This is a genomic window from Nonomuraea sp. NPDC049504, assembly GCF_040676845.1.
In the GTDB taxonomy this organism is placed as follows: domain Bacteria; phylum Actinomycetota; class Actinomycetes; order Streptosporangiales; family Streptosporangiaceae; genus Nonomuraea; species Nonomuraea salmonea.
The window spans coordinates 220,446-262,178 of sequence record NZ_JBFAPT010000014.1; the positions used below are offsets into that span (position 1 = coordinate 220,446).

A 41,733-nucleotide genomic window follows, 5' to 3' on the forward strand; every position below is an offset into this window, starting at 1 on the left:
GATGGCGACCGGGCAGGGGACAGTGATGAGCACGGACGGTTTCTCCGAGGAAGAGCGCAGGGCGATCAAGGAGCGCGCCGAGGAGCTGAGGAAGGAGGCGAGCGGGGGCCGTGGCGGCAAGGCGGCCGCCGCCGAGCTCGACGTGCTGTCGAAGATCGCGGAGATGGAGCAGCCCGACCGCGCGGCAGCCGAACGCATCCACGCCATCGTCACCGCCCACGCCCCGCAGCTTTCGCCGAAACTCTGGTACGGACAGCCGGCCTACGCCGGCGAGGGGAAGGTCGTCTGCTTCTTCCGCAGCGGGCACGTCGACAAGGAGCCGTACTCCACCTTCGGCTTCACCCCCGAGGCGAACCTCGCCGACGACAGCGGCCTGTGGCCCACGTCCTTCGCCGTGACCGAGCTGAGCGACGCGGCCGTCGAGACGATCACCGATCTCGTCAGGAAGTCCGTGGGCTGACCGCGGCCGGTCAGGTCTCCCGGGGGCCGCGCCGCCTGGCGGCGTACGGCGCCGCGAACAGGTACAACCCGGTGAACATCTGGAGGGCGAGCGGGAGCAGCGGCAGGTAGAACACCCACTCGGCGACCTCCAGGACCCCGGCGACGATACCGGCCAGGACGGTCACCGTGAAGACGATGGACAGCCAGCGGTGCGTCTGCCGTACCCACGTGTTCCCGGTCATCGGGACCTCCTCTGCTGGACGGGCGGCTTCAGGCCGGAGCGCACCTCGTGCGCTCCCTGCCAGATCACGCTAGGCGCGGCTCAGGGGGCGGCGCTTCTCGATTCGTGACCGGTTCGGCTCTTGGACGTGACCGACCTCGCCCATGACGCGCTGGTCGAGCACGGCGTGCTCGAAGCCGGTGGATGAGACGGAGCAGGCGGGCCTGACCAATGCCCGCCTCCATCCGAAGAGCGGGCCGAACTCCCCGGCCGGCGAAGCGCCGGACAGCGCCGGCACGTCTTCCGCTGCCTGTTCCGCGAGGACTGACCGCCGGGCGAAGGGGTGTCGTGGCCGCGCCCTAGACTCGGTGGATCATGGACGTACCGCGCGACCTCCCCTCCCGCCTGTCCGGCGCGTTCCTGGCCGTCGGCCTGCCCTGGCCGGACGTGCGGATCGGCCACTTCGACGGCGTGCTGGGCGCGCTCGGCGAGCACGCGCAGGCGCCGCGGCTGCGCGAGCACGTCGGCAGGCTGCGCACGATCCAGGAGGCGTTCTTCGGGCACCTGGGCGAGCTGGCCGACGATCACGGCGACGACCCCATGAGATTGGCGCGGCACAGGGACGAGCCCTGCGTGCGCGGCGTACGGGACGACTGGGCCGAGACCGCGGCGCTGATGCCCGGCTTCCACGCGGCTCTCACCACGTTCGTCCGCGAGCTGCTGGGCGGGCCGCGCGAGGTGCCCGACTACCTGGCCGCCGCACCCGCCTGGGTGGAGACGCGTCCTGGGCGCGGCATCCGCGACGAGCCCACCGCCGGCCGCGCCCCCGCCGCCGGCGCGCTGCTGCGCTGGCGCGAGGACCCCTACGGGCCGCGCGTCTGCGTCGTCACCGGCTCGCCCGCCGCCGGCAAGACCCGGCTGCTGTCCTGGTTCGGCTACGCCGGCGTCTGGGACTGGTCGGGCTATCCGGGCTCGGACGAGGCGGCGATCCTCCTGCGCGGGATGGACGTGGACGACGCCGTACGCGACCTGGCCGGGCAGCTGAAGCTCGACGGCGCGGGCCTGGACGCCATCGACCGGCCCGTGCTCGTCACCGTGGCCGACACCCACCGCAGCAACGACCCCGAGCGCGCGTTCACCGAGCTCGTCCTTCCCCTCGCCGTCAACCCGCACGTCCGCCTGCTCGTCGAGCTCACCCGCCCCGACGCCGAGGAGGGGCTCGGGCCGGCGGCGTTCGTGCTGGACCTGGACGACCCGCGCGCCACCGACCGCGCCGCCTTCACCGCCTGGTACGACGCCGAGCGGGTGCCGCGCTCGCCGTTCACCGCCGGCCAGGTCTACCCCTCGCCGGGCATCGCCGCGCTCGCCGCCCGGGCCGAGGGCGCCGATCCCGGCCCTGACCTGCCGATCGACGGACGGGTGGCGCGTGCCTGGCTGGCCGGCCTGTCGCCGGACGCCCGCGCCGCCGCCGGCACGCTGGCCCTCGCCTTCGGCCCGATCGGCCCGTACACGTGGCGCCTGCTGCACTGCGGCCGGCACCGCGACGCACCTGAGGCCGCCGCCCGGGGCGTCGCGGAGGCCGCCGCCCGGCTGCCCCTCGCCGAGCCCGGCCTGCCCGCCTACGCCATCGGCCTGCCCTGCCTGGCCGAGATGGTCGCCCCGCCGGCCGAAGCGCACGGGGAGCTGGCCGCCGTCATGCGCGGCTGGCCGGTCTCGGCCGAGCTGTCCCCGCCCGACTACCTCACGCGCCACCTGGCCCACCACGAACGCCTGGCAGGCGGGCCGGACACCGTCACCCCGCTGCCGCTCCGCCGCCCCGCGACCAGGGTCACCCGCGAACTGCTCGACGACCTGTACGGCCAGGACGGCGTCTTCAGGCCGGACGACGGCGGGCTCCATCCCGCGATCGCGCACGCGCCCACCCGCCGCTTCCTGACCGAGGTCGGCCTGCCCGCCGGCGGCCTCCACGAGCCCGGCTGGACGGGCGAGCGTCGCCGTTTCGCCCAGCCGATGTCCGAGTACTGGTCCGACGGCCTGGACGAGCTGCGCGCCTGTCCGGGCCTGCCGGACGACCTCGGCGCCCTGTTCATGCTCGACGCCATGGACACCTGGTACCTCTTCCTCGACGGCCGCACCGGCCTGGTGTACGAGGTGCACGAAGCCTTGGAGAGCGCCCGTGTCGCCCACCGGCACGTCGAGTCGTACGCCTACTTCGTCTACGTCGTCCACCGGGAACGCAGGCTGTGGTGCGAGGGCCGCGACGCGCACCGCGAGGCGGCCTACTGGTGCGCCGACGACCTCGCGCTCGAGCTGCACACGTACGAGCCGGAGGCCATGGCGGGCGAGGACGCCCTCTGGCCGCCGACGCTGGAGGACTACACGCTCCTCACCTAGACGGATCACCAGGCGCGTCCCGTTCGTCCTCCGAGTGTGACCGTACTCAGGGAACTCGACGGTGGGCGGCGACGGCGGCCAGGCGGGGGGTGAGGCGGTCGGCCATGAGGCGGTAGCCGTCGGCGTCCGGGTGGAGGGCGTCGTCCAGCAGGAGGTGGGCGTCGCGCGGGCCTAGGACGACGGGGCCGTCGATGAGGTGGAGCCGGGTCTCGCCGCAGCTCCGCAGCGTCCGTACGGCGTCCGCGACGGCGGTGCGGACCTCGTCGCGGGTCATCCCGGCCTGGTTGGGCAGCCGCTCGCGGGGCGGTGACGTGATCGGGGTGAGCACGGCGATCGGCACCGACGGGTGCGCGTCACGGATGGTCTGGATGAATCCCGACACCTGGCCGGGGAACGTGCGCGCGCTCATGCTGGCGAAGCCGTGGACGTTCCCGCCGAGGCACAGCGAGATCAGGTCGGCGGGCGTGCGCGCGATGGCGCGGGCCGCGACGGGGTCGAGGTGGCACTCTCCGGCGAACCCCAGACAGGTCAGCTCCCAGCCGAGCCGCCGCGCGACCAGGGCGGGCCAGGTCTCGCTCGGCCCGGCCGCCGAGCGGCACTGCGTGATCGAGCTGCCGTACGTGACCCACCGCGGCCCTCCACCGGGGGCCGCGGTGGCGTACGTCGCGCCGTGCAGGACGAGGGGCCCGATTCTGACCTCGCCGAACTGGGGCAGCCAGACCTCGACGGCCTTGGCGCCGGGCGGCAGCGCGACGTGGCTCGTCGCGGCCCCCGCCGCCAAGGCCGTGCGCTGCCACAGCGCGCCGTCCACCGTGACGTCGAGCGAGGTGACGTCGTCGGCCGCGGCCCAGGTGCGCAGCTCCAGCGCGGCGGCGTCGGTACGGACGGCCGCGCGGACGCCGGCCGGCATGCGGGCCCGCGTGACCAGGACGGGCGCGTGGGCGGTGGCGATCCGCTCCGGCGGCAGCCGCCACGGCTGCCATCCGCCGTCTTCCTCCGTCCAGGCCAGGGCGCCCCGCCAGACCCCCGGCCGGGCGCCGGGGGTGAGCAGGATCGGTCGCATGCCGGTCAGACCTGGGGGCCGAGGACGACGTTGCGCCAGGCGGCTCCGTCGGACAGCGCGAGGCCCCGCTTGCCCGTCTTCGGGTCACGGACCAGGATGATCCCGCCGGACTGGCCGGCCGCGTCCGGCAGGCTGTCGGGGGTGTGCTCGGCCAGGACCACCTGGTGCGCGTACACGGTCCGCATCCGCTGCGTGGCGCTGCCCAGGTCGCGCGCGTTGTCGGCGGGCGGGACCAGCCCGGTGGCGTTGGCGGCCATCGACACCAGCTCGTTGGTGGACGTGGTCGCGCAGAGCAGTTCGGTGGCGGCCGACCCCGACTGGTTGACCGGCACCACCCGCACCCCGCCCTTGACGCCCGGGTTGGCGTTGCTGCCCTCCACGACGAACGAGCCGTACCGGTCCGTGCCCACCTTGACCGGCTCGGTCGAGGTGCTGATGACCTTCGCCGCCGCGCCCAGCGGCCCGGCCACCTCCATGCGGTTGAACCTGCCGGGGGTGGCCTGGACGAACGAGTCCGCTCCCACGGGCCCGCCGACCAGCGGCACCTGCTCGGAGGCGTTGCCGATCACGTGGGAGGCGTGCAGCCCGCCGGTGGTCGCGATGGGCGGCCGGTTCGCGGGGTCGGCCGAGATGACGTTGCCGATGACGCTGAACGCGCTCGCCTTCCCGGCCACCGAGATGGCGGCGTTGTCGCTGCGGCCGGAGAGGTTCCAGTTGTCGAAGGAGTTGTTGGCGATGGTGATCCTGCTCGCGTCGTTCTCGAAGCGGATCGGCGTGCCCTTGAGCCAGTTGAAGGTGTTCCCGCTGATGGTGACGTTGTGCGCCTTGACGTCGCTGGAGAACTGGATCGCGCGGGTGCCCTTGTCCTGCGGCGCTTCGAACCCGCCGAGCACGTTGTCGCCGATGGTCAGGTTGTGGCCGCCGCTGGTGATCTCGATGATGGCGCCGTTGTCCGCGTTCTCCACCACGTTGCCGCTGATGGTGGAGTTGGAGATGCTGCCGATGAACAGGCGCCGGCCGATGTCGAGCAGGTTGCCCTGGATGATCATGCCGCGGAAGTCGCTGCTCTCCGCGCCCTGGGCGACGATGGCCTGGAACGGGCTGTGGAAGTGGTTGTTGGTGATGAGCCACTTGCGCAGCCCGTACGGCGGGAGATGGACGCCGCCGCCCTCCACGCCCTCGGTGGGCCAGGCGAGGCTGATGCCGGTGGTGCAGAGCGCGACGAGGTTGTGGGAGAAGTAGAGGCCGCGGCCGACGTGGTCGACGGCGAGCTTGAACGACACGAACGTGCACTCCAGGATGGCGGCGTCGGTGTCGTCGGTGTTGACCTCGCCGGCGAAGCGCAGCGCCACGTTGTGCTCGGTCTTGGCGGGGGCGACGAAGGCCAGGCCGTAGATCGCGGCGAGCGAGCAGCGTACGTCGATGCCGACGCCGTCGTGCGTCACCTGGATGATCGAGGCGCGGTTGGTCATGGTGCTGTAGCCGCGCAGCTGGATGCGGTTGAAGGACTCGCCGGACACGTCGGGGATGACGATGGTCCTGGTGATGCGGTAGGTGCCGGGCGGGAAGACGACGATCCTGGTGGTCTTGGTCCGCGTGGCGTTGATGGCCTGCTCGATGGCGTCGGTGTCGTCGTGCTGCCCGTCGGCCAGTGCGCCGAACTGCTGGGGCGTGATGACATCCTCCGGGTCCGCGGCGGCCGCGGGTGCGGCTCCTAAGGTCGCGGTGGCCGCGGCGGCGCCGAGCGCCGCACCGCCGATCCGTAGGAGCGCTCGGCGATCGGTCCACTCGGGCATGGCCGTTTACCTCCGACTGAGCGGGTTGATACGTATTGATCGGGGATCGTACAGACGGCCTCAGGGGCTCACAAGAGCTAATAGATGCTGATAATCGGACGACATCTCGACATCTAGCGGCAACATTCATGGAATTTCCCCCTTGTGGGAACCGTCGCCGGGTGTCTAGAGTGCCGCGAAGTCGTTACGTATTAGCCAACAGGATCCCCATGCGCAAACGAGCGGGGCCACGACGCCCCACCCAAGTCGAGATCGCCCAGCGAGCCGGCGTGTCCCAGGCCACCGTCTCCCTCGTGCTCAGCGAGCGCCCCGGCGTGCCGGTCGCCGAGGAGACCCGCCGGCGCGTCCAGCGGGCGATCGAGGAGCTCGGGTACGCCGTCAACCCCGCCGCCAGGGCGCTGCGCGGCATGAGCGTCAAGACCATCGGCCTGTACACGTTCGAGTCCGTCTTCCCCGTCGACCAGCGCGACTTCTACCACCCGTTCCTGGTCGGCGTGGAGGAGGAGGCGGCCAGGCTCGGCTACGACCTGCTGCTGTTCACCTCCGCCAACAACGCCCAGGGCGGCCTCTACGCCAGAGGACGCAACGCGCTGCTGAAGGCCGACGGCTGCGTGCTGCTCGGCCGCCACATCTCGCGCGACGACCTGACCAACCTGGTCGACGAGGGTTTCCCCTTCGTCTTCATCGGACGGCGCGACATCGACGGCACCGAGCTGTCCTACGTCGCTCCCGACTACGTCGCCCCCACCGCGGCCCTCGTCGAGGAGCTGGCCGCGCTCGGGCACCGGCGGATCCTGCTCCTGCGGCAGGACGACGGCGCCGAGCCGGGCGACGATCGCGAGCTCGGGCTGCGCCGCGGCGCCGAGGCCGCGGGCCTGCGCGAGGACGACCTGCTGGTCGAGTACTCCGCCGGCGCCGCCGACGTCGGCGCCGGCCGGGTCACCGGCTGGGTGGACGACGGCGTCACGGCCGTGCTCGTCGAGCCCTCCGAGGACAACGCCACCGGCCTCGCCCTCGCCGACGCCGCCGAGGCCGCCGGCGTGCGCATCCCCGACCGGCTGTCGGTCGCCTTCCTGGGCTCCGCCCCGCCGCCCACCGCCACCAGGATCTGGACCTCGTTCGACATCCCCCGGGTGGAGATCGGCCGCGCGGCCGTGCAGCTGCTGGTCACCCTGCTGGAGGACGCGGAACGCACGCCGCTGCAGCTGGTGGTGCCGTGCACCGACGTACGCGGCAACTCGATCAGCCGGGTGGTACGGCGATGACCCGGTACGCGCTGCGCACCGCGGCCACCGGCGTCCTGATCATCTTCGGCGCCGCCACGCTGGTGTTCTTCATCATGCGGATTGCCCCCGGCGACCAGGCGCTGGTGCTGCTCGGACCCGACGCCACGAGCGCCGAGGTGGCCGCCGCCAGAACCAGGCTCGGGCTGGACCAGCCGCTGCCGGTGCAGTACTGGCACTACCTGACCCAGCTGGTCACGCTCGACTTCGGCGACTCCTACCGCTTCGGCCGGCCCGCGTTCGAGCTGGTGCTGTCCCGCCTGCCCGCCTCGGTCGAGCTGACCCTGGTGGCCACCCTCATCGCGATGACCGGCGTCGTGCTCGGCGCCCTGGCCGGCGCCTACCGGGGCCGGTGGATCGACCGCGGCATCTCCGGTCTCGCGCTGTTCCTCTACTCCATGCCGCCGTTCTGGATCGGCATCATGCTGATCCTCGTCATGGCGCTGCAGCTGCGGCTGCTGCCCAGCGCCGGCACCGGCACCCCGGCCCACATCGTGCTGCCCGCGCTCACGCTCGCCGCCCCGTTCACCGCGCTGCTCACCCGGATCACCCGCAGCAGCGTGGCCGACACCATGGCGGAGAGCTACGTGCAGCGCTCCTACGCCAAAGGGCTCAGCACGCGCGAGGTCGTGACGGGACACGTGGTGCGCAACGCGGCGACGCCGGTGGTGACCGTCGGCGCGCTGCACGTCAGCACGCTGCTGGGCGGCGCGGTGATCGTGGAGAGCGTCTTCACCTGGCCGGGACTCGGCTCGCTGCTGGTGACCGCGGTCGCCAACCGCGACTACTCGATCGTGCAGGCCGCCGTGCTGCTCATCGCGGTCATCGTGGTCTGCTGCAACGTCGCCGCCGACCTGATCGCCGCCCGCCTCGATCCGCGCGTACGTCTGGGGGCGAGCGCATGAGCGCCATCACCGTACGGCCCCGGCTGTGGCCCGTCCGCCTGCGTTCCACGCCCGCCGTCGCCACGGTCGCCACGGTCGTGCTCGCCTGCTACGTGCTGGTCGGGCTGGTCGGCCCGCTGCTGATCGCGTACGACCCGGTCGCGACCAGCGTCGCGGACCGGCTGCTGCCGATCGGCGCCACCCGGGCGGACGGCACGCTCGCCCTGCTCGGCACCGACGGGGCCGGCCGGGACATGCTCGGCCAGCTCGTCTACGGCGCCAGGACGTCGATCATCATCGGCGTCTGCGTGGTGGCCGCCTGCGTCGCGGTGGGGCTGGCCTTCGGCACCCTCGCCGGCTATCTGGCGGGCTGGACCGACGTCGCGATCTCCCGGCTGATCGACATCCTGATGGCCTTCCCCGGCATCCTGCTGGCGATCGTCATCGCCGGCCTCTTCGAGCGCAGCATGCTGGTCGTGGTGCTGTCGCTGTCGGTGGCCGGCTGGGTCGGCTTCGCCCGGCTGGCCCGCGGCATCACCCTGTCGCTGCGCGAGCGGCCCTGGGTCGACGCCGCGCGGCTGATCGGGGTGCCCACGCCGGTCGTGATCGTCCGGCACGTCATCCCGTTCGTCATCGGTCCGGTGACGGCGCTGGCGACCACGGAGTTCGCCGGCGCGGTGCTGTCGGAGGCCGGTCTCAGCTTCCTCGGTCTCGGCCTGCCCTCGGCCACCGTCTCCTGGGGCCAGGTCATCGCCAACGGCAAGGACTATCTCGACACCGCCTGGTGGATCTCAGCACTTCCGGGGCTGGCGCTGACCGGCCTCGTGGTGAGCACGGGCCTGCTCGGCGACCACCTCACCCAGCGGCTCGGCTCGAGCCGCTGACAAGCTCAGCAAGGTCAGGAGGAACCCCATGAGGCCCGTACGGCTTCGTCGTGCGGCGGCACTCGCCGCCGCCGCATTTTCCCTCGTCGGGCTGGTCGCCTGCAGCACCACCACCGGCGGCGGCTCGACCGCGGCCGGTGACGCGCCGCAGGAGCTGTCCGTCGCCGTGTGGACCCCGATCGAGAACCTCGACCCGCACGGCGCGTCCGGCATGGACAACGGCACCCAGGTCGCCGCCAAGGCGATCTTCAGCCCGCTGATCAAGATGTCGGGGAAGGGGGAGTTCGACGGCGTGCTCGCCGAGTCGTGGGAGGCCAACGAGGACGCCACGCGGTGGACGTTCAAGCTGCGCGGCGGCGTGACGTTCTCCGACGGCACCCCGGTCACCGCCGCCGACGTCGTCGCCTCGTTCGAGCGGGTACTGGAGCTCAAGGGCGCGATGGCCGGCAACTACGCCGGTCACAAGGCCGAGGAGGGCGACGCAGGCACGGTCGTCATCACCTCCGAGGACCCCGACCCCGCGCTGCTCGGCAAGCTCATCAGCTTCTACGTCACCCCGAAGGCGCACCTGAACGACGGCTGGACCAAGCCCGTCGGCTCGGGCCCGTTCGTCGTCCAGCAGTTCACGCCCGGCCAGAGCCTGGTCCTGGCCCCCAACCCCGGCTACTGGGCGGGCAAGCCCGCGCTCAACCGCCTGGAGCTGCGCAGCATCGGCGAGATGGCGGCGAAGATGACCGCGCTGAAGACCGGCGAGGTCTCCATGACGTGGGCGGTCCCCGACGACCAGCTGCCGGGCCTGAAGGGCAACCCGGACCTGGTGGTGGAGAAGAGCGCGGGCAACGGCGTCATCACCATGTGGATGAACGGCTCGGTCAAGGGACTGAAGGAGGCCGCCGTCCGGCGCGCGCTGTGGCAGGCGGTGGACTTCCCCACCATCATCAAGTCTCTGTTCCCCGAGACCGGCTCGCCCGCGGACTCGGTGGTGACGCCCAGCGTGCTCGGCTACGCGCCGCAGACCCCCGTACGCCACGACCCGGCCGCCGCCAAGAAGGCGCTCGACGAGGCCGGCTGGGACTACGGCCAGACGATCAAGATGCAGTTCTCCCAGCCGCAGTTCCAGCAGTTCGCCGACGCGGTGGCCAGCGACCTGGCCAAGATCGGCGTCAAGGCGGAGCCCACCCAGAAGGAGCCCGCCGTCTTCCTGCAGGACCTGCTGGCCCTCAAGTGGGACCTCAACATCCAGCAGCTCGGCACCGCGGGCTTCGACGCGGCGACCAACCTCGGCCGGCTCTACACCTGCGCCGCCAAGCGCACCGGCTACTGCAACCCCGACCTCGACAAGCTGCTCGCCGAAGCCGGCTCCACCAGCGACAACGCCAAGCGGCAGGAACTCTACGCCCAGGCCAGCAAGATCATCTGGGATGACGCGGTCGGCATGTACCCCATGTTCGTGCGCAACGTGTACGTCCGCAGCAAGTCCGTCCAGGGCCTGGCCATCCCGCCGGACATGACCCCGGACTTCTCCACCGTCCGCATCGGCAACGGTGGATCATGAGCCGGTCGTTCGACATGACCGATCAGGCGCCAGCCGCACGCGGCGCGCAGCCGGCGCCCCTGCTCAGCGTCGAGCACCTGTCGATCGACCTGCCGGGCAGGGACGGCCCGGTCCGCGTGGTGGACGACGTCTCGTTCACCGTGGCCGCCGGCCGTACCACCGGGCTGATCGGCGAGTCGGGCAGCGGCAAGACCATGACCGCGACCGCGATCATCGGGCTGCTGCCGCCCGGCGCGGCGGTGACGGGACGGATGCTCTGGCACGGCGACGACCTGGTCACCATGACCGAGCAGGACCGGCGGCGGCTGCGCGGACGCGGCATCGGCATGATCTTCCAGGATCCCCAGGCCGCGCTCGACCCGACCCAGACCATCGGCCGGCAGGTCGGCGAGATCCTGCGGCGCGGCGGCATGCCCAGGAAAGAGGTCCACAGGACCGTCATCGACCTGCTCGACCGGGTCGGCGTCCCCGACCCGCAGACCCGGCACGCCCAATATCCGCACCAGTACTCCGGCGGGCTGCGCCAGCGCGCCATGGTCGCCACGGCGCTGGCCGGCTCGCCCGAGCTGATCCTCGCCGACGAACCCACCACCGCGCTCGACGTCACCGTCCAGGCCCGCATCCTCGCCCTGCTGCGGCGCGTCCGCGACGAGGAGGGCATGGCCATGCTGCTGGTCAGCCACGACCTGCGGGTCATGGCGCACGTCGCGGACGAGGTCGTCGTCATGTACGCCGGCCGGATCTGCGAGATCGGCGCCGGCCGCGAGGTGCTCAACCGGCCGGCGCACCCGTACACGCGGGCGCTCGTCGTGAGCGTCCCCGCCGTCCGCAGCAAGACCGCCATCGCAGAGCCACTGCCCGGCAGCCCCGCCAGCCCGGCGGAACGCCCGAGCGGCTGCCCGTTCCACCCGCGCTGCGCCAAGGCGCGCGACCGGTGCGCGAGCGAGGTGCCGCGCATGCGGCAGGTCGCCGCGGGCCGGCAGGTCGCCTGCCACTTCCCGGAGGAGACATGAGCGCATCGGCCCTGCTCGAGGTCAGCGACCTCGTGGTCAACTTCCACTCCCGCAGGGAACGCAGAGCCGGCAAGCCGAACGCCGTGGACGGCGTCTCCTTCGCCCTGCGTCCCGACGAGACGCTGGCGATCGTGGGGGAGTCGGGCTCGGGCAAGACCACCGTCGCCCGCTGCGTCGTCGGGCTGCAGGCCCCGCAGGAAGGCGTGATCCGGTACGACGGAGCCGCGATCGGCCCGGTGTCGAAGCGGTCACCGGCGACCCGGCGGGCCATCCAGATGGTCTTCCAGGACCCCGCGGCCTCGCTCAACCCCAGGATGACGGTCCGGTCGATCATCTCCGAGACCTGGCGGACCCACCCCTCGGTCGCGCCGGACGGCCGGGCGTGGGACGCCGCGATCGAAGAGCTGCTCGCGGACGTCGGCCTGGACCCCGGCGTCGCCGACCGGCGCGCCGCGGCCCTGTCGGGCGGGCAGTGCCAGCGGGTCAGCATCGCCCGCGCGCTCTCCCTGCGCCCCCGGCTGCTGGTCTGCGACGAAGCCGTCTCGGCGCTCGACGTGTCGGTGCAGTCGCAGATCCTGCGGCTGCTGGCCGGCCTGCGCGCCGCCCGCGGCCTGGCCATCCTCTTCATCACCCACGACCTCGGAGTGGTCAGGCAGATCGCCGACCGGGTGGCGGTCATGCACCGGGGCGGCCTGGTCGAGACCGCGACCGCCGACGACCTGTTCGACCGGCCCGGCCATCCGTACACCAAGAAACTGCTCGAAGCCGCCCTCGACCTCGAGGGCGCGTGAACACACATGCGATCAGGGGGAACACGGTGGAATCGCGGATCACTGACGCGGACCTCGCCATCATCGGCGGCGGTGTCGGTGGAGTCGCCGCCGCGCTGGCGGCGCTGCGGCACGGGTTGCGGGTGGTGCTGACCGAGGAGGGCGACCGGATCGGCGGGCAGTTCACCAGCCAGGGCGTGCCCCCGGACGAGCACAGGTGGATCGAGCAGTTCGGCTGCACCGCCTCCTACCGCCGCTACCGCGACGCGGTCCGCGACCACTACCGGACGTGGTACCCGCTCACCGCGGCGGCCAGGAACGACCCCCACCTGAATCCCGGGCTGGGCCGGGTCGGCGCCCTCTGCCACGAGCCGCGGGTCAGCGGGGCGGTGCTGCGCGCCCTCGTCGACCCCTACCTGAGCAGCGGCCGGCTGCGCATCCTGCTCGGCGCGCGGCCGGTGGCCGCGCAGACCTCCGGCGACCGCGTCAGCGGCGTGACCGTGCGGCGCGCGGACGGCGGCCTGGTGCACCTCACGGCTCCGTACTATCTGGACGCCACCGAGCTCGGCGACCTGCTGCCGCTGGCGGGCGTGGAACACGTGACCGGCTTCGAGTCCCGGCACGACACCGGGGAGCCGAGCGCGCCCGACGTCGCGCAGCCCGCCAACATGCAGGCCTTCTCCTGGGTGTTCGCCGTCGACCACCGGGAGGGGGAGGACCACGTCATCGACCGGCCGGCCCGCTACGACCACTGGCGCGCGTACCGGCCGGACTACTGGCCCGGCAGCCAGATCGGGCTGACCGCGCCGGACCCGCGCACGCGCGAGCCGCTGACCCGCACCTTCACCCCCAACCTCACCTCAGGGCCCGTGCTCGCCGACCAGAGCCAGGACCCCGGGGACCGGGAGCTGTGGGAGTTCCGCCGGGCCGTCGCCCGCGAGCAGTACGAGCCCGGTTTCGTCACCAGCGACGTGACCCTGGTCAACTGGCCCATGATCGACTACGTGGACGGGCCGATCATCGGGGTGAGCGAACAGGACAAGGAACGCCACCTCGCCGGCGCCCGCGAGCTGTCGGAGAGCATGCTCTACTGGCTGCAGACCGAGGCCCCGCGGCCGGACGGCGGGCGCGGCTGGCCCGGCCTGCGGCTGCGGCCCGACGTCATGGACACCCCCGACGGCTTCGCCGCCGCGCCCTACATCCGCGAGTCGCGCCGCATCAGAGCCGAGTACACGGTCGTCGAACAGGACGTCTCCCTCGCCGTACGCGGTGAGGCGGGCGCGGCCCCGTACGACGACACGGTCGGGATCGGCATGTACCGGATCGACCTGCACCCCTCCACCGGCGGCGACAACTACATCGACGTCCCCAGCTGCCCGTTCCAGATCCCACTCGGGGCGCTGCTGCCCGTACGCGTGCGCAACCTGCTGCCGGCCGGGAAGAACATCGGCACCACGCACATCACCAACGGCTGCTACCGGCTGCACCCCGTCGAGTGGAACATCGGCGAGGCGGCCGCCTCGCTGGTGGCCTACTGCCTGAAGGAGACCGTGGAACCGCACGACGTCCGGCGCAAGGACGTCCATCTGCGATCATTCCAGAGCGCGCTGAAAGCCGACGGCGTCGAGCTGGCCTGGCCGGAGATCAAGGGGTACTGATGTTCGTCTCCGATGTGATCGTCCCCGCCGTGACCCCGATCGGGGCCGACGGCCGTCCCGCCCTCGCGGCCGGCGCCCGCTACTTCGGCGCGCTGGCCGCCGCGGGCATCGAGAAGATCATGCTGCTGGGCACCAACGGCGAAGGGCCGCTGCACCGGACGGGGGAGATCGGCCCGTTCCTGCGCGAGGCCGTCGCCCACTGGCGCGCACTCGTGCCCGGCGGCGTCGTCATCGTCAACGTCTCCACCGCCGGCACCCGCGAGTCGCTCGCTCGCGCCGAGCTCGCCGCCGAGGCCGGCTGCGACGCGGTCGCCCTCAGCCCGCCCTGCTACTTCCACCACGACGAGCGCGACGTCGTCGAGCACTACCGGGCGAGCCGCGCGGCCGCCCTGCCGGTGATCGCCTATAACATCCCCCGGTACGCGGCGCCGTTCTCACCCGGCGCCATCGCGGCCGTCGGCGACATGGAGCACGTCGCGGCCGTCAAGGACAGCTCCGGCGACGCGGACGTCCTGCGCCGCTGGCTCGACGTCAGGCGCCGGCGGCCCGACTTCGGGGTCAACCAGGGAGCGGAGGGCGCGATGCTCGCCGCTCTGGCCGCCGGCGCCGACGGGGTCACGCCCGGCATCGCCAACCTCGCCCCGCGCGTCGCCCTGGACCTGGTCGCCGCGTACCGGGCCGGCGACGGCGAGCGGGCCGCCCAGGCCCAGAAACGCATCGACCGGCTGCTGCCCGTGCACCGGATCCGGCCCGGCGTCCCGGTCGTCAAGGCGGCGCTCGCCCTGCGCGGCCTGTGCTCCGCCACGGTCGCACCGCCGCTGCGCACGCTGGACGACACCGAGCTGACGGCGCTGGGCGACTTCCTGGCGCCATTCGAGCCCGACCTGATCGGAGCCGCCCATGAGTGACCTCGAATGGTGGCGCGGCGCGGTCATCTACCAGATCTACATCCGCTCCTTCGCCGACGGCGACGGTGACGGCATCGGGGACATCGCCGGCATCCGCAGCCGCCTCGGCTACCTGGCCGGGCTCGGCGTGGACGCCATCTGGATCACCCCGTGGTACGCCTCGCCGAACAACGACGGCGGCTACGACGTCTCCGACTACCGCGCCATCGCCCCCGAGTACGGCGACGTAGGCCAGGCCGAGCAGCTCATCGCGGAGGCGCACCGGCACGGCCTGCGGGTGATCCTCGACATCGTGCCCAACCACACCTCCACCGAGCACCCCTGGTTCCAGGCCGCGCTCGCCGCCCCGCCCGGCTCCCCTGAACGCGCCAGGTACCACTTCATGGACGGCCCCGCCGACGGGGTCAGGCCCAACGACTGGCGCAGCACGTTCGGCGGCCCCGCCTGGACCCAGGTGCCCGACGGCCAGTGGTATCTGCACCTGTTCGACCCCACCCAGGCCGACCTCAACTGGTCCGACCCCGAGGTGCGGGCGGAGTTCCTCGACCTGCTGCGCTTCTGGTTCGACCGCGGCGTGGACGGCTTCCGCATCGACGTGGCCACCGGCCTGGTCAAGCACCCCGGCTACCCCGACCTCGGATACCGGGAGGAGGACCTGCTCGTCCTGACCGACGTACCGGACCATCCGCACCGCGACCGCGACGAGGTGCACGCCGTCTACCGGGACTGGCGCGCGGTGGCCGACGCCTACGACCCGCCGCGGATCTTCGTGGCCGAGGCCTGGGTGGCCGACCCCGAGCGGCTGGCCAGGTACGTGGCGCCCGCCCAGCTCCACACCGCGTTCAACTTCCCGTTCCTGCAGTCCGCGTGGGACTCCGGCGACCTGTTCACGGTGATCGACTCCACCCTCGCCACCATGGCGCTGTCCGGCGCGCCGCCGACCTGGGTGCTGTCCAACCACGACGTCGAACGCACGGTCACCCGTTACGGCCGCGCCGACACCCGCAAACACCAGGGCAAGTCCGGCCACGAACTGGGCCCGGTGGACGAGGACCTCGGCCGCCGCCGCGCCAGGGCCGCGCTGCTGCTCATGCTGGCGCTGCCCGGCGTCGCCTACCTCTACCAGGGGGAGGAGCTCGGCCTGCCCGACCACCTGGACATCCCCGACGACCGCCTGCGCGACCCCATCTGGACGCGCTCCGGCGGGCGGCGCCGGGGACGCGACGGCTGCCGCATCCCGCTGCCCTGGACCCCGGAGCCCGGCGGCGCCGGCTTCGGCGCCGCCGACCCGTGGCTGCCGCAACCGCCCGGCTGGGAGCGGCTGTCGGCGGCCGTCCAGATCGACGACCCCGGCTCCACCTACACCCTCGTCGCGCGGGCGCTACGGCTCCGCCGCGAGCTGGACGTCCCCCAGGAGCTGCGGTGGACCGGCCGGGACGGCTCCGTGCTGCGCTTCCGCCGCGGGCCCGGCTTCGAGTGCGTCGTCAACTTCGGCCCCGCCGAGGTGCCGCTGCCCGAAGGCGCGAAGACCCTCCTGCGCAGCGACAGCCGCGCCCCTGGCGACCCGCTCGGTCCCGACACGGCCGCCTGGCTGGACCGGATGCCCTTCGGGCCCGACAAGGCCGCCCGGCTGGACCGCGTGCCCTTCGAGCCCGACACGGCCACCCGATTGGACCGCATGCCATGAAGCGGCCCAACATCGTGCTGATCCTCGCCGATGACCTGGGCTATTCGGACCTCGGCTGTTACGGCGGCGAGATCCGCACCCCCAACCTCGACCGGCTCGGCCGGTCGGGGGTGCGGCTGACCCAGTTCGCCAACACGGCCCGCTGCAGCCCGTCGCGCGCGTCCCTGCTCACCGGCCTGCACCCGCATCAGACCGGCATCGGCGTGCTGGCCGGCGGCAACAGGCCGGGAGGATATCCGGGCAGCCTCGACGACCGCTGCGTCACCGTGGCCGAACTGCTCGCCGACGCCGGATACGCCACCGGCATGTCCGGCAAATGGCACCTGAGCGGCCCCTTGTGGGAGCCACACCCGTCCTGGCCCGCCCGCCGCGGCTTCACCGACTTCTTCGGCACACTCAGCGGCTGCGGCAGCTACTACGACCCGGCGACCCTCTACCGGGGCGAGACTGACGCCAGCGCGGAGACCCGCGACCCGGCCTTCTTCTACACCGACGCGATCACCGACCACGCGGTGGAGTTCATCCGCCGGGAGGCCGCCGCCGGCCCGTTCTTCTCGTACGTCGCCTACACCGCACCCCACTGGCCCCTGCACGCCCCCGAAGAGGACATCGCCGCCTACGACGGCGTCTACACCGCCGGCTGGGACGACCTGCGCACCCACCGCCTCGACCGGCTCCACGCGGAGGGCCTGCTGGGAGCCGAATCGGCGCTGTCCGCCCGCGACCCGGCACAACCACCCTGGGCGGAGGCGCCGCACAAGGCGTGGGAGGCCCGCCGCATGCAGGTGTACGCCGCCCAGGTGGAGCGCATGGACCGCGGCGTCGGCCGCATCCTCGACCAGCTGACGGCCTCCGGCGTCCTGGACGACACGCTCGTGATCTTCCTGTCCGACAACGGCGGCTGCGCCGAGATCCTCCCGCTCGGCGACCCCGAGGAGTTCCGCTCCAGGCGGCACATCGTCCCCGCCCGCACCCGGGACGGCGCCGACCTGCACGTCGGCAACCTCCCCTGCATCGATCCCGGCCCGGAGAACACCTACGCCAGCTACGGCCCCGCCTGGGCCAACCTGTCCAACACCCCGTTCCGCCTCTACAAGCGGTGGGTCCACGAGGGCGGCATCGCCACCCCGTTCATCGCGCACTGGCCCGCGGGCGACCTGGCCGGCGGCCGCGTCATCCGCACCCCCTTCCAGCTCACCGACGTCCTGCCCACCCTCCTCGACGCCACCGGCGCCGCGTACCCGGAAGAACGCCGAGGCCACGCGATCCCCCCTTACGAGGGCCGCTCCATGCTTGCCGCCCTCCGCGGCACGCCCGTCCCCGAGGCGTGGCAGTTCTGGGAACACCTGGGCAATGCCGCGGTCCGCCGGGGCCCGTGGAAACTGGTCCGCGAACACGCAGGACCATGGGAGCTCTACGACATGGACACCGACCGCTCCGAACTCACCGACCTCGCCCCCCACCACCCCGCCCTCGTCCGGGAGCTGGCCGAGGCGTACCAGCAGTGGGCCGACCGCGTCGGCGTCCTGCCCCGCTGAAGACCATGAGCCTCCCACAACCCGCCGACCCAGGCGCCTGTCCGAGAACCGATCGATTCTCGGACAGGCGCCCCGAACTCACCGCCTGCCTGGACTACCTGCGCCCCGGCGACACCCTGGTCGTGCCCTCCCTGGACCGTCTGGCCCGCTCCCTGGCCGACCTCATCACCCTGGTCGGCGACCTGCGCCGCGCCGGAGTGGGGTTCCGCTCCCTGCACGAGGCCCTGGACACCACCACCCCCGGCGGGCAGCTCGTCTTCCACGTCTTAGCCGCGCTGGCGGAGTTCATCCGCGAACTCATCATCCAGGGCACCAAGGAGGGCTTCAGGCCGCCCGCGCCGCGGGCACGCGCCTGGGGCGGCCGCCGGCCCTGACACGGGAGCACGTCCGCCACGCCCGCGACCTGCTGAGCCGCCCTGAGAACTCGGTGGCCTCCATCGCCCGCCTGGCCGGGCTGCTGGCCGACGCCGGGCCCCTGGCCGCCGCTCGATCAGTGCGGCGAGATCGGTGGTGACCCAGCCGCGACGAGCTCGCGGCGCAGCCGCCGCAGCATCTGGCCGTAGGAGCGGACCGCGTCGGCGTCCAGGTCCCGGCGGGCCAGGAACTCCTCGCCAGGACCCCGCCCGGCCTCCCGCGACGTCCCGGATCTACTCATCGCGGACCTCCGGCGGTTCTTCGGCCGGATGACGATCGGCGCGGCCGGATCTGGAAGAATGCCAACCTATGGCACGGTTAATCGGTTTCAGCAATGTAGTCCTGCCCGTGCGGGATCTGCCCGCCAGCATCGCGGCCTGGACCGCGTTGCTGGGCGGACCACCCGCGTTCCAGAGCGACGATTTCGCGGCGTTCTCCGGTGATGGCGTGGAGATCGGGCTCACCGCGGCGCCCTGGGTGGATCATCCGCTGGTCTTTTGGGCGGTCGAAGATATCGAACAGGAGCATCGCGCACTGGTCGCCGCCGGGGCGACGGCGATGACCGAGATCTCCGACGGATCGCTCGCCGAGGTCGGTACCGCCGAGGCCGCCGCGGGGGACAACATCGACCCGGCAACCGGCATCGTGGACATGCCCGGAGCCCGGCTGGCCGTCCTGAAGGCGGCCGACGGCAACCTGATCGCCATCACTCAAGAGGTACCGATGGACTGGTCGGCCGACCAGTCGTGAGATCGAACGTATCCGAGCTGTCCCGGAGGGTACTGAACCGGACGCTCCTGGAGCGGCAACTGCTGGCCCGGCGCGTTCCTCGTACTCCGCTGGAGGCGATCGAGCACCTCGTGGCGATGCAGGCACAAATGCCCAACGGACCTTATGTGGGGCTGTGGGCGCGGTTGGAGAACTTCCGGCACGATGACCTGACGGCCCTGCTCGAGAGCCGCGACGTGGTGCACGCCACTATGCTGCGCTGTACCCAACACCTGGCCAGCGGCGAGGACTTCCGTTGGCTGTGGCCGACGGTCGCGCCCGCTGTGCGGAAAGCCTTGACCGACGCGTACTACGCCACGCAGATCGAGGGGATGGATCTCGACGAGCTCGCCCGCGTCAGCCGACAGCTACTGACCGGAAAGACGCTCACCCGCCGGGATCTCGGCCAGTTGCTCGCCGACCGATTCCCCGGCCGCGCCCCTGGCCGACTGGCCGAGGCCATCGAGCTGCTGGAGGCGTTGGTGCATCCACCACCCCACTCCACCTGGGGCCGGTGGGGGCATCGGCGTGGGACACCGGTCACCCTGGCTGACGAATGGCTCGGCCGCCCGCTGGCCGACGCGCCACAACCGGAGGCGATGGTCCTGCGCTACCTCGCCGCGTTCGGTCCAGCCAGTGTCATGGACATCCAGGCCTGGTCGGGATCGACCCGGCTCCGCAAGGTCGTCGAAGGGTTGCGGCCGAAACTGCGCGCCTTCCGGGACGAGCAGGGAGGCGAACTGCTCGACCTGCCCGACGCACCGCTGGGCGAACCGGACCGACCAGCGCCGGTCCGGTTCCTGCCCGCCTTCGACAACGCCGTCCTCGGGTACCGGGACCGGACCCGCGTGATCAGCGAGGAGAATCGCCGGCGGATCGCGCCCAGGGCCTCCGGGGGCGTGCCATTGTTCCTCGTCGACGGCTTTGCGGAAGGCAGCTGGACGCTCACGAACGGCCACCTGCACATCGCACCGTTCCGGCCACTGTCGGGCTCCGAGAAAGCAGCGGTACGAGACGAGGCCGCCCGCCTGCTCGCGTTCGTCGCCCCGGACAACACCGAACCGTCGTTCACACTGGAGTAAGCCCGATCGGGACTCGGGCCAGGGCGAACCGGTCGAGGTCGTGCTTCACGGCCCGCCCCTTCGCCGTGGCCCTTTCCCGGCGTAGGCGATTTCCCTATTCAGCTCAACCCCGCATGGGCTTCCGGCCTCATCTTGTCTGCCCGGTCATTGCCGTTCGCGGCGTGGTTCGTGACACGCGGGTTTTCACTTGCTCGATGAGTGCGTTTCGCTGATGCAGACCTGTTGGAAGTCCGCTGCCGGTACGTGGCGGCGCCATTCCGCAGGTGTGAAGGGCCGGCCCGCGATCTCGCACACAGCGGCGGCCAGGTCCCGGGGGACAGCGACATTCCACAGGCGTACGGTCTGATCCAGACCTGCGGTGGCGAGCCTGGTCCCGTCGCGGCTGAACGCCACGGCGGCTGTGACCTCCTGGTGGGCGGTGAGCGGGCTGCCGATGGGACGGCCGGTGGCGACGTCCCACAAACGCACCGTGCGGTCTTCACCTCCGGTGGCCAGCATGGCCCCGTCGGGGCTGAACGCCACGGAATAGACCGAGTCCTCGTGACCGGTGAGCGGGTTGCCGATCTGACGGCGATCAGCGACGTCCCACAGGCGCACCGTATGGTCTTCGCCTCCAGTGACCACTTTCGTCCCGTCGGGGCTGAACGCCACGGCATAGACCATGTCCCGGTGGCCGGTGAGCGGGCTGCCGATCTGGCGGCGGGCGGCGACGTCCCACAGGCGGACTTGTCCGTCCTTGCCGCCCATGGCCAGGGTGCGGCCGTCCGGGCTGAACGCCACCGAAGGCACATCTTGGCTGGTGAGCGGGTCGCCGATCTGCCGGCGGCCGGCGACGTCCCACAGCCGTACGGTGGTGTCGAACGAGCTTGTGGCCAGCTTGGTCCCGTCCGGACTCATCGACATCGACATGATGGATTCGGAGGGGCCGGTGAGAGGCTCGCCGATGGGACGCCGGGTGGCCACATCCCACAGCCGTACGGTGCGGTCGTTACTGGCACTGGCGAGAGTCTGCCCATCCGGGCTGAACGTCACCTCGACCACCTCGTCCTCGTGGCCGGTGAGCGGGGAGCCGATCTGACGGCGGCCGGCGACGTCCCACAGGCGCACCGTGTGGTCTTCACCTCCGGTGGCCAGCTTGGTGCCGTCCGGGCTGAAGGCCACCGCGCGCACAGACTCGTCGTAGCCGGTCAGGGGTTCGCCGACGGGATGTCGGGCGGACACATCCCATACCCGTACGGTGCCGTCGCCGCTGCCGCTGCTCCACAGCGTCCCGTCGGGCGAAAAGGCCATGGACACCACGTAGCGCCCGCTGAGAGGGGCGCCGATCTGACGGTGGGTGGTCATGTCCCACAGCTTGATCTTCCCGGAAGAGGCGGTGGCAAGGACGCTTCCGTCTGCGGTGATCGCCGCGGGATTGCCCCAGACCAGGTCTCCCTCCATAGGAGGGCCGATCTGACGGCCCGTCCTGACGTCCCATGCCCGCGCTGTTGTGCCCTCAGTGGTGATCAGGGTACGTCCGTCCGGGCTGAAGACCATCGCGGCCACACCTTGGCGGCCGGATGACCCCTTGATGGAGATGGGGTGGATCTCGCGCAGGGTGATGGTGTCCCACAGGCGCACCGTCCCGGCACCGTCGTGGGTGCGGGCCATGACCCGCCCGTCCGGGCTGAAGATCGCCGAGATGGAGCCGACGTAATCGGGCGTGCGCTCGGCCGCGATCAGCGAACGGCGACTGACATCCCACACGCGCATCATCCCGCCGGTGTCCATGCTGACCAGGGTGCGCCCGTCCGGGCGGAACGCCACCGCAAGAACGGGGTCGGTCGCGGTGAGCGGCGAGCCGATCTGACGGCGGGTGGCCACGTCCCACAACCGGACCGTGCCGTCCCATGAGCCACTGGCCAGGATGCGTCCATCCCGGCTGAACGCCACCGAGGACGCCGTTCCCTTGTGACCGGTGAGCGGGGCGCCCAAAGGGCGGCGGGTGGCCGCGTCCCAGAGCCGTACGGTCGCGTCGCTGTTGTGCGCCCCGGCCATGACCCGCCCGTCGGGGCTGGCCGCCAGCGCGTTCATGAGTCCGGGCAGGACGGCCCGTTCGGGCCGGCTGAGCACGTTGACCATCGCGAGGCGCGCTTCGGGGGTGCGAGCGAGCGCCCAAGCAGTGGTGGCCAGCCGCGCGGCGGTGGCGGGATCACCCGTCAGCGATTCACTCTGGGCGGCGAGCTTCCGGGAGAGCGCCTGCGCGCGCTGGAACAAAGCCAGATCACGCTGGCGGACGGCGAACCCGCCGGCTGCCACGGCCAGGATCAGCAGCGTGGTGAGCAGGGCGATGACCTGGCGCCTGCGGCGGGCCCGGCGGACGGCCAGGCGATGTCCGGCGGCTTCGGCCGCCAGGGAAGCGTCCAGGAATGCCCGTTCAAGGGTGGTCAGGGCGGCCGGTTGGGAGTCGGCCCACTCCCGGGCGGTGCTCAGCCGAGGGCCGCGGTACAACAGCGAGGTGTCGCGCTGCTCGTGTTCCCACGCCTGGGCGGCCTCAGCCAGGCGTCGGTGGGTACGCAGTCCCGCGCGGTCGGCGTGGATCCATTCGCGGAGTCTGGGCCAGGCTCGCAGGAGGGCTTCGTGGGCGAGTCGGGCGGAGTCGTCGGTGAGGGTGAGGAGGCGGGCGGTGGTGAAGGCGTCGATCACCTGTGCGGTGGGGCCAGGTGGGAAGTGGGCGGGTGGCAAGGCGCTGATGTCGATGGGGCGGCGGGTTTCGGCGCCGGATTCCTCGACGCGGACCATGTGCAGGAGCAGGCGGCGGGCGATGCCCTGGGCGGTGGGGTCGAGCGCGGTGTAGACCTGTTCGGCGGTGGCGGCGACGGCGCCTGCGATGCCGCCGGTCTTGCGGTAGCCGGTCACGGTGAGGGTGTCGCCTGTGCGGTGTTGCCAGGTGGTGAGCAGGGCGTGGGAGAGCAGGGGGAGCGTGCCCGGCTCGTGGACGTTGTCGTGCTCGTCGATCGTGGCCGGTACGCCCATGTCTCTGAGCAGCAGCTCCACGAGTGCGGGTTCGACGGTGAGGCCGGCTTGGCGGGCGGGGCCGGTGATGGCGGTGCGGAGTTCGGCGACGTTCATGGGGCCGAGGGGGAGTTGGGCTTCGCGCAGGGCGGTCAGGAGGGTGGGGTGGCTGAGGCAGTGGCCGTAGAAGTCGGCGCGCAGGCCGAGGACCACCAGCGCGCCGGCACCGGCCAGGGCGTCGATCGCGGACAGGAAGGCGCGGCGCTCGGTCTCGTCGTTGCAGAGGGTGAAGATCTCTTCGAGCTGGTCGACGATCAGCACCAGGCGGCGGGTGGTGCCGTGGAGTGTGTTCGTGATCTGCCTGGTCAGGTCATCGGTGGGGTCGAGGCCGATCCTGGCCTGCAGGGCCGCGACGGGGTGCTCGCCGGGCGTCAGCACGATGACCGGCCATGAGCGGGAGCCGGGTGTGGGCAGCGTTCCCCGGCCCAGGGCGGGGAGGAGACCGGCTCGGAGCAGGGAGGTCTTGCCCGCTCCTGAGGGGGCGACGACGATCAGCGGGCCGCGCGGTGGGTCGGCCAGGCGGGTCAGCAGGGCGCTGACGGCTCGATCGCGGCCGAAGAACCAGCGGGCGTCCTCCGGCTCGTACGGTCGCAGCCCTCGGTAGGGGCAGCCGCCGCCGGGCGGGGCGAGCGCTTCGGCCAGGTCGGTCAGCTCGCCGCCGGTCTGCAGCGCCGCGTCGCAGGCGCGGGCGACTCCGACCGAGAGCGCCTTCTCGCCGGTCTCGACCTTGCTGAGGTAGCCCTTGGTGTAGTGGGTCAGCCGCGCGAGCTCGTTCAGCGACAGCCCGCGCGCCACCCGCAACCGCCGCAACACCGCACCAGGAGTCGTCTCCACAGTCACTCTCACAACTTTACAAAGAGTGATCAATGCATTGCAGAGGGTGGCCAATCTTGCGGCGATACCTCCCGGTTTTCTTGGGCGGGGGCTGCGATCAGGCATGATTCTCGGATGGTGAGGATCGAGACGCCGTGGGGGCCCTGGGAGGCCGCGCCGCTCGGCGAGGTCGTCGCGCTGATGCGCGGGCTGGCGGCGCCGTGGTGGGTGGCCGGCGGGTACGCGATCGAGCTGGCCGTGGGCCATGCGTATCGCGACCATGGGGACGTGGACATCGCGCTGCCGCGTCAGGACCAGCTCGCCGTGCGGCGGCTGTTGGACGGCTGGGACGTCCACGTCGCGGCCGTGGCCCGGACACTGCGGCCATGGGCGCCGGACGAGGTGCTGCCCCAGCAGGCGCACGACATCTGGGTCCGCGAGCACCCGGAAGGACCGTGGCGGTTCCAGCTCATGCTGGACGAGACCGACGGAGCGGAATGGATCTACCGGCGTGACCCTCGGATCCGCCGCCCGCTGGCCGGGCTGACCCTCGAAGAGGACGGTTTCCGCCGGCTTGCCCCAGAGGTGCAGCTGCTCTACAAGTCCAAAGGCATGCGGCCGAAGGACGAGACCGATTTCGAGAGGGTCCTCCCGCTGCTGAGCGACGGGCAGCGGCGCTGGCTGGACGAGGCGCTGGAGATGACGCACGGCACACATCCGTGGCGCGAGCGCCTGCGCCATTTGAGGCGGCTCCCACCTGGGGCTTCGTCGGTCGGCTGAGGCGGGCGGAAAGAACAAGACTGTCGTCCGCTGACTTTCTCCGGCACGGTTGTCGGCATCTCCACCCCACGCCGACAGGAGCTCCAGCATGTCCGAAACCGTGCCGCCGCATCTCGCGGGCAACAACGCTCCGGTCGCCGACGAGGTGACCCTGGAGCCGTCCGAGGTCGTCGGTGAGATCCCGGCCGAGCTGAGCGGGCAGTTCTTGATCTACGCCTACGACCTCACCGGCGGCGGCGAACGGGCGGTGCACCGCCTCCCTCCCGGCCACACCTGCGGCGAGGCCGTCTTCGTGCCCCGGGGGACCGGTGAGAACGAGGGCTACCTGATGACGTTCGCGCACGATCGGCGTGCCGGTACGAGCTACCTGGCCATCCTCAACGCCGCCGACCTGGCCGCGCCCGCGCTCGCCGAAATACACGTCCCGGTACGCATCCCCACCGGTTTCCACGGCAACTGGACCCCGGCCTGAGCATCGCAGGCTTACGGCAGGAGCTTGGTGAGAAGGCTGCGAAGTTCCCGGGCGCCGTCCGGGCCGAGGAGGTCGTCGAGGTCACGCTCCATGCCGTCCAGGGCTTCCCGCACCGCCGGGATGCGGTCGCGGCCGAGGCCGGTGAGCTGGAGGGCGTAGCGGCGCCGGTCGTGGGGGTCCTGGCCCCGGGACACGATGCCGGCCTGCACCAGCTCGTCGACGAGGGACGCGGTGGCCGGCTCGGTCAGGTGCAGGTATCGCGCCAGGTGCTCCTGCGGGCAGGGGCCGAGCCGGTCCAGGGCCGGCAGCAGGGCGAAGTGGCGGGTGCGCAGGCCGTACGCCGCGAGCCGATGATCGCCGAGACGACGCAGCCGGTAGTGGGCCTGCGCTATCAGGTGCTCGATGCTGCGGATGGCGGACGGCCCGTCGTCGGCGACGATCGCGGTCAGCAGCGTGGTGAGGCGCCGCCTCTCATGCTCGGTGAGCGCGCCGGTGAGCCGGGCGTCGCGGGCGGCGACGGCGTGGCGCATGCCGTCCAGGGCGCCGCGGCCCGCTTCGGTCAGCGACAGTACGTAGGTGCGACGGTTGGCCGGGTTGCGGGTGCGGATGACGTAGCCCTGCTCCTGGAGCCGGTCGAGCACCTTGACCATGATGGTGCGGTTGATGCCGAGCCGGTGGGCGAGATCCTGCTGGGAGGGGGAGTCTTCGTCGGCGAGGACGTCGAGCACCACGAACTCCCGCGACTGCGGCCCGTCCTTGACGGCATGAGCGGTGACGGCGGTGAACACGCGGCGCACCAGGTGGCCGGTGGTCGCGTGCAGCGGTCCTGACTCGTCGTCTACGACGTTGCTCACCTGATCGGGCACGACCCTCACCCTAGCAGAGATGACAGTTACATCGTGAATAGTTGGAATGTTGACAGTTGGAGTGATGCAGATCTAGAGTCCAGGCGCAACTCAGCGAAGGGCTGGAAAAATCGTGAAATCTGTCGCCGTCCTCGACTCCTACCTCGCCTACCAAGAGATCGGGCAGGGGGAGTCGCCTGTGGTGTTCCTCCACGGCAGCCCCACTTCGTCCTACCTCTGGCGCAACGTCATCCCGTACGTCACCGACCGCGCCAGGGTCCTGGCCCCCGACCTGATCGGGATGGGCGCCTCAGGGAAACCGGACATCGGCTACCGTTTCGCCGACCACGCCCGCTACCTGGACGCGTGGTTCGAAGCGATGGGGCTGGAGGAGGCCGTCCTGGTCGGCCACGACTGGGGCGGCGCGCTGGCCATGGACCGCGCCGCCCGCCACCCGGGCCAGGTGCGCGGCATCGCCCTCCTGGAGACGTTCCTGCGCCCGCAGATGTGGGCCGAACTGCCGCAGGACGTGATCGACCATTCCCGAGCGCTGCGCACGCCCGGCCTTGGCGAGCGGCTGCTGCTGGAGGAGAACGCCGCCATCGAGTACGCCCTGCCCCACCCCTTCGCCATCAAGACCGGCCTCAGCCCGTACGACCACGACGTCTACCGCGCGCCCTACCCCGACCCGTCGTCCCGCCGCCCGCTGCTCCAGTGGCCGCGCGAGATCCCCTTCGACCGCGAACCGGCTGACGTGGCCGAACGCATGGACGCCTACGGCGTATGGCTCGCCACCAGCCCAGAGGTGCCCAAACTGCTCCTCACGGTCGACGACGGCGTCGGCATCGCCTCCCAGCAGATCGTGGACTGGGCCCGCCGGCACATCGCGGCCCTCGAGATCGAAGGCATCGGACCGGCAGGCCATCAGGCTCCCGAGGACCAGCCCCACGCCATCGGCCGGGCCCTCGCCGGCTGGCTGAGCCGCCACCGCCTCCTCGTGCCGCCGCGAGATCACCAGAGGTGATCGGCGCGGCCCGGCTCCATCGGGCGCGCCGGTCAGTCGACGCCTTCGATGATGCGGAAGTCGCGCTCGAAGCCGTCGGGGAGGGCCACCAGCGCGTTCTGGTACGCCTCGCTCTCGTACGTTGCGACGGCCTGCTCAAAGCTGTCGAACTCGATCAGCACGACACGTTGCGTGACTCCGGCCTCGTGGGCGACGATCCGGCCGCCACGGGACGGAAGGAGAGCCAGGTTACGCCCACCCCCCGCCTGGACGGCCAGACCGGCCAGCTTGTCGTAAGCGGTCAGCCGCTCAAGGTCGGGACTGTCGGGGTAGACGCTGACCCAGTAACCCTTTGCCATGGAAACCTCCTGTGTTGGGCTCAGATCGATCGATATATGCGCAGGTTAGGGCTTGATGAGCGGCCGAGGGAAAGACCGGTTCGGGCTAGACTCAGAACGAATCGTTATTAATCGGCGGGGGAGGGCTCGTGGCCCCGGACACGGTGAGCCTGCGGTACTTCCTGGTGCTGGCACAGGAGCTGAACTTCACCCGCGCGGCCGCGCGGATCGGTATCGCCCAGCCCGCTCTCAGCGCCCGGATGCGCCGCTTGGAGTCACAGCTCGGTACGCCTCTGCTGGTCCGCAACACGCGAAGCGTCGAATTGACCGCGGCAGGTGCGGCTCTGGCGGAGGCCGCACCACCCGCGCTGGCGGCACTGGACCGGGCATGGGACACCGCCAGGAGCGCCGCAACCGGCGGACTGGGCACGCTGCGCATCGGATACAGCCTCAGCGCCGGAGCCGAGACGGTCCCGGCCCTGGTGGACAGGCTGATGCACGGCACCAGCGAACTCGAGGTCGGCGCGGTCCCGATGGCGACACCCGAGATCACCCCCGCGGTCGCCGACGGCCGCCTCGACGCCGGGATCACCCGCGGTGAACAACCGGGCCGCGGCGTGCGCAGGTACCTGCTGCGACGTCTACGCGTGGGGGTCCAGCTGGCGGAGCACCATCCGCTGGCCGAACACCCGGAGATCGAGATCGCCGACGCGGCGGCGTACCCGCTGAGGCTCCCGGACCGTGCGGCCAATCCCGTGATCCACGATCAGCTGTCCGCACTGTTCCACGACGCCCGGCCACACCCTCGCTTCCACACGCCCGCGGTCTCTTACGACATGTCCCAGCGCGACCTGCGCGACGGGGTCACCCTCGCCCCGGCCGGAGAAGCCGCGGTGACGGTGCAGCCGGCCGGTCTCACCTGGCGGCCGCTGCGCGGCGCGCCCAGCCTGACGATCCACCTGGTCCTCCCACGCGAGCAGTCGCCGCTGCACCGCCGCATCCGCGCCGTCGCCAGAACCCTGGCGCAGGAGCTGCACTGGCTGGCGGACTGACGCCCAAGGCGGGACGGTCACGTACTCCTGAACAACCGGTCCAGATGCACGTCGATCGCGGCGAGCGCGTCCTGGGGCTCGATCACGTCGAGTTCGATCAGGGAGGTGAAGCCGGTGAGGGCGAGAAGCAGGTTGGTCTCGGTCGCCGGGTCGCGGCCGGGGTCGATGTGCCCCTCGGCGATCGCCTGGCGGACCACCTCCTCGACGAGGGCCCGCCCTTGGACGAGGCCGCGGCGCGCCTGCTCGTGCACGGCTTCGTCGTGCAGCGCCTCCAGGACGTAGGCGGCGCTCATCCGGCTGGTCGCGCGGGCGTCGGCGTGCAGGGGGAGCATTTCCGCGAGCGCCAGTCGCAGCACGTCACGGGGGTGCGGACGGTCGCCGAGCTTCTCGAGCCCTTGGCGTACGCGCACTGAGGTCTGCTCGGACGCGAAGTCCATGGCGAAGGAGAGCATGGCGGTACGGGAGGCGAAGTAGTGCTGCAGCTGCCCGAGCGACATGCCCGCCTCCTGCGCCACCACGCGCATCGTCAGCTGGGTGACACCGCGCTGCTCCACCACCCGCCACAGTGCACGGGCGATCGCTTCGCGGCGTTCGCGGTGATCCACCTGCTTCGGCATCGGCGGCTCCTCCCTCGTGCTGTTCTAATACAGTTGACATAATACAGTTGACCGATAATGCGAAGGAAGGCATCGTCATGAAGGTACGGACCGCAGAAGGCGTGGTGCAGGGGCGCCGACGGCAGGGGCACGCGGTGTTCCGCGGCATCCCGTACGCCCAGCCCCCGGTCGGAGCGCTCCGCTTCGCCGCGCCCGCGCCGCCGCAGCGCTGGGAGGGGACGAGGCCGGCGGTCGAGTTCGGCCCCGTGGTGCCGCTGTCCCTGCCGATCGACGTGCCCCCGCAGGGCGGCGACTGGCTGACGCTCAACGTCGGCACGCCGGATCCCGGCGCGGCGGGACTGCCGGTGCTGGTGTGGATCCCCGTGGGCGGCTACCTCTCGGCCGCCTCGAGCGACCCGATGTACGATCCGGCGGCGCTGGCCGAGGCGGGAGTGGTCGTGGTGACCATCAACTGCCGCGTGGGCGCGGAGGGATTCGCGTTCCTCGACGACGCGCCGCCCAACCGCGGGTTCCTCGACCAGATCGCGGCGCTGGAGTGGGTGCAGCGCAACATCGCCGCCTTCGGAGGCGACCCCGGCCGGGTCACCGTGGGCGGGGTGTCCGCAGGGGCGGGCTCGGTCGCCGCCCTCCTGACGATGAAGTCCGCGCGCGGCCTGTTCCGGCGGGCCATCGCCCATTCGGTGCCGGGGCTGCACAGCACCCCCACGCTCGCACGCCAGGTCACCGCCGCGTTCGCCGACCGGCTCGGCGCGGCGGCCCCCACCGCCGAGGCCCTGCGCGGCATCGACCCCTGGCACCTGGCCGCAGAGCTCACCTCCTTCAACGCCGGCCTCCACACGCACCGGGAGAGCTGGGGAAGCCTCACGGAGACCGGCACCGCGCTGTGCCCCGTCGTCGACGGCGAGGTCCTCACGGAAACGCCCTGGCCCGCGTTGACCGGCGGGCGCGCGAGCGGAATCGAACTGCTCGTCGGCCACACCCGGGACGAATTCCGGTACTTCAGCGTCATGGGCGGACGGTACGGCACCTTCACCGAGGAGGACGCCCACGCGGCCCTGGAACTGCTCGCCCCGCAGCCGGACGGCGCGCCGGCCTACCGTGCCGCGTTCCCGCAGGCAGGGCCGGACGAACTGGTGGAGACGGTGTACTCCGACGCCCTCTTCCGCATGCCGTCACAGAAGCTGGCCGAGGCGAACGCCGCAGCCGGCGGCACCTCGTACCTGTTCGAACTGTGCTGGGCCGCCCCGGCCCTCGGCGGCATCCTGGGCGCCTGCCACAGTCTCGACGTGCCCCTGGCGTTCGGCACGCTGGACAGCCCCGTCGGCATCCAGCTCATCGGCGAGCAGCCCACGTCCGAGGCCATCGCGCTCTCCAGCGAACTCCAGGAGGCATGGGTCCGCTTCATCACCACCGGCGACGCGGGCTGGCCCGCCCACCGGCCCGGCGAGCACCTCACCCGCGTCCTGGACGTCGAGCCGAAAACCCTGCCCTACCCCGAACAGGCATCCCGCCAGATCTGGGAAGGCCACTTCCCGGCCCCCTTCGATCTCCCGTGATGTTGACGATCCGGGGTGATGGGGCGATGTACGAATCGGACCCCGGGAAGGTTGGTTCGCCTGGCCACGGCGGCGCTGAGCGTCAACCGTGGCCTGGGCTGCGGTTCACGCCTTGGTCCTTGCGCTGTGCGCAGGCGTGCGCGGAACTCCTCGATGCGCGGATGGATCAGCCGGTCCCGCAGGCATCGGGCCAGCTCGAGGCCGTGCTGGATGTCGGCGAGCACGCCCACCAAAGCCAGTCCCGTACGTGGGGCCCTTGGAGGACCACCACCGGTAGATCGTCTTCTTGCTCACACCGGCACGAGCCGCGATCCCCTCGACCGTCGTCCTGACGTACCCCTGCTCGGCACACAACACCAGGGCGGCGTGGTCGGTGGAGCCAAAAAGACGCAAACGATCGAGTCCGCCAAGCAGGCGGCCGGAAACAGGCGGGTCAGCCTCTTGGGAGGCAGCATCTCCAAGACAGTGCCTCGCACTGGGGCTCGTCGACGAAGTCCAGCTGCACATCCTGCCGATCCTGCTGGGTGAGGACGTCTCGCTGTTCGCAGGACTCGGAAAGCGCATCGACCTCGAACGCGTCGAGACCCCCGCATTCGCCGGCGAGACGCACCTTCGCTGTCGCGTCCGTTCTTGAATGACGCCCGACGCTGCCGCCCTCGATCCTGACAGGCTCACCGTAGCCATCGTTGCGGACCTCCACGGCGCGCGGGAAGCGCCTCTGCTCCCGGGCGTCCAGCGCCTGGGAGGGCGAGATTGGGCGGGGTGTCGCGGGGGACCTGGACCGGGCGTGGCAAAGATATGCAGAAAGGGGGACGCGTGGACGGAGCCGCTCCGGCGATCCTTCCGGCATGAACATCGTTGCCTCACTCGTCGTCGGCGCGGTCACCGCCGTCGCTCCGGTCACCGCCGTCGCTCCGGTCACGGCCACGCCGCTGTCGTGGCAGGACTGCGGGGACGGTCTGCAGTGCGCACAGATCCAGGTGCCGGCCGACTGGGCCCGCAGGTCAGGGCAGAAGGCGACGATCGGTCTCGCCAAGCTGCCCGCTCAGGACCAGGCCGGCAAGAAGGGCGTGCTGCTGGTCAACACCGGTGGGCCTGGTGAGCAGATCGCGCTTCTCCGTCAGGCGAAGGAGTCCTTCGCAGATCTGACCAAATGGTTCGACGTGGTGATTTTCGACCCGCGGGGGTTCGGCAAGTCCAGCGTGATCAACTGCCCCATCTCAGCACCGTTCGCCACCGAGTGGGTGTTTCCGAACAAGGACGCATACGACGCGTACGCTGCGAAGAACCGCGCTTTCGGGCAAGCATGCGCCAAAGAGGCCGGGCCGCTGTCGGGCAGCCTCAACTCCTGGCAGATCGCGCACGACATGGAGGCGATCAGAAAGGCCCTGGGACAGGCCAGGCTGACCTACCTGGGCAACTCGCACGGCACCGTACTCGGGCAGGCCTACGCCGAGTTGTTCCCCCGCCAGGTCGGCCGGATGTATCTCGACAGCGTCTTCGACCACACCACCCCCGACCTGCGAACCTGGCTCAAGCCACGAGCCAAGGCCCTGGAGGCCAACTTCAAGCGCTTCGCCGCCTGGTGCCGGGCCACCGCCACCTGCGCGCTGCACGGCAAGGATCCGGTGGCCGTCTGGGAAGAGGTGATGGCCAAGGCCCGCCGCGAGCCCATCCCCGCCCCCGAAGCCGGTCCCGGCGTACGCATCAGCGACACCCAGATCGCCTCCCGCGCCCACTTCACCCACGAGGCCACCTGGGAGCGCCTGGCCGCGGGGCTCGCGCGAGCGCAGGCCGGCGACGCCTCGTTCTTCGCCAAGGTGCAAGGAGCACCGGACCCCGACCTGTCGCGCGTCATCCTCTGCGCGGATCTGCCTTACCCCGGATACGCGAAGGTCAAGAAGCTGGAGAGCGTCCTGCGTCGTGACACCCCCCACATCGGGTGGCGGGCCGTGTGGCTGATGGCCAACCACTGCGCCGGCCTCCCGCCGACCAGGACGTACGCGCCCCACCCCATCAAGGCGCCCGGCCTGCCCCCCGTGTTCATCGCGGGCGGCGCGTATGACGACACCACCCCGACCGCGGACGGCCGCCGGCTGGCCGCCCAGCTTCCCGGGGCCCGCTTCCTGCCGGCCATCGGCGGGCATGCGCTCTACCTCTCCGGCCACCCGTGCGTACGCGAGCACGTGCACCGCTACCTGACCACGGGCCAGATGGCGCCGCGCGGCGCCTCCTGCGGACCGGCGAAGTAGCGTTGCCGCTGTGTACGCCAGAGAGGGACTCTTCGTGCTCGCGGCCACGGCCGCGCTCACCGCATTCGCCATACTCGACGGCGAGCCACCACCGTGGCCTGAGCTGCCCCTCCTGGCGGGTGCCAGCCTCGTCGCGGCCCTGCCGCTGACGTTGCGTGACCGCCTTCCGCTGACAGGAGCGCTGCTGTCAGCGGCGATAGCTTTGCTCGGGCTGGCGATCCCAGGGTGGCAAGGCCGGCTGGTGACCATGGTCATGTTCGGCGCGGCGGCCTTCCGCCTGCCGCGCCGCGCCTGGCTGGTGATGAGCCTGTCCATCGTCTGGACCACCGGTTACGGCCTGCTCATCCCGCAGGCACAGGCCGGGCTTTCCGTGGTCACCGACCTGGTCATCATGGGTGTCGCTCCGGTCGCGGTCGGCCTCGCCCTGCAGCTGTACGGTGAGCGGGCCGCACAGGCGGCACGGCTCGACCACGCCGAGGCCCGCCGCGCCATGGCGGAGGAAGGCGCCGCGCTCGCCCGCGACGTCCACGACAGCGTCGGCCACCACCTCACCGCCATCCGCATGCAGGCCACCGCCACCCGCCGAGCACTGCGCGGCCAGGCGCAGACCGCCGACAAGGCGCTGGACACCATCGCCGAGCTGTCCGCAACCGCGTTGAACGAGGTGCGCGCCCTTCTCGACTCACTACGTGAGGCACCCACCGGACCGGACCTGGATGAGATCGAGAGCCTCGCCGAGCGGCTCTCCACCCCACGGCTGCCGATCTCGGTCCACCGCGCCGGGGCCGGCATCACGCTGCCGCCCGCTGTCGGCCACACGGTCTACCGCGTCGTACAAGAAGCGCTCACCAACGCCGTCCGCCATTCCGGAGCCGGCCACGTGGACGTCCACGTGGTGTGCGGCCCGGCCGCCGTGACGGTCTCGGTCACCGACGACGGCCACGGCCGTGCCGGAGCGGAGGGGCGGGGGATCAGAGGCATGCGCGAGCGTGTGCACCAACATGGCGGCACGTTCGTGGCAGGCCCGGGGCAGGATCACGGCTGGCAGGTGGAGGCCGTCGTTCCGATCGGGCCCGTCGGTTCAAGGAGGGCGGCGTGACGATCCGAGTGGTGATCGCCGATGATCAGCCGGCCGTACGTGACGCATTGCGCGTGACACTGGACGGCGAGCCCGACATCAAGGTGGTCGGTGAGGCGGCCGACGGAGCCGAGGCCGTCCACCAGGCGCTGTGGCGGCGCCCCGACGTGGTGGTGCTGGACCTGCGCATGCCGTACGTCGACGGGATCTCCGCGATCCGGCAACTGGCCGGCATGGAAGCTCCGCCGCGGATGCTCGCGCTGACGACGTTCGACACCGACGAGTACCTCTTCGGGGCGCTCCAGTCGGGGGCCTCGGGGTTCCTGCTCAAGGACAGCGACCCCGAACTGCTCCTGGAGGCGGTGCGAGCGCTGCACCGCGGGCACGGGCTGGTGGACCCTCAGGTCACCACCCGGTTGATCCACCGATTCGCGAGCCTGTCGCCCGCGTCCCCCGCCGACGCGCAAAAGCGGCTCACTGCGCGTGAGCTCGAGGTGCTCCGGCACCTGGCTCGCGGGCTGAGCAACGCGCAGATAGCCCGAGCCCTGACCATCGAGGAAGGCACGGTCAAGAACCACGTCGCGAGTCTGCTGCGCAAACTCGGGCTGCCCACGCGGGTGCGCGCGGTCATCTACGCCTACGAGCACGGCCTGGCACCGCGCCACTCAGAGGGTGTTTCGATCCCCCATAAGTGATACGACGAGCTCGTCACTCGCGGCCGGGAGCTGGTCGAGCTCCAGACCCGTTCCACAGGCTGCATGACCGGCAATGCGCGTAGCTCGTTCTCAGGGACTCGCTCACCTGCGCGGACCCGTGGATCCGTGACCAGGTGAGTGCTCGTTGCGGCGCATCGACGGTTCGCCGTGCCCACCTGCGGAAAGTCTCCGCACCATCGCTTCACTCCTGCGGCGCTTCACCCATGGGTGCAGGACGAGCAGCCCGCGCGCTCGGGATCAGTGCTGCGCCCAGCCTGCATCGAGAAGTCGGAAGAACCCCGACCATCAGATCGACGCGCTGCTGCGCGCGGGCGTCGACCGCAACGACATCCATTTGGACAAGGCCAGTGGCGCCAAGGCCTCCCGGCCCAGCCTCGACCTGGTTCTCAAGCTGCTGCGCGGGGGCGACACGCTGAAGGTCACCCGGCTGGACCGGCTGTCGCGCTCAGTCCTGCACTTGGTCACCCTCGGGGCGGACCTGCGGATGCGCGGGGTGGGACTGCATGTGATCGAGCAGGGGATCGACACCGACACGATGGAGGGCCGGGCGATGTTCGGCATGCTGTCGGTCCTCGCCGAGCTGCAGCGCGAGCTGATCATCGCCAACACGATGGACGGCCTGGCCTCCGCCCGTGCCCGCGGCCGGGTCGGTGGACGCCGGCCCAAGCTCACCGCCGACCAGGCCGCCCTCGCCCAGGAGCTGTATGACACGCGGGACAAGACCGTCCAGCAGATCGCGGACTTGTTCGGGGTGCCGCGCTCGACGGTGTACGGGCACCTGACGGGCGACACCGTGCGCCGCCAGCCAAAGAAGACCCTGGACAGGGCATAGGACCCGGTAGGGATCTTGGACCATCCGGTCGAAATTGGGGGGCAGACCAAGTACGGGGTCGAGGAACGGCGGACAGCCATTGGCGCTGAGAAGGATCTTGAGTGCAGTGAACCGAGGCTGCCCCTGGGGCCAAGCTTCCTTAGCTCGTTGGGCATCGGCGACAACGGGCGGTTCTATCAGGGCACCGGACTACCCTGTCGTTGTCGATCTTCACTGAGGTGCTGCCACGAGTGCGCCCAGGTTTGTTGCCCACACGGATATTGGGCGCTCTCTGCCCGCTCCGGAGGCCAACCGCAAAGCCACGCGCCGTTGCGCTCGGCGCGACTGCGTGGCCATTGCAGAATTGAGGTGGGTACTCAGGTGGAAGCCGCAGTGAAGTGTCCTGACATGTCGCGCGCTGCGCGTCTGACCGCCCACAGTGCCGTCTCCACATCCCTGGCCTTATGCAGTGACCGCGCCCTGAGCGAACTCGTGGACACGGCTGTGCCGCTCGGATCCGGCATCGGCGGGAAGTCGGCCCTGCTGGAGATCGCCGGAACCCCGGTCTTCGTGAAGCGGGTGCCTCTCACCGATCTGGAGAGGCAACCAGAGCATGTCCGGTCCACGGCGAATCTGTTCGACCTGCCTGCCTTCTGCCATTACGGCGTCGGCGCCATCGGCGGGCCGGGCTTCGGGGTCTGGAGGGAGCTCGCCGTGCACACCATGACGACGAACTGGGTGCTCGCGGCCGAACACGAGGGCTTCCCCCTGATGTACCACTGGCGGGTGCTGCCGGACTCGACGCCTCTGCCCGAAGAACTAGCCGACATCGACCAGGCGGTTGCCTACTGGGACGGTGGATCGCAGGTACGCCACCGGATCCAGGCTCTTCAGCAGTCCTCGGCGAGCGTCGCGCTGTTCCTGGAGTACATCCCGCAGAACCTGCACCAGTGGCTGGGTGTCCAGGTCGAGGCAGGCGACCAAGCCACCAATCGAGCCTGCGCCATGGTGGAGAGGGAACTGGCAGCCGGCATCTCTTTCATGAACAGCCGAGGGCTCCTGCACTTCGACGCGCACTTCGAGAACATCCTGACCGACGGCCAGCGCCTCTACTTCGCCGACTACGGCCTAGCCATTTCCTCCGGGTTCGAGCTGTCGCAGGACGAGGCCGACTTCTTCGGCCGGCACCAGACCTACGACCACTGTTATTCCGCCAGGTATCGGGTGGACTGGCTGGTCACCGCTCTGTACGAACTGCGGAGGGAGGACGGGGAAAGCCGCTACAAGTGGGTGCGCGCCTACGCGGAGGGCGAGCGCCTCACAGGAATCCCGGAGGAGGCCGCGGCGATCATCGCCCGGCACGCGCCGATAGCCGCCGTGATGTCCGACTTCTTCCGCACGTTCCAGCGCCAAAGCAGGCAGGCCCCTACCCGCTGGAGAAGATTCGCCAGCTTGGCGGGTGATTGACGCGCGTCACAAATGAGGATCTTTCATCCGTAAGCGCGCCTAAATCCTTCTCAGCGCCAACGGCTGTCCGCCGGTTTCTCGGCCCCTAAGTACGCCAGAAAGGGTTAATAGGGCTGGTCAGAGGCCGTGACTTGTTGCTTACTCGGCATGACCGTCAGGCGAGCCCGGCGGAGGGCCGCGCGATCCAATGTCCCGACAAGTCACTGGAGCTCCGGCATATGATCATGCGCATATGAGCGACCTCACCGAACCCCCGATCGCCCGGGTGGACGTCGTGCGCGAGACCCTCCACGGCATCACACTCGAGGACCCCTACCGGTGGATGGAAACCGAAGGCGAGGAGTTCCACCACTGGCTGGACGGCCAGGCCAGGCACGCCCGCGAGCACCTGGACGCCCTGCCCCACCGCTCCGGCCTGCTGACCCGGATCCGCGAACTGGGCAGTGCGCTCACGCGGTACTTCGGCCTCGCGATGGCAGCCGAGAGGGTCTTCGCCCTGGTACGCGAGCCGGACGCCCGCGTACCGGTGCTGACGGTGACCGAGGCCGACGGAGCGAGCAGGGTCCTGTTCGACCCCGGCACGGTGCCCGGCGACGGACACCACGCCATCGACTGGTACGTGCCCTCCCCTGACGGCCGCTACGTCGCCTGCGCCGTCTCCGCCTCCGGGTCGGAGAACAGCTCTATCCACGTGATCGACGCCGACTCGGGGGTCCTCCTTGAGACGATCCCGCCCACGACGCGTTTCGCCTTCCTGAGCTGGCTGGAGGACAGCCGGTCGTTCGTCTATCACCGCTACGTGGAGCAGCACCTCTTGAACAGCCGCTCATTCCTGCATCAGCTGGGCGCCGACCCGGCGCAGGACACGGTGGTGCTGGCCCGCGGCCTCAACCCCCACGTCGAGCTGACCCCGCGGGACCGGCCTTTCCTGGTGGTGCCGCCGCACGGCGAGTGGATGCTGGCGATCATCTCCCACAGCGCGCTCAGCCCCTGGCCCTGGACCAGCGAGCAGCTGAGCGACTGCACGGTGTACGTGGCTCCGCGCGCCGGGCTGGCCGACCCGGCAGCTTGCCCGTGGCGGCTGGTCGCGGGCGTGGCGGACGGCGTGACCGCCTTCGCCACCAGCCACGACACCCTCTACCTGGTCTCCCATCGGGACGCACCGCGCTCCCGCGTGCTGGCCGTTCCGCTTGCCGCACCAGATCTGTCCTGCGCCCGGGTGGTCGTGCCCGCCAGTGAGCGGGTGGTGGAGACGGTGCGGGTGGTGGGGGACCGGCTGCTGGTGCGCGATCTCGACGGTGGCGTCAGCCGGGTACGGCACGCACCCCTGTCCGGCGGCGAGCTCGCCGACCTGCCGATGTCGTTGGAAGGCGCGATCCTGGAGTGGACCACCCATCCCGAACGGCCCGAAGCCCTGCTCCTGATGGCCAGTTGGACCGACGCGCCACGGCTCTACCGCTACGACGGCGACGGCCAGTCCTTCCAAGACACCGGGCTGGCACCGCGGTCGTCGGTGGACTTCGGCGACGTGTACGCCCGTACCCTGCACGTGCCCGCGAGGGACGGGACGCCGATCCCGCTCACGGTCATCCACCACAAGGACCTGAAGCTGGATGGCGACAATCCGGCCGTGCTCACCGGCTACGGCTCCGGCGGGCTCATCGACCTGCCGGAGTTCCATCCCGAGATGCTCGCCTGGTACGAGCTCGGCGGCGTCTACGCCGTCGCGCACCTGCGCGGCGGCGGCGCCTACGGCCGGGAGTGGCACGAGGCCGGGCGCGACGAGCGCAAGGAGGCCACCATCACGGACTTCATCGACTGCGCCGAACATCTCATCGCCCTCAGCTACACCCGTGCGGGACGGCTGGCCGCCGAGGGCGCCAGCAGCGGCGGCATCCCCACCGGCGGCGCGCTGGTGCACCGCCCCGAGCTGTGGGCGGCCATGGCGATGCACGTGCCGACGGTGAACGCCACGCGCAACGAGTTCACCGAGAGCGGGCCGATCAACGTGCCCGAGTTCGGCAGCATCACCACCGAGGAGGGCCTGCGTGCCCTGCTGATCATCGACGCCTACCTGCGGGTTCACGACGGCGTGCCGTACCCGGCGGTGCTGCTGACCACCGGCCTGCGCGACGCGCGGGTGCCGCCGTGGCAGCCGGCGAAACTGGCCGCCCGCCTGCAGGCGGCCACATCCTCCGGCCGGCCGGTGCTGATGCGCGTCGAGGAGCACGGCTGGCACGGCGCCGGCTCGACCCGAGACCAGGAGCAGGAACTGCTCGCCGATGTGCTGGCCTTTATCCTGCACGCGTCCGACGGGTCATAATGACGACAGAAATGTCGGGTACGGCACGCACGCGCGCCCTCAGCCACGTCGCGGCCCGGTCGATCCCGGCCTGCATGTGACGCTCAACTTCCATCCCGACCGCCTGGTGGGCGAGCTGGCGATCCGCGAGCGGCTGGCCAAGGACACTACGCCGGAGCCCTGGGGCACCCCCGAGATCGTTCGTTGCTCAGAATGGACCAGCTGACTGTTGATCCTCAGCGCCCGGCGCCGGCCCGAGGTCGAGCCGTTTGCCCATGTCGAGCTCGAACTTGCCGTACAGGTTCGAATGGGACCAGAAGAGAGCCGACAGGGCGCGCCGGTCGGCGTCGGTGAGCTTCTTTCGCCACTTCGGCTCGGCGAGGATGATCTGCACCATCCTGGTGTTCAGGTAGACGATCGCGGCCTGGACCAGGTGCGATCGATCTCCGCGCTGGTCAGATGAGGAGCAAGCCCTCGATCATCGAGACCACCTCGGAGTCCGTGGTGGATCGCACCTGGCTGTAGATGCACACGTTCTTGCGCTCGACGTGCCAATACACCATGATCCCGGCGCCGCCGTAGCGCTGGTGCCACTCGGTCATGAAGTTCGCCGACCAGGAACCGAACTTGCGCGAGTCCGACGCGCACGCCGTGCCCGGCCCCCACAGCGAGACGTCGCGCACCTCCAGCGTCTTGTTGACCACCGTGCGGATCGCGGCGCGCAGATTGTCGCGGTTGACGAACAACCGGCGGGTCCGGCGCAGCGCGGCCTCGGTGTCGGCCTCCATCCCCTCGATTGCCGCGGTGCCGTCGGCGACCCGTTTGATCCCCATGTTCGTGCCGAGCCCGAAGGTGCACAGCAGCAGCCGGCGGCGCAGCACCTTCGGGTCGGTCACCGTGCGCGAGGCCACCGAGGTGAACTCGCCAGTGAACTTCGTGGCGTGGTCGACGTTCTTGATCAGGTCCAGCAGGTCGATCACGCTCCAGCGGCGGGCGATCTCCTCCTTCAGCGCCTCCGGGTTCTCCGGCTCGATCTGCTTGCCCAGGGGCGGCACGCTGATCCACGGCTCGCCCTTCCTCCTGGTGATGCTCACCCCGCCCGTCGTGGCCTTCTTCAGCCCCTTGTTCAGCCGGTCCAACGCCGCCACGTGTCGCTTTTGCAGGTCGGCGATGATGTCGGCCGGGTCGCGGGGCTTGGCCAGCGCCTCGTAGTGCACGTCCCGGTTGTCCTCGAAGTCGGCGGGCAGGTCCTCATCGGGGTTGCGCCAGGTGTTGGCCCCCTCCACCCAGATCTCACGGCGCCGGATGGCCTTGCGCAGCGCGACCAGCACGCACAGCTCGTACGGGATCCGCTCCACCAGGCCACTGTCGAGGTCGAGGACCGCGTCACGCCAGTCCTCGGGCACCACGTGCTCCAGCGGCACCGCCTCGGCGGCGGCGTAGAAGTCGGCGTCGGAGCCGTCGTACCGTTTCAGCAGGTCCAGGGCGTCCATCACCGGCTTGAAGGTGTCGTTGCTGGAGCGGAACCTCACCGCCTTGAGCAGCTTGGGCAGGCCGCGCCGGTAGTGGTGGGAGAAGGAACCGCGCAGCTTGGTCCGCACCCGGGTGCGCAGCTCCTTCTCATTCGCCTTGGCCTCGGCGATGATGTCGGCCAGCGTCCGCTCACCGACCACCGGATATATGGCCTTGCGTACGATCTCCTCCGGCAGCTCCAGCGCCGCCGTCGCGAGCTTCACCAAGATCCCGATCTTGCCCTGCACCCGCCGGAACTCGACGTTGAGCTCACCCTCGACCTTCTTCTCCGCCCGCACGCTGATCTTGTGCACGAGCTGGATCAACAGCTCCACCAGCCCGTCGATCAGCTCCGCCTGCCGCACCCGGCACAGCGCGGCCAGCAGCGTGACGCGTACGGGCGCCGCTGCCGCCTCGAAATCGGAGGGGTACATCTTCATCGCCCGGGCCCGCCAGCCCGCTACGACCTTCTCCGAGACCCCCTCGAACAATGCGGCCGGAAGACCGATCGCCTTCACCCGCTCAAGCTTCACGATCTCCGCCAGCAACGTGTCCAGCTGAAACGACCCCGGATCCTCCTTAAGCTCCTGCAAGAACGCGCGCCGTCCGCCTTAGGCCGTGTTTCGAAAGATTACGTGTGAGGCGTGTCGATGATCGTTGAACGAAGAGGTCTCCGGTAGTTGGTTCAACGACCAAGAAGAACGAAA

Annotated in this window: 35 protein-coding genes and 2 pseudogenes; 26 read left to right on the forward strand and 11 right to left on the reverse strand. The window is 70.9% G+C overall.

Annotated features, from left to right (window positions below):
- Positions 1-25 precede the first annotated feature (25 nt).
- Positions 26-460: a DUF1801 domain-containing protein gene (locus AB0K28_RS26775; protein ID WP_364375178.1), complete on the forward strand. Its 435-nt coding sequence runs from the start codon at positions 26-28 to the stop codon at positions 458-460.
- A gap of 10 nt (positions 461-470) precedes the next feature.
- Here AB0K28_RS26775 and AB0K28_RS26780 read toward each other — a convergent pair whose 3' ends face one another.
- Positions 471-683, reverse strand: coding sequence for a hypothetical protein (locus AB0K28_RS26780; protein ID WP_345406550.1), 213 nt, complete (start codon positions 681-683; stop codon positions 471-473).
- A gap of 353 nt (positions 684-1,036) precedes the next feature.
- Between AB0K28_RS26780 and AB0K28_RS26785 the strand changes: the two genes are divergently transcribed.
- Entirely contained in the window at positions 1,037-3,055 is a 2,019-nt protein-coding gene (locus AB0K28_RS26785) for an SUKH-4 family immunity protein (protein ID WP_364375181.1), read from the forward strand.
- A 46-nt stretch (positions 3,056-3,101) separates the two neighbouring features.
- Here the strand turns inward: AB0K28_RS26785 and AB0K28_RS26790 are convergent, their stop codons facing one another.
- Together AB0K28_RS26790 and AB0K28_RS26795 are read right to left on the reverse strand one after the other, a co-directional pair.
- Positions 3,102-4,118 (reverse strand): GDSL-type esterase/lipase family protein, encoded by a 1,017-nt coding sequence (locus AB0K28_RS26790; RefSeq protein ID WP_364375184.1) that lies wholly within the window; start codon positions 4,116-4,118, stop codon positions 3,102-3,104.
- A 5-nt stretch (positions 4,119-4,123) separates the two neighbouring features.
- Positions 4,124-5,914 carry a glycosyl hydrolase family 28-related protein gene (locus AB0K28_RS26795; RefSeq protein WP_364375187.1) on the reverse strand — a complete coding sequence of 597 codons (1,791 nt, stop codon included), beginning with the start codon at positions 5,912-5,914 and terminating at the stop codon, positions 4,124-4,126.
- A 209-nt stretch (positions 5,915-6,123) separates the two neighbouring features.
- Between AB0K28_RS26795 and AB0K28_RS26800 the strand changes: the two genes are divergently transcribed.
- The 11 genes from AB0K28_RS26800 to AB0K28_RS26850 are packed head-to-tail and all read left to right on the forward strand — an operon-like array spanning position 6,124 to position 18,468.
- Complete coding sequence (locus tag AB0K28_RS26800) at positions 6,124-7,179, forward strand: LacI family DNA-binding transcriptional regulator (RefSeq protein ID WP_345406565.1); 1,056 nt, start codon at positions 6,124-6,126, stop codon at positions 7,177-7,179.
- On the forward strand, positions 7,176-8,102 hold the full coding sequence (locus AB0K28_RS26805; RefSeq protein ID WP_364375190.1) for an ABC transporter permease: 927 nt from the start codon (positions 7,176-7,178) through the stop codon (positions 8,100-8,102). Before AB0K28_RS26800 ends, AB0K28_RS26805 begins: the two co-directional genes overlap by 4 nt.
- A complete protein-coding gene (locus tag AB0K28_RS26810; RefSeq protein WP_364375193.1) occupies positions 8,099-8,965 on the forward strand; it encodes an ABC transporter permease in 867 nt (288 codons plus the stop codon). Before AB0K28_RS26805 ends, AB0K28_RS26810 begins: the two co-directional genes overlap by 4 nt.
- A gap of 28 nt (positions 8,966-8,993) precedes the next feature.
- Positions 8,994-10,520, forward strand: a complete 1,527-nt coding sequence (locus AB0K28_RS26815) for an ABC transporter substrate-binding protein (protein WP_364375196.1) — start codon at positions 8,994-8,996, stop codon at positions 10,518-10,520.
- Positions 10,517-11,533: an ABC transporter ATP-binding protein gene (locus AB0K28_RS26820; protein ID WP_364375199.1), complete on the forward strand. Its 1,017-nt coding sequence runs from the start codon at positions 10,517-10,519 to the stop codon at positions 11,531-11,533. The genes AB0K28_RS26815 and AB0K28_RS26820 overlap by 4 nt, the downstream gene beginning before the upstream one ends.
- A complete protein-coding gene (locus AB0K28_RS26825; protein ID WP_364375202.1) occupies positions 11,530-12,324 on the forward strand; it encodes an ATP-binding cassette domain-containing protein in 795 nt (264 codons plus the stop codon). The genes AB0K28_RS26820 and AB0K28_RS26825 overlap by 4 nt, the downstream gene beginning before the upstream one ends.
- Before the next feature lie 26 nt (positions 12,325-12,350).
- On the forward strand, positions 12,351-13,961 hold the full coding sequence (locus AB0K28_RS26830; RefSeq protein WP_364375205.1) for an FAD-dependent oxidoreductase: 1,611 nt from the start codon (positions 12,351-12,353) through the stop codon (positions 13,959-13,961).
- Positions 13,961-14,869, forward strand: coding sequence for a dihydrodipicolinate synthase family protein (locus AB0K28_RS26835; RefSeq protein ID WP_345406581.1), 909 nt, complete (start codon positions 13,961-13,963; stop codon positions 14,867-14,869). Before AB0K28_RS26830 ends, AB0K28_RS26835 begins: the two co-directional genes overlap by 1 nt.
- The gene (locus tag AB0K28_RS26840; protein WP_364375208.1) at positions 14,862-16,556 is read left to right on the forward strand and encodes an alpha-amylase family glycosyl hydrolase; all 1,695 of its coding nucleotides are present in this window, start codon (positions 14,862-14,864) and stop codon (positions 16,554-16,556) included. Before AB0K28_RS26835 ends, AB0K28_RS26840 begins: the two co-directional genes overlap by 8 nt.
- The gene (locus AB0K28_RS26845) at positions 16,553-18,094 is read left to right on the forward strand and encodes an arylsulfatase (protein ID WP_364375211.1); all 1,542 of its coding nucleotides are present in this window, start codon (positions 16,553-16,555) and stop codon (positions 18,092-18,094) included. Before AB0K28_RS26840 ends, AB0K28_RS26845 begins: the two co-directional genes overlap by 4 nt.
- A 5-nt stretch (positions 18,095-18,099) precedes the next feature.
- Positions 18,100-18,468: a recombinase family protein gene (locus tag AB0K28_RS26850; RefSeq protein WP_364375213.1), complete on the forward strand. Its 369-nt coding sequence runs from the start codon at positions 18,100-18,102 to the stop codon at positions 18,466-18,468.
- Positions 18,469-18,584: 116 nt separating this feature from the next.
- Here the strand turns inward: AB0K28_RS26850 and AB0K28_RS26855 are convergent, their stop codons facing one another.
- Positions 18,585-18,749 carry a hypothetical protein gene (locus AB0K28_RS26855; RefSeq protein WP_364375216.1) on the reverse strand — a complete coding sequence of 55 codons (165 nt, stop codon included), beginning with the start codon at positions 18,747-18,749 and terminating at the stop codon, positions 18,585-18,587.
- Positions 18,750-18,817: 68 nt separating this feature from the next.
- Here AB0K28_RS26855 and AB0K28_RS26860 point away from each other — a divergent pair, with 68 nt between their 5' ends.
- Together AB0K28_RS26860 and AB0K28_RS26865 are read left to right on the forward strand one after the other, a co-directional pair.
- Positions 18,818-19,258: a VOC family protein gene (locus AB0K28_RS26860; RefSeq protein ID WP_364375219.1), complete on the forward strand. Its 441-nt coding sequence runs from the start codon at positions 18,818-18,820 to the stop codon at positions 19,256-19,258.
- A complete protein-coding gene (locus tag AB0K28_RS26865) occupies positions 19,255-20,358 on the forward strand; it encodes a winged helix DNA-binding domain-containing protein (RefSeq protein ID WP_364375222.1) in 1,104 nt (367 codons plus the stop codon). The genes AB0K28_RS26860 and AB0K28_RS26865 overlap by 4 nt, the downstream gene beginning before the upstream one ends.
- 183 nt (positions 20,359-20,541) lie before the next feature.
- Here AB0K28_RS26865 and AB0K28_RS26870 read toward each other — a convergent pair whose 3' ends face one another.
- Positions 20,542-24,252: a helix-turn-helix domain-containing protein gene (locus AB0K28_RS26870; RefSeq protein WP_364375225.1), complete on the reverse strand. Its 3,711-nt coding sequence runs from the start codon at positions 24,250-24,252 to the stop codon at positions 20,542-20,544.
- A gap of 108 nt (positions 24,253-24,360) precedes the next feature.
- On the opposite strand from AB0K28_RS26870, the gene AB0K28_RS26875 reads away from it, so the two are divergent.
- Positions 24,361-25,005 (forward strand): amino acid transporter, encoded by a 645-nt coding sequence (locus tag AB0K28_RS26875; RefSeq protein WP_364375228.1) that lies wholly within the window; start codon positions 24,361-24,363, stop codon positions 25,003-25,005.
- Positions 25,006-25,093: 88 nt separating this feature from the next.
- Entirely contained in the window at positions 25,094-25,477 is a 384-nt protein-coding gene (locus AB0K28_RS26880; protein ID WP_364375231.1) for a carotenoid oxygenase family protein, read from the forward strand.
- Between the two features lie 11 nt (positions 25,478-25,488).
- On the opposite strand, the gene AB0K28_RS26885 is transcribed toward AB0K28_RS26880, so the two are convergent.
- Positions 25,489-26,343, reverse strand: coding sequence for a MarR family transcriptional regulator (locus AB0K28_RS26885; protein WP_364375234.1), 855 nt, complete (start codon positions 26,341-26,343; stop codon positions 25,489-25,491).
- A 112-nt stretch (positions 26,344-26,455) separates the two neighbouring features.
- Between AB0K28_RS26885 and AB0K28_RS26890 the strand changes: the two genes are divergently transcribed.
- Positions 26,456-27,346, forward strand: a complete 891-nt coding sequence (locus tag AB0K28_RS26890; RefSeq protein WP_364375237.1) for a haloalkane dehalogenase — start codon at positions 26,456-26,458, stop codon at positions 27,344-27,346.
- A gap of 32 nt (positions 27,347-27,378) precedes the next feature.
- On the opposite strand, the gene AB0K28_RS26895 is transcribed toward AB0K28_RS26890, so the two are convergent.
- Positions 27,379-27,684 (reverse strand): DUF1330 domain-containing protein, encoded by a 306-nt coding sequence (locus AB0K28_RS26895; RefSeq protein ID WP_345406597.1) that lies wholly within the window; start codon positions 27,682-27,684, stop codon positions 27,379-27,381.
- 128 nt (positions 27,685-27,812) lie between these two features.
- Between AB0K28_RS26895 and AB0K28_RS26900 the strand changes: the two genes are divergently transcribed.
- Positions 27,813-28,715: a LysR family transcriptional regulator gene (locus tag AB0K28_RS26900; RefSeq protein ID WP_364375240.1), complete on the forward strand. Its 903-nt coding sequence runs from the start codon at positions 27,813-27,815 to the stop codon at positions 28,713-28,715.
- A 17-nt stretch (positions 28,716-28,732) separates the two neighbouring features.
- Here AB0K28_RS26900 and AB0K28_RS26905 read toward each other — a convergent pair whose 3' ends face one another.
- A complete protein-coding gene (locus AB0K28_RS26905) occupies positions 28,733-29,332 on the reverse strand; it encodes a TetR family transcriptional regulator C-terminal domain-containing protein (RefSeq protein ID WP_364375243.1) in 600 nt (199 codons plus the stop codon).
- A 77-nt stretch (positions 29,333-29,409) separates the two neighbouring features.
- Here AB0K28_RS26905 and AB0K28_RS26910 point away from each other — a divergent pair, with 77 nt between their 5' ends.
- Entirely contained in the window at positions 29,410-30,888 is a 1,479-nt protein-coding gene (locus tag AB0K28_RS26910) for a carboxylesterase family protein (RefSeq protein WP_364375246.1), read from the forward strand.
- Positions 30,889-31,143: 255 nt separating this feature from the next.
- On the opposite strand, the pseudogene AB0K28_RS26915 reads toward AB0K28_RS26910, so the two are convergent.
- A pseudogene (locus AB0K28_RS26915) lies at positions 31,144-31,281 on the reverse strand (helix-turn-helix domain-containing protein); the annotation flags it as partial.
- Between the two features lie 455 nt (positions 31,282-31,736).
- Here AB0K28_RS26915 and AB0K28_RS26920 point away from each other — a divergent pair.
- The 6 genes from AB0K28_RS26920 to AB0K28_RS26945 all read left to right on the forward strand — a co-directional run bounded on the left by AB0K28_RS26920 (position 31,737) and on the right by AB0K28_RS26945 (position 39,535).
- A complete protein-coding gene (locus tag AB0K28_RS26920) occupies positions 31,737-33,140 on the forward strand; it encodes an alpha/beta fold hydrolase (RefSeq protein ID WP_364375249.1) in 1,404 nt (467 codons plus the stop codon).
- Between the two features lie 10 nt (positions 33,141-33,150).
- Positions 33,151-34,239, forward strand: a complete 1,089-nt coding sequence (locus AB0K28_RS26925) for a sensor histidine kinase (RefSeq protein ID WP_364375252.1) — start codon at positions 33,151-33,153, stop codon at positions 34,237-34,239.
- Positions 34,236-34,913 carry a response regulator transcription factor gene (locus AB0K28_RS26930; protein ID WP_364375255.1) on the forward strand — a complete coding sequence of 226 codons (678 nt, stop codon included), beginning with the start codon at positions 34,236-34,238 and terminating at the stop codon, positions 34,911-34,913. The genes AB0K28_RS26925 and AB0K28_RS26930 overlap by 4 nt, the downstream gene beginning before the upstream one ends.
- Before the next feature lie 145 nt (positions 34,914-35,058).
- Complete coding sequence (locus AB0K28_RS26935) at positions 35,059-35,766, forward strand: recombinase family protein (protein WP_364375258.1); 708 nt, start codon at positions 35,059-35,061, stop codon at positions 35,764-35,766.
- Positions 35,767-36,126: 360 nt separating this feature from the next.
- The gene (locus AB0K28_RS26940) at positions 36,127-37,212 is read left to right on the forward strand and encodes a hypothetical protein (protein ID WP_364375261.1); all 1,086 of its coding nucleotides are present in this window, start codon (positions 36,127-36,129) and stop codon (positions 37,210-37,212) included.
- 232 nt (positions 37,213-37,444) lie between these two features.
- Positions 37,445-39,535: a prolyl oligopeptidase family serine peptidase gene (locus tag AB0K28_RS26945; RefSeq protein WP_364375264.1), complete on the forward strand. Its 2,091-nt coding sequence runs from the start codon at positions 37,445-37,447 to the stop codon at positions 39,533-39,535.
- A gap of 187 nt (positions 39,536-39,722) precedes the next feature.
- Here AB0K28_RS26945 and AB0K28_RS26950 read toward each other — a convergent pair.
- Both AB0K28_RS26950 and AB0K28_RS26955 read right to left on the reverse strand, forming a co-directional pair.
- A pseudogene (locus AB0K28_RS26950) lies at positions 39,723-39,953 on the reverse strand (Tn3 family transposase); the annotation flags it as partial.
- A 16-nt stretch (positions 39,954-39,969) separates the two neighbouring features.
- Positions 39,970-41,574: a Tn3 family transposase gene (locus AB0K28_RS26955; RefSeq protein WP_364375267.1), complete on the reverse strand. Its 1,605-nt coding sequence runs from the start codon at positions 41,572-41,574 to the stop codon at positions 39,970-39,972.
- Between the last annotated feature and the right edge of the window lie 159 nt (positions 41,575-41,733).

Excerpts from the sequence above, each read along its gene's own strand:
- AB0K28_RS26775 (WP_364375178.1), top strand. The coding sequence starts at position 26 with ATGAGCACGGACGGTTTCTCCGAGGAAGAGCGCAGGGCGATCAAGGAG.
- AB0K28_RS26780 (WP_345406550.1), bottom strand. The coding sequence starts at position 683 with ATGACCGGGAACACGTGGGTACGGCAGACGCACCGCTGGCTGTCCATC.
- AB0K28_RS26785 (WP_364375181.1), top strand. The coding sequence starts at position 1,037 with ATGGACGTACCGCGCGACCTCCCCTCCCGCCTGTCCGGCGCGTTCCTG.
- AB0K28_RS26790 (WP_364375184.1), bottom strand. The coding sequence starts at position 4,118 with ATGCGACCGATCCTGCTCACCCCCGGCGCCCGGCCGGGGGTCTGGCGG.
- AB0K28_RS26795 (WP_364375187.1), bottom strand. The coding sequence starts at position 5,914 with ATGCCCGAGTGGACCGATCGCCGAGCGCTCCTACGGATCGGCGGTGCG.
- AB0K28_RS26800 (WP_345406565.1), top strand. The coding sequence starts at position 6,124 with ATGCGCAAACGAGCGGGGCCACGACGCCCCACCCAAGTCGAGATCGCC.
- AB0K28_RS26805 (WP_364375190.1), top strand. The coding sequence starts at position 7,176 with ATGACCCGGTACGCGCTGCGCACCGCGGCCACCGGCGTCCTGATCATC.
- AB0K28_RS26810 (WP_364375193.1), top strand. The coding sequence starts at position 8,099 with ATGAGCGCCATCACCGTACGGCCCCGGCTGTGGCCCGTCCGCCTGCGT.
- AB0K28_RS26815 (WP_364375196.1), top strand. The coding sequence starts at position 8,994 with ATGAGGCCCGTACGGCTTCGTCGTGCGGCGGCACTCGCCGCCGCCGCA.
- AB0K28_RS26820 (WP_364375199.1), top strand. The coding sequence starts at position 10,517 with ATGAGCCGGTCGTTCGACATGACCGATCAGGCGCCAGCCGCACGCGGC.
- AB0K28_RS26825 (WP_364375202.1), top strand. The coding sequence starts at position 11,530 with ATGAGCGCATCGGCCCTGCTCGAGGTCAGCGACCTCGTGGTCAACTTC.
- AB0K28_RS26835 (WP_345406581.1), top strand. The coding sequence starts at position 13,961 with ATGTTCGTCTCCGATGTGATCGTCCCCGCCGTGACCCCGATCGGGGCC.
- AB0K28_RS26840 (WP_364375208.1), top strand. The coding sequence starts at position 14,862 with ATGAGTGACCTCGAATGGTGGCGCGGCGCGGTCATCTACCAGATCTAC.
- AB0K28_RS26845 (WP_364375211.1), top strand. The coding sequence starts at position 16,553 with ATGAAGCGGCCCAACATCGTGCTGATCCTCGCCGATGACCTGGGCTAT.
- AB0K28_RS26850 (WP_364375213.1), top strand. The coding sequence starts at position 18,100 with ATGAGCCTCCCACAACCCGCCGACCCAGGCGCCTGTCCGAGAACCGAT.
- AB0K28_RS26855 (WP_364375216.1), bottom strand. The coding sequence starts at position 18,749 with ATGAGTAGATCCGGGACGTCGCGGGAGGCCGGGCGGGGTCCTGGCGAG.
- AB0K28_RS26860 (WP_364375219.1), top strand. The coding sequence starts at position 18,818 with ATGGCACGGTTAATCGGTTTCAGCAATGTAGTCCTGCCCGTGCGGGAT.
- AB0K28_RS26875 (WP_364375228.1), top strand. The coding sequence starts at position 24,361 with ATGGTGAGGATCGAGACGCCGTGGGGGCCCTGGGAGGCCGCGCCGCTC.
- AB0K28_RS26880 (WP_364375231.1), top strand. The coding sequence starts at position 25,094 with ATGTCCGAAACCGTGCCGCCGCATCTCGCGGGCAACAACGCTCCGGTC.
- AB0K28_RS26895 (WP_345406597.1), bottom strand. The coding sequence starts at position 27,684 with ATGGCAAAGGGTTACTGGGTCAGCGTCTACCCCGACAGTCCCGACCTT.
- AB0K28_RS26905 (WP_364375243.1), bottom strand. The coding sequence starts at position 29,332 with ATGCCGAAGCAGGTGGATCACCGCGAACGCCGCGAAGCGATCGCCCGT.
- AB0K28_RS26910 (WP_364375246.1), top strand. The coding sequence starts at position 29,410 with ATGAAGGTACGGACCGCAGAAGGCGTGGTGCAGGGGCGCCGACGGCAG.
- AB0K28_RS26920 (WP_364375249.1), top strand. The coding sequence starts at position 31,737 with ATGAACATCGTTGCCTCACTCGTCGTCGGCGCGGTCACCGCCGTCGCT.
- AB0K28_RS26945 (WP_364375264.1), top strand. The coding sequence starts at position 37,445 with ATGAGCGACCTCACCGAACCCCCGATCGCCCGGGTGGACGTCGTGCGC.